This is a genomic window from Streptomyces sp. NPDC056883, assembly GCF_042788835.1.
Lineage (GTDB): Bacteria > Actinomycetota > Actinomycetes > Streptomycetales > Streptomycetaceae > Streptomyces > Streptomyces stoeckheimensis.
On the sequence record NZ_JBHUBS010000006.1, the window covers coordinates 1 to 43,811 of the forward strand.

The 43,811-nt window shown below is 73.0% G+C and carries 39 protein-coding genes and 1 pseudogene; 21 read left to right on the top strand and 19 right to left on the bottom strand.

Annotated features, from left to right (window positions below; genetic code table 11):
* Nucleotides 1-121: 121 nt before the first annotated feature.
* The 3 genes from ACFRU2_RS16895 to ACFRU2_RS16905 form a co-directional block, all read right to left on the bottom strand.
* Nucleotides 122-1,561, bottom strand: coding sequence for an aldehyde dehydrogenase family protein (locus ACFRU2_RS16895; RefSeq protein WP_382972593.1), 1,440 nt, complete (start codon nucleotides 1,559-1,561; stop codon nucleotides 122-124).
* Between the two features lie 164 nt (nucleotides 1,562-1,725).
* Complete coding sequence (locus ACFRU2_RS16900; protein ID WP_382972595.1) at nucleotides 1,726-2,925, bottom strand: thiolase family protein; 1,200 nt, start codon at nucleotides 2,923-2,925, stop codon at nucleotides 1,726-1,728.
* A gap of 216 nt (nucleotides 2,926-3,141) precedes the next feature.
* On the bottom strand, nucleotides 3,142-4,179 hold the full coding sequence (locus ACFRU2_RS16905; RefSeq protein WP_382972597.1) for a LacI family DNA-binding transcriptional regulator: 1,038 nt from the start codon (nucleotides 4,177-4,179) through the stop codon (nucleotides 3,142-3,144).
* 278 nt (nucleotides 4,180-4,457) lie between these two features.
* Here ACFRU2_RS16905 and ACFRU2_RS16910 point away from each other — a divergent pair, with 278 nt between their 5' ends.
* From ACFRU2_RS16910 to ACFRU2_RS16925, 4 genes are all read left to right on the top strand, one after another.
* A complete protein-coding gene (locus tag ACFRU2_RS16910) occupies nucleotides 4,458-5,702 on the top strand; it encodes an MFS transporter (RefSeq protein ID WP_382972598.1) in 1,245 nt (414 codons plus the stop codon).
* Between the two features lie 53 nt (nucleotides 5,703-5,755).
* On the top strand, nucleotides 5,756-6,451 hold the full coding sequence (locus tag ACFRU2_RS16915) for an alpha/beta fold hydrolase (protein ID WP_382972599.1): 696 nt from the start codon (nucleotides 5,756-5,758) through the stop codon (nucleotides 6,449-6,451).
* A gap of 187 nt (nucleotides 6,452-6,638) precedes the next feature.
* Nucleotides 6,639-7,142, top strand: a complete 504-nt coding sequence (locus ACFRU2_RS16920) for a hypothetical protein (RefSeq protein ID WP_382972601.1) — start codon at nucleotides 6,639-6,641, stop codon at nucleotides 7,140-7,142.
* Nucleotides 7,143-7,259: 117 nt separating this feature from the next.
* Nucleotides 7,260-7,721 carry a type II toxin-antitoxin system PemK/MazF family toxin gene (locus ACFRU2_RS16925; RefSeq protein WP_382972603.1) on the top strand — a complete coding sequence of 154 codons (462 nt, stop codon included), beginning with the start codon at nucleotides 7,260-7,262 and terminating at the stop codon, nucleotides 7,719-7,721.
* 24 nt (nucleotides 7,722-7,745) lie between these two features.
* Here the strand turns inward: ACFRU2_RS16925 and ACFRU2_RS16930 are convergent, their stop codons facing one another.
* Nucleotides 7,746-9,683, bottom strand: a complete 1,938-nt coding sequence (locus ACFRU2_RS16930; protein WP_382972604.1) for a hypothetical protein — start codon at nucleotides 9,681-9,683, stop codon at nucleotides 7,746-7,748.
* Nucleotides 9,684-9,867: 184 nt separating this feature from the next.
* Between ACFRU2_RS16930 and ACFRU2_RS16935 the strand changes: the two genes are divergently transcribed.
* From ACFRU2_RS16935 to ACFRU2_RS16945, 3 genes are all read left to right on the top strand, one after another.
* Nucleotides 9,868-10,620, top strand: a complete 753-nt coding sequence (locus tag ACFRU2_RS16935) for a ricin-type beta-trefoil lectin domain protein (protein WP_382972606.1) — start codon at nucleotides 9,868-9,870, stop codon at nucleotides 10,618-10,620.
* Nucleotides 10,621-10,713: 93 nt separating this feature from the next.
* Nucleotides 10,714-11,586 carry a class I SAM-dependent methyltransferase gene (locus ACFRU2_RS16940; protein WP_382972608.1) on the top strand — a complete coding sequence of 291 codons (873 nt, stop codon included), beginning with the start codon at nucleotides 10,714-10,716 and terminating at the stop codon, nucleotides 11,584-11,586.
* 76 nt (nucleotides 11,587-11,662) lie between these two features.
* The gene (locus tag ACFRU2_RS16945; RefSeq protein ID WP_382972610.1) at nucleotides 11,663-12,490 is read left to right on the top strand and encodes a dienelactone hydrolase family protein; all 828 of its coding nucleotides are present in this window, start codon (nucleotides 11,663-11,665) and stop codon (nucleotides 12,488-12,490) included.
* Here the strand turns inward: ACFRU2_RS16945 and ACFRU2_RS16950 are convergent.
* Complete coding sequence (locus tag ACFRU2_RS16950) at nucleotides 12,487-13,350, bottom strand: TIGR02452 family protein (RefSeq protein WP_382972612.1); 864 nt, start codon at nucleotides 13,348-13,350, stop codon at nucleotides 12,487-12,489. The genes ACFRU2_RS16945 and ACFRU2_RS16950 overlap by 4 nt on opposite strands.
* Before the next feature lie 72 nt (nucleotides 13,351-13,422).
* On the opposite strand from ACFRU2_RS16950, the gene egtA reads away from it, so the two are divergent.
* Genes egtA through egtD form a run of 4 tightly spaced genes read left to right on the top strand, consistent with a single transcriptional unit; the run spans nucleotide 13,423 to nucleotide 18,051 of the window.
* Complete coding sequence (gene egtA / locus ACFRU2_RS16955; RefSeq protein ID WP_382972614.1) at nucleotides 13,423-14,820, top strand: ergothioneine biosynthesis glutamate--cysteine ligase EgtA; 1,398 nt, start codon at nucleotides 13,423-13,425, stop codon at nucleotides 14,818-14,820.
* Nucleotides 14,817-16,151 carry an ergothioneine biosynthesis protein EgtB gene (gene egtB / locus ACFRU2_RS16960; RefSeq protein WP_382972616.1) on the top strand — a complete coding sequence of 445 codons (1,335 nt, stop codon included), beginning with the start codon at nucleotides 14,817-14,819 and terminating at the stop codon, nucleotides 16,149-16,151. Before egtA ends, egtB begins: the two co-directional genes overlap by 4 nt.
* On the top strand, nucleotides 16,151-17,002 hold the full coding sequence (gene egtC, locus ACFRU2_RS16965) for an ergothioneine biosynthesis protein EgtC (protein ID WP_382972618.1): 852 nt from the start codon (nucleotides 16,151-16,153) through the stop codon (nucleotides 17,000-17,002). The genes egtB and egtC overlap by 1 nt, the downstream gene beginning before the upstream one ends.
* A complete protein-coding gene (egtD, locus tag ACFRU2_RS16970; protein WP_382972620.1) occupies nucleotides 16,999-18,051 on the top strand; it encodes an L-histidine N(alpha)-methyltransferase in 1,053 nt (350 codons plus the stop codon). The genes egtC and egtD overlap by 4 nt, the downstream gene beginning before the upstream one ends.
* Nucleotides 18,052-18,287: 236 nt before the next feature.
* Here the strand turns inward: egtD and ACFRU2_RS16975 are convergent.
* The 3 genes and pseudogenes from ACFRU2_RS16975 to ACFRU2_RS16985 form a co-directional block, all read right to left on the bottom strand.
* Nucleotides 18,288-18,818: pseudogene (locus ACFRU2_RS16975) on the bottom strand (lysophospholipid acyltransferase family protein); the annotation flags it as partial.
* Nucleotides 18,815-19,630 (bottom strand): GNAT family N-acetyltransferase, encoded by an 816-nt coding sequence (locus ACFRU2_RS16980; RefSeq protein WP_382972622.1) that lies wholly within the window; start codon nucleotides 19,628-19,630, stop codon nucleotides 18,815-18,817. The pseudogene ACFRU2_RS16975 and the gene ACFRU2_RS16980, both read right to left, overlap by 4 nt.
* Before the next feature lie 173 nt (nucleotides 19,631-19,803).
* Nucleotides 19,804-21,063 carry an extracellular solute-binding protein gene (locus ACFRU2_RS16985; RefSeq protein WP_382972624.1) on the bottom strand — a complete coding sequence of 420 codons (1,260 nt, stop codon included), beginning with the start codon at nucleotides 21,061-21,063 and terminating at the stop codon, nucleotides 19,804-19,806.
* 166 nt (nucleotides 21,064-21,229) lie between these two features.
* Here ACFRU2_RS16985 and ACFRU2_RS16990 point away from each other — a divergent pair, with 166 nt between their 5' ends.
* Entirely contained in the window at nucleotides 21,230-21,445 is a 216-nt protein-coding gene (locus tag ACFRU2_RS16990; RefSeq protein ID WP_382972625.1) for a dodecin, read from the top strand.
* Between the two features lie 169 nt (nucleotides 21,446-21,614).
* On the opposite strand, the gene ACFRU2_RS16995 is transcribed toward ACFRU2_RS16990, so the two are convergent.
* Nucleotides 21,615-22,109, bottom strand: a complete 495-nt coding sequence (locus ACFRU2_RS16995; RefSeq protein WP_274550646.1) for a hypothetical protein — start codon at nucleotides 22,107-22,109, stop codon at nucleotides 21,615-21,617.
* Between the two features lie 150 nt (nucleotides 22,110-22,259).
* Between ACFRU2_RS16995 and ACFRU2_RS17000 the strand changes: the two genes are divergently transcribed.
* From ACFRU2_RS17000 to ACFRU2_RS17010, 3 genes are all read left to right on the top strand, one after another.
* Nucleotides 22,260-23,747, top strand: a complete 1,488-nt coding sequence (locus tag ACFRU2_RS17000) for a hypothetical protein (protein ID WP_382972627.1) — start codon at nucleotides 22,260-22,262, stop codon at nucleotides 23,745-23,747.
* A gap of 66 nt (nucleotides 23,748-23,813) precedes the next feature.
* Nucleotides 23,814-24,884 (top strand): LLM class flavin-dependent oxidoreductase, encoded by a 1,071-nt coding sequence (locus ACFRU2_RS17005; protein ID WP_382972629.1) that lies wholly within the window; start codon nucleotides 23,814-23,816, stop codon nucleotides 24,882-24,884.
* Nucleotides 24,885-24,894: 10 nt separating this feature from the next.
* Nucleotides 24,895-27,294, top strand: coding sequence for an ABC transporter (locus ACFRU2_RS17010; protein ID WP_382972631.1), 2,400 nt, complete (start codon nucleotides 24,895-24,897; stop codon nucleotides 27,292-27,294).
* A 50-nt stretch (nucleotides 27,295-27,344) separates the two neighbouring features.
* On the opposite strand, the gene ACFRU2_RS17015 is transcribed toward ACFRU2_RS17010, so the two are convergent.
* The 6 genes from ACFRU2_RS17015 to ACFRU2_RS17040 form a co-directional block, all read right to left on the bottom strand.
* Nucleotides 27,345-27,716 (bottom strand): cupin domain-containing protein, encoded by a 372-nt coding sequence (locus ACFRU2_RS17015; protein ID WP_382972633.1) that lies wholly within the window; start codon nucleotides 27,714-27,716, stop codon nucleotides 27,345-27,347.
* A gap of 181 nt (nucleotides 27,717-27,897) precedes the next feature.
* Nucleotides 27,898-28,554 (bottom strand): hypothetical protein, encoded by a 657-nt coding sequence (locus ACFRU2_RS17020; protein ID WP_382972634.1) that lies wholly within the window; start codon nucleotides 28,552-28,554, stop codon nucleotides 27,898-27,900.
* Between the two features lie 36 nt (nucleotides 28,555-28,590).
* Nucleotides 28,591-30,471, bottom strand: a complete 1,881-nt coding sequence (locus ACFRU2_RS17025) for a stealth family protein (protein ID WP_382972636.1) — start codon at nucleotides 30,469-30,471, stop codon at nucleotides 28,591-28,593.
* 142 nt (nucleotides 30,472-30,613) lie between these two features.
* Complete coding sequence (locus ACFRU2_RS17030) at nucleotides 30,614-31,360, bottom strand: succinate dehydrogenase/fumarate reductase iron-sulfur subunit (RefSeq protein ID WP_254380746.1); 747 nt, start codon at nucleotides 31,358-31,360, stop codon at nucleotides 30,614-30,616.
* The gene (locus ACFRU2_RS17035) at nucleotides 31,357-33,309 is read right to left on the bottom strand and encodes a fumarate reductase/succinate dehydrogenase flavoprotein subunit (protein ID WP_382972638.1); all 1,953 of its coding nucleotides are present in this window, start codon (nucleotides 33,307-33,309) and stop codon (nucleotides 31,357-31,359) included. The genes ACFRU2_RS17030 and ACFRU2_RS17035 overlap by 4 nt, the downstream gene beginning before the upstream one ends.
* A 1-nt stretch (nucleotide 33,310) precedes the next feature.
* Complete coding sequence (locus ACFRU2_RS17040) at nucleotides 33,311-34,015, bottom strand: succinate dehydrogenase cytochrome b subunit (protein WP_382972640.1); 705 nt, start codon at nucleotides 34,013-34,015, stop codon at nucleotides 33,311-33,313.
* A gap of 95 nt (nucleotides 34,016-34,110) precedes the next feature.
* Here ACFRU2_RS17040 and ACFRU2_RS17045 point away from each other — a divergent pair, with 95 nt between their 5' ends.
* Both ACFRU2_RS17045 and ACFRU2_RS17050 read left to right on the top strand, forming a co-directional pair.
* Nucleotides 34,111-34,989, top strand: a complete 879-nt coding sequence (locus tag ACFRU2_RS17045) for a LysR family transcriptional regulator (RefSeq protein ID WP_274550637.1) — start codon at nucleotides 34,111-34,113, stop codon at nucleotides 34,987-34,989.
* An 87-nt stretch (nucleotides 34,990-35,076) separates the two neighbouring features.
* Nucleotides 35,077-35,712, top strand: coding sequence for a VOC family protein (locus ACFRU2_RS17050; RefSeq protein ID WP_382972642.1), 636 nt, complete (start codon nucleotides 35,077-35,079; stop codon nucleotides 35,710-35,712).
* A gap of 17 nt (nucleotides 35,713-35,729) precedes the next feature.
* On the opposite strand, the gene ACFRU2_RS17055 is transcribed toward ACFRU2_RS17050, so the two are convergent.
* On the bottom strand, nucleotides 35,730-35,963 hold the full coding sequence (locus tag ACFRU2_RS17055) for a hypothetical protein (protein WP_382972644.1): 234 nt from the start codon (nucleotides 35,961-35,963) through the stop codon (nucleotides 35,730-35,732).
* Between the two features lie 25 nt (nucleotides 35,964-35,988).
* Entirely contained in the window at nucleotides 35,989-36,633 is a 645-nt protein-coding gene (locus ACFRU2_RS17060; RefSeq protein ID WP_382972645.1) for a TetR/AcrR family transcriptional regulator, read from the bottom strand.
* Nucleotides 36,634-36,738: 105 nt separating this feature from the next.
* Between ACFRU2_RS17060 and ACFRU2_RS17065 the strand changes: the two genes are divergently transcribed.
* A complete protein-coding gene (locus tag ACFRU2_RS17065; protein WP_382972646.1) occupies nucleotides 36,739-37,860 on the top strand; it encodes an FAD-dependent monooxygenase in 1,122 nt (373 codons plus the stop codon).
* A gap of 22 nt (nucleotides 37,861-37,882) precedes the next feature.
* Here the strand turns inward: ACFRU2_RS17065 and ACFRU2_RS17070 are convergent, their stop codons facing one another.
* Together ACFRU2_RS17070 and ACFRU2_RS17075 are read right to left on the bottom strand one after the other, a co-directional pair.
* Nucleotides 37,883-40,063 (bottom strand): putative bifunctional diguanylate cyclase/phosphodiesterase, encoded by a 2,181-nt coding sequence (locus ACFRU2_RS17070; RefSeq protein WP_382972648.1) that lies wholly within the window; start codon nucleotides 40,061-40,063, stop codon nucleotides 37,883-37,885.
* Nucleotides 40,060-40,890, bottom strand: coding sequence for an SAM-dependent methyltransferase (locus ACFRU2_RS17075; protein ID WP_382972650.1), 831 nt, complete (start codon nucleotides 40,888-40,890; stop codon nucleotides 40,060-40,062). The genes ACFRU2_RS17070 and ACFRU2_RS17075 overlap by 4 nt, the downstream gene beginning before the upstream one ends.
* A gap of 916 nt (nucleotides 40,891-41,806) precedes the next feature.
* Between ACFRU2_RS17075 and ACFRU2_RS17080 the strand changes: the two genes are divergently transcribed.
* From ACFRU2_RS17080 to ACFRU2_RS17090, 3 genes are all read left to right on the top strand, one after another.
* Nucleotides 41,807-41,971, top strand: coding sequence for a hypothetical protein (locus ACFRU2_RS17080; RefSeq protein ID WP_382972652.1), 165 nt, complete (start codon nucleotides 41,807-41,809; stop codon nucleotides 41,969-41,971).
* A 39-nt stretch (nucleotides 41,972-42,010) separates the two neighbouring features.
* Nucleotides 42,011-42,781, top strand: coding sequence for a hypothetical protein (locus ACFRU2_RS17085; protein WP_382972653.1), 771 nt, complete (start codon nucleotides 42,011-42,013; stop codon nucleotides 42,779-42,781).
* A 231-nt stretch (nucleotides 42,782-43,012) separates the two neighbouring features.
* Nucleotides 43,013-43,633 (top strand): hypothetical protein, encoded by a 621-nt coding sequence (locus ACFRU2_RS17090; protein ID WP_382972655.1) that lies wholly within the window; start codon nucleotides 43,013-43,015, stop codon nucleotides 43,631-43,633.
* Nucleotides 43,634-43,811 lie beyond the last annotated feature (178 nt).

The following is a 43,811-nucleotide window of genomic DNA, read 5'->3' on the forward strand; positions in this document are numbered from 1 at the left end:
ATCTCCTCCCCCCCTCCCTCCCTCCCCCCCCTCCTTTCCTGCCCCCCTTTTTGTCCCCCCACACCCCGACGGGTTTGCGCCCCTCCCCCCCCCGGGCCCGGCAAGATCCGAAAGAGACGGCCTAGAAGGGATGTCCGCCCGGGGTGGCCCGGAGCGTGGTCCAGCGGAGCTCGGTGAAGGCGTCGAGGTTCGCCTCGCCGCCGAAGCGGGCGCCGGTGCCGGACGCGCCGACACCACCGAAGGGGGCCACCGCCTCGTCGTTCACCGTCTGGTCGTTGACGTGCGCGATCCCGACCGGGATCCGCCCCGCCAGGTCCAGCCCGCGCGCCGCGTCGCCGGTGACGATCCCGAGGGAGAGCCCGTAGGGGCCGGCGGAGGCCAGCTCCACGGCCTCGTCCTCCGTCGCGAAGGACCGTACGGGCGCCACCGGACCGAAGACCTCCTCCGCGTAGGCGGGGCTGTCGTCGCCGGCGCCCGCCAGCACCGTCGGCCGGTAGAAGAGGTCCTGGTGGGAGCCGCCCGCGACGAGTTTGGCGCCCTGCGCGGTGCTGGCTTCCACCAGGCCGTGGACCCGCTCGAGTTGGGACCGGTCGATGAGCGGCCCCAGGTGCACCCGCTCGCGGTACGGGTCCCCGACCGCGAGCGCCTCCGCCCGCGCGGCGAGCCGCTCCACGTACTCGTCGTAGAGCGAGGCGTGCACGAGGTGCCGGCCTGCCGTCATGCAGATCTGGCCTTGATGGAAGAACGAGCCCCAGGAGGCCTGCGCGACGGCCGCCGCCACATCGGCGTCACGGAGCACGACGAGGGCCGAGTTGCCGCCCAACTCCAGGTGGGCGCGCTTGAGGTGACGGCCCGCCAGTTCGCCGACGGCCCGGCCGCTCGCAGTGGATCCGGTGAACGACACGACCCTGACCAGCGGATCGGCGACCACCGCCGCGCCCGTCTGCGCACCGCCGGGCAGGACGTGCAGCAGTCCGCCGGGCAGGCCGGCCGCCGCGAAGACGGCGGCGAGTGCGAGCCCGCCGCTGACGGCGGTCCGGCGGTCCGGCTTGAGGAGCACCGCGTTGCCGAGGGCGAGCGCGGGCGCGACCGAGCGGATCGAGAGGATCAGCGGCGCGTTGAAGGGCGCCACCACCCCCACCACGCCGACGGGTTCGCGGCGGGTGAAGGACAGCCGCGGCGCCTCGCTCGGCAGCACCTGACCGGACGGACGCGAGGCGAGGGCCGCGGCCTCGTAGCATTCCTGCGCGGCGACGTGCAGCTCGAAGTCGGCCTTGCCGGGGATGGATCCGGACTCCCGGACCAGCCAGTCCCGCAGTTCGTCGGCGTGGGCGGTGAACAGGTCCCCGGCCCGGCGCAGCACGGCCGCCCGCTCCAGGTGGGTGGCCCGCGCCCAGTCCCGCTGGGCCGCGTGGGCCCGTACGGCGACCTCCGCCACATCGGCCGGGGCGGCCAGGTCGATGGTCGCGAGGGTCTGGCCGGTGGCGGGTTCGAGGACCGGGGCGGTACCTCCGGTGAGGGTGGGTCCGTCCTGCCAGAGCGTCGGATCGAGGAGCGGCATGGCGCGAGGCCTCCGGATGCGGTGTGCGTGGCGGGGGGGGCGGCAGCACGCGCCATCGTGCCACCCCACCGCACCGGAGGCATCAATTCTCTTTACTTACCGATCAGTTGCCACCCGACTATGTCCGGAAACGATCGCCACCCCGGAGCCGGGTCAGCGCCGGGTCAGCGCTCCAGAACGAGGGCGATCCCCTGCCCCACACCGATGCAGAGGGCCGCGATCCCGGTACCGGATCCGGCCGCCGCGAGCTGGTGCGCCACCGAACCGGCCAGCCGCGCGCCCGAGGCGCCGAGCGGGTGCCCGATCGCGATGGCCCCGCCGCGCGGGTTGACCACGGCCGGATCCAGCTCGGGCCAGGAAGCCAGGCATCCCAACGCCTGCGCCGCGAAAGCCTCGTTGAGTTCGAAGGAGGCGAGATCGGCGAAACCGCGGCCCGCCTTGGCGAGCGCACGCTCGACGGCGTCCACCGGCCCCAGCCCGAAGAGCTGGGGCTCGATCCCGGTGACGGCCGACGCGCTGATCCGGGCCAACGGCTCCCGCCCGGTGGCGGCGAGGCCCTCCTCGTCCGTCAACAGCAGTGCGGCGGCCCCGTCGTTGAGCGGCGAGGCGTTGCCCGCCGTGACCGTGCCGGTGCCGTCCGTCCGGAAGGCGGGCTTCAGACGGGCGAGCGCCTCCGGGCCGGAACCCTCGCGGATGCACTCGTCGCGCAACAGGTCCACACCCGCGTACGGGACCACCTCGGCGTCGTACTGCCCTGCGGCCCAGGCGGCGGCCGCCTTGCGGTGGCTCTCCAGCGCGAAGGCGTCCTGCGCCTCGCGGGTGATGCCGTGCTTGTCGGCCACGAGCTCGGCGCCCTCGCCGAGGGAACCTGTCCACTCCGCGGGCATCCGCGGGTTGGTCATCCGCCAGCCGAGCGTGGTGGACCACATCTGCTGGTGCCCGGCCGGGAAGGCGCGCTCCGGCTTCTGCACCACCCAGGGGGCCCGGCTCATCGACTCGACGCCCCCGGCGATGGCGACGGAGGCATCGCCGAGCGCGATGGCGCGGGCCGCCTGGACGACGGCTTCGAGCCCGGAGCCGCAGAGGCGGTTGACGGTGACCCCGGGCACGGTCACGGGGAGCCCGGCGAGCAGCACCGCCATGCGGGCCACGTCCCGGTTGTCCTCGCCCGCGCCGTTGGCGTCCCCGAAGACGACGTCGTCGATGCGGGCCGGGTCCAGTGCGGGCGTACGGTCCACGAGCGCGCGCACCACGTGGGCGGCCAGGTCGTCGGGGCGGACCCCGGCGAGGGCGCCGCCGAACTTCCCGATCGGCGTGCGGACGGCGTCGACGACATAGACGTCGCGGACGGTACGGATGCTCATGGAGTCCCTCCGGAGCGAACGGGAGGCGGCGCGGCACACCGACACCGCTGTCCGGCCCGGCGCACGCTCCGCCCGCGCCCGGGTGGGGCGCGCCCGAAGTCTCCGTCGCCCCGACCCCCCTGTCAACGCCCCCCGGCTCCCCACGGGGCCCCGACCTGCGCGCGGACCCCGCGCCTCAGGCGCCGGCAGGGCCGAAGGCGCCGCGGAGCCACCGGCTCACGTCGAGTCCCGCGGCACCGCCACCGCAGCCATCAGATCATGCCTGCGCACCGCCGCCGCGGGCTCCCGTACCGCCTCGTCCACCAGCGCGGCCAACCGCTCGCCCGTCGGCATCTCGATCTGCACCGTGCTGAGCCTCGGCCGCAGCAACCGCCCGATCAGCAGATCGTCCGCGCCCATGACGGCCACGTCCTCCGGCACCCGCAGGCCCACGTCCTGGAAGGCCCGCATCAGCAGCATCGCGTACTCGTCGTTGTACGCGAACGCCGCGTCCAGCCCCAGCGATCCCCACCGCTGCGCCAGCTCCGCCGCCGACTCCTCCGAGTAGGCCATCCGCAGGGCCACGATCTCCGCCCCCGGCACGGACCGCGCACCCTCCAGGCGGGGCGTGGAGAAGAGTCCCAGCCCCTCCTCCTCGGGAACCACCACGCCGATCCGCCGCCGGCCCCGCTCCACCAGGTGCTCGGCCGCCCGGGCGCCGACCTCCGCCTGGTCCATGAGCAGCGCGTGGGCCCCGGGAACGGCGTGCGGCCCCATCGTCAGCACCGCGCGCGCCCCGGCCCGCTTGAGCGTGGCCACGTCGTGCGCGGACAGGGTGATCTCCCCGAGGGAGAGCACCGCGACCGGACGCAGTTCGGCCCAGGCCCGCGCGGCCTCGTCACCGGTGAGGCCGAGGCTGCCGTACTGGACCACCGTGTAGTCCAGGCCGCGCAGCGCCCACTGCAACTCGTTGAGGAAGGTGCTGTACAGCGGGCCGATCGGCACGTGCGAGGTGGGCAGCAGCACGATGCGCGTGTGGCCGGCGCGCAGGCTGCGGGCGGCCGCGTGGGGGACGTAGCCGAGCTCCTCGGCGGCCTCGCGCACCTTGCGGCGGGTCGGCTCGCTGATGCGTACGGCCTCCGCGTTGTTCAGGACGTACGAGACCGTCGCGCGCGACACTCCGGCGAGACGGGCGACGTCCGCGCTGGTCGGGACGGGCGCCGGCGACGGGGACGGCGGCGTGGGGGGCTTCGGCGGTTTCGATGACTGAGACATTGCCGTGGCATCTTTCCAGACCGTTTGTGCCCAGGGGCTAGCGGATGGCCGGAAACCAATGCTACACAGTGGTTACACGATTCACTGACACGTGTAACCACGACGTCACCCCAGCTTCACCAAGGGTGTCTCCACACGTGCCCGTGCCGTGTCCAGTCGTGCCGCCGCCCTGCCGTGTTCCGTCGCACCCCCGCCGTCGCGACAGGGCGGCGCGCACCCCTCCCCACACCCCTCAGCGCACCCCTCCCGCCCCTTCCCAAACTGCCCAGGAGGGCACCGTGGCCCTTTCCTCCCCCGGCACCGGCACCGCCGCCGCCACCACCGAGGCCCCCGCCGACCGGCGCGGCCTGCTCCCCTTGCTGCTCGTCGGCAACGGCGCCATGTACGCCCTCTACATCGGCGTCGCCGGCGTACTCCTCGCCCTCCAGGTCGAAGACATCGACGCCGCGAACAAGGTCGCCAACTTCGGCCTGATCGCAGGGGTCTCCGCGATCTTCGCGACGGTCTTCAACCCGGTCGCGGGCGCCCTGTCCGACCGCAGCGGACGGCGCAACCCCTGGATCCTGGGCGGTGGACTCGCCGCGATACCGGCGATGTTCCTGCTCGGCGCCGCGGACACGATCCTCCTCATCACCATCGCGTGGTGCCTCGGCCAGGCCGTGATGAACATCTACCAGGCCGCCATCACCTCCGTGGTCCCCGACCGCGTGCCCATGAGCGCCCGCGGCAAGGCCTCCGCCGCCGTCGGCCTCGGCCTGCCGCTCGGCTCGACCGTCGGCGCCCTGATCGGCGCGGCCTTCTCGGACGACTACCGCACCGGATACCTGGTCTTCGGCGCGATCGTCGCCGGCGCCGCCGTCCTCTTCACCACCTGTACCCGCGAGGAACGGCGCCCTGCCAAGCCCTCCATGCCGGTCAAGGCCCAGCTCGCGGCCTTCGCGAGCGCCCTCAAGGACCACGACTTCCGCTGGGCGTTCATCGGCCGGGCCCTGCTGGTCCTCGGCTACTTCGCGGTGAGCGGCTACCAGCTCTACATCCTCCAGGACCACACCGTGCTGCCCGCCGGCATGAAGCCGGAGGCAGCGGTGGCCGTCCTCCTGCCCCTGACGAGCGTGGCGATGGTCGTCTCCACCGTCCTGGGCGGATGGCTCTCGGACAAGTACGACCGCCGCAAGCTCTTCGTCGGCGCCTCCGCCCTGCTGTCCGCCGTCGCGCTGGTGATCCCGGCCCTGTCGACCAGCTGGACGGCCATGCTGGCCTTCGCCGTGATCAACGGCCTCGCGTTCGGCTGCTACATGGCCGTGGACACCGCGCTGGTGACGATGGTGCTCCCCAAGGCCGAGGACGCCGCCCGCGACATGGGCGTACTCAACATCGCCAACGCCGGCCCGCAGATCATCGCCCCCTTCATCGCCTCGGTGATCGTGTCCGTGAGCGGCGGCTACACGGCCCTGTTCATCGCGGCCGCCGCCCTGGCAGTGGCCGGCGCCCTGGCCGTCAAGCCGATCCGCAGCGTCCGCTGACCCCAACGACGCCCCACCCGCACCCCTCATCCCTCCCCCTGAAAGGCACCACCGTGCAGCTCCACACCCACACCTGGGGCGAAGGCGACCGCATCGCCCTCCTGATCCACGGGATCATGGCCGACCACCGGACCTGGCGCCGGGTCGGCCCCGCCCTCGCCGAGCGCGGCTACCGCGCCATCGCCGTGGACCTGCGCGGCCACGGCGCCAGCGGCCGGGGCGAGTACAGCCTGGAGGCCTTCGCCGACGACGTGGTCGAAACCCTCCCGGCCGGCGCCGAGCTCGCCATCGGCCACTCCCTGGGCGGCCTGACCCTCACGAAGGCCGTCACCCGACTCAAGCCGCAGCGCGCGGTGTTCTCCGACCCCGCCTGGCACCTGGCGGAGCTCGGCGAAGGTTTCGGCCCCGAGATGTTCGCCCAGTTCAAGTCGGCGCCCAAGGAACAGATCCAGGCCATGAACCCGCGCTGGGAGGAGGCCGACGTGGACATCGAACTGGCCACCCTGGCCGCCTGGGACGAGGCGACCGCCCTGAGCCTGGCCCCGCTGACGGGTACGGACCTCCTGCCGGCCGCACCGGTGGTCCCGTCCCTCGTACAACTGGCGGACCCGAGCTTCCTGATCTCACCGGAGCGCGCGACGCTCCTCAAGGAACGCGGCTTCGAGGTCCGCTCGGTCACCGGCGCCGGCCACACCATCCACCGCGACGACTTCGACGGCTTCATGGCATCGCTGGAGGGCTGGATCTGAACGCACTCCCCCTCGGCTACGTCGACCGGTCGTACAATCCTCGCCCTGGAGGCATCCCGTTCTTCAGCTGGAAGAAGGACAACGGTGTGTACGACCACGCGGCAGTCGTGACCGGCCCCCACCCGATCGTCGAGGTCGGCGCGCTTCGGCCGACGTCTCGATGAGGCCGGCACCGGCCTTGCGGGCCGTGGCGTCCTCCGTGATGGCCTTCGGCCTGCTGACCGCCTGCTCCTCGGCCTACGATGCCGAAGACGTGGCGTACTCCGGTGACTACGGGAGCCACCCGCCGCTGGCCGTGGTCGGATACCCGTCCACGGGATCCTTGGGCATCACCCAGCAGGTGGTGTGGCGCATCGCCGACGGCAAGGTGGGCGAGCTGGCGTCGCTGGCCGACAAGGAGGGCAAGGGCGTCCCCGAGAAGACCGCCGAGAACTGGATCGCGGCGTTCGGCAAGGGGGCCCGGGGCAAGGTGACCGCGGAGTTCTACGACGAGGGCTCGCTCCGGCAGGAGGTCGTGCTCTATCTGCACGAGACCGGGCAGATCAAGCAGATCCAGGTCCGGGCCACCAGTGTGGACGGCAAGGACGTCTGGCGCGTGACCATGGACGAGCCTTCCCCCGAGGAGGCCGCCGTCGTGCACCCATGGGTGCCGAAGGAGCCCGGCGAACTCGGTTCGAAGACCGTACGGTGAGCCGATCCGGACGCGTCCTGCCAAGGGGCGTCGCCTGCGCGGGAAACCGCGTGGGCGGCGCCCCTTCGCGGCATGGTCCGCGCCCACACCGTCACCTGGCCCAGTAATCTCCCCTAAATGACGGCACTTTCACACCACAGCAACGGCCACGTAGAGCAGCCCGGACGCGACGGGGTCACCGCGACCGCCGAGGCCGATCCGCATGCCATCGGGCCGGTGCAGACCTCGTACGCCCCCGATCGCGACGGGGATCCCGATCCCGGCGAGATCGTGTGGACCTGGGTTCCGTACGAGGAGAACGACGGGCGCGGCAAGGACCGGCCGGTCCTGGTCGTGGCCCGGGAAGAGGGCGGCACGCTCCTGGCCGTGCAGTTGTCCAGCAAGCGGCACGACCACGACCGGGAGTGGGTCCCCATCGGGACCGGACCGTGGGACAGCGCGGGACGGGAGTCCTGGGTGGACGTGGACCGGGTGCTGCGCGTGCACGAGGACGGCATGCGGCGGGAGGCGTGCGCGCTGGACCTGGGCCGGTTCCGGCTCGTCGTGGACCGACTCCGCGAACGGTACGGCTGGCGCTAAGCGGCCGGGGCCGGGGCCCACCCTCTACAACACCCCCGGCAGTCGTTCCGCCAGCAGGGCCAGCCCCCTCCTCAGGCGGCGGAAATACGTGGCGCGGCTGACGTGCACCTCTCGGGCGGCCTGGTGGTGGGTACGGGGCCGGCCGCTCAGGTAGTAGGCGCGCAGGATGGCCCCCGCCTCGGCGTCGGCGGGGGCGTCGGCCAGCGCCAGTTCCAGCACGGCGTTGTCCAGCCAGTCGCGCAGGGCCTGCGCAGTGCCCAGGCCCGGGCGGGCCACCAGCGGGCTGCGGGCCAGGGCGCGCGGGTCGCGGATCCGAGCCAGCGCCCAGGCGACGGCGCCGGGGGCGTCCGGAACGCCTGGTGAATCCGGCGTACCCGGCGCATCCCCTCCCACCCGCCCCGCAGGCCCCCCGCCGGGGCCGAGGGTCCGCATCCAGGCGGGGAGCCCGGCGGGGTCGAAGTCGTGGCTGTAGACCTCGGGCCGGCGCCCGCAGCGGTACACGTCGTCGCGGATGCCGCCGTGCGGGCGGAAGCTCAGCGCGCGCAGCAGCGTCTGGTAGTCGGGGCTGGCCGTGGACACCACCAGGTGCCCGGCGAGCACCGCCTGGCCCAGGATGTCCCGCAGGATCTGCGCGTGGGCGACCGGGTCCGCCGCGTACGCGGCTCCGAGGAACAGCCCGCCGGAGTGGTCGCCGGCGCCGTCCAGGAGGCCGGTGGCGTGCTGCTGGAGGAGGGGCTCGATGCCGGCCTGCGTGCCCTGCGCGACGGGCAGCAGCGCGGCCAGTCCCACGGGCCGCCCGTCCCGGTCGCGGGCCAGCCGGAAGGCCGCGGGGCCGGCCGCGTCCAGCCACCGGCCGGTGATCCGCTCGCAGCGCCGTACGTCGAACCCCCCGCGCACCGCCCACCCGCGCATCAGCCGGCCGATGTCCTCGGTCTCCCCGGCGCGGGCGGGCCCGATCGCGGCGGGCCCGATCGCGGCGGATTCCTCGGCGGGCGGGAACAGCGAGCCGCGCAGGGTCGGGTCGCCGGACAGGAACAGGCCCTGTTCCACCAGCCGGGCCCGCTCCTGCGGGTCGCGGCGTTCGGTCAGCAGGGCCCGCCGGTAGTCGGCGGCGCGGGCGCGGAGCCCTTCGTGGTGCTGCGGGCGCCGCCACTGGTAGGCGAGTTCGAAGAGGGTGCGGAAGGGCTCGCGGACCGCCAGCCCGAGCCGCTCCCTGCGGACGAGGCTCAGCCCGGCCAGCGCCGAGAACAGGTCCGGGCCGCCGCTCAGCAGCCGCTCGTCCCCGGCCCGTACGGTCGCCAGCAGCCGCAGCGCGTGCCGTCGGCGCCCGCTCCCGGAGGCGGCCGCCGGGCGTTCGCGGTCGAGCCGGAGCAGCACCTCCTCGGTCATGGCGTCGGCGACGGCCCCGGGGGCGTCGGCCGGGGTGCCCGCGAGGAGCGTCCGGGCGGCCAGCTGGGCGAGCAGCGGGTTCCCGCCGGCCAGCCGGACCGCCAGGGCTACCGCCTCGGGGTCCTCGACGCCGCTCGCACGGACCTGGGTCTCGACGGCCGCCGCCCGTGCGGGGCCGAGGGTCAGCGCGGTCAGGGGCCGGTCCGCCCAGCCGGCGACGGCCCGCAGGGGGAGCCGGCCGACCAGCAGCACCGGCCTGCGGCTGCGGGGACCTCCGCCCGTCCCGGTCCGGGGGTCTTCGAGGGCGGCGGCGACGGCTTCGGCCTGCCCGGGATCGTCCACGCTGTCGACGAGCAGCAGTCCCCCGCCGGACCCACCTGACCCGGCCGCCAGCGCGGCGCGGACCCGGGAGCCCGCCTCCCCGGCCCGTAGCCCGGCCAGGTCGACGGCGTCCGCAACGGGCAGCCGCCGGGCCAGCCGCGACTTGCCGCTGCCGAGCACCCCGCCGAGATGGACGGGCGGTCCCGCTTCCAGGGCGGCCCGCAGCGCCGCGAGCTCCTCGGTTCTCTCCACGCTCCCGGGACGATACCGATCCGGCGTCCTGCCTGGTCAGCAGGCAATCGGCCGTTCTCTGGCCGGAGTTGACACCACGGTGAGACTGTCCGGCCGCGCCGCGCGGCTACTGTCGAGCCGACCGCGGGCCCGGCGGCACCTTCCTTCTCGTTCCTCTCTTCCGATCTTCCGAAAGGAGCCACGCGTGAAGCTGGCTCGATGCCTGTCGGCCGCTGCCGCCGCTCTGTTCACCGTCACGGCGCTGTTCGCCTCCCCGGCGGGCGCCACCCCTGCTGCCACCCCGGCCGCGGCCGTCGCCCCCGCTACGGCCTCGGCGGCCCTGGCCCCGACCGCCCCGAAGTACTTCACCGGCATCGGCTACGGCCCGTACAACATCGCCGTCGACGGCGCCTGGAGCAGCGCCTACGGCCAGGCCGTGGGCGAGGGCTACGAGACGTTCCGCTGTTCCAAGAGCAACGGTCCGCGGGCGATGCCGATCGGCGGCGACGGGTACTACCAGGTCCTCGTGGAGATCTACTGCAACCCGGCACCGCCCGCCGGATCCGGCCAGATCGTCGGCGTGCACTCCGGCAAGTGCCTGGACGTCAAGGCCGCGGGCACCAAGGACGGCACGCCGATCCAGATCTACCAGTGCAACGGCACGGACGCGCAGGCCTGGAAGCTGGAGAGCGACGGCACGGTCCGCGCGCTCGGCCGGTGCATGGACGTCCAGTTCGCCAAGACCGAGAACGGCTCGCTGATCGGGCTCAACTCCTGCCACCAGGGCCTGAACCAGAAGTGGGAGGCGATCCCCGGCGGTCTGCTGCGCAGCGTCCACTCGGGCAAGTGCCTCGACGCGCTGGGCTGGGCCACCGCCAACGGCGCCCGGGTCGGGCTGTGGGACTGCATGCCCACGGCCACCAACCAGCAGTGGCGGGGCAGCGCGCTCGGCACCTGATCCGGCCGGCAGCGGGGGCTGGGGGCAGGGGTTCCCGGCCCCCAGCCCCCGCTTCGACAGGTGGCCTCCCCGCCCCCTTGCGACAATGGGTCCATGACCGGCACGGGGCCCCAGGGCCCGGGGCGCTACGGCGAGCGGGTCTTCCGCCCCGAGGCCGGCGGCGAGGGGGACCGGATCGACCTCGGCTCCCTCACCTACGACGCGACGACCATGTCCCGGCTGCGCCGGCTGGGCGTGGGCCCGGGCTGGACCTGCCTGGACCTCGGAGCGGGCACCGGGACGGTGGCGCGCCGGCTGCTGGAGGAGGCGGGGGTCGCGGAGGTCGTCGCGGTGGACCGGGACGTACGTTTCCTCGCCGCGCACCCCGTGCCGGGGCTGACCCCCCTGCAGGCGGACATCACCGCGGACGGATTCTCCCCCGGGCTCTTCCCGGACCTCGCCCCGGGCCGCTTCCGCCTGGTCCACGCCCGCTTCCTCCTCATGCACCTGCCGGACCGGCCGCGGCTGATCTCCCGGTTCGTCGACCTGCTCGCCCCCGGCGGGGTCCTGGTGATCAGCGACGCCGTGGACCTGACGACGGAGTCCGCGCCCCTCACCCCGTACACCGCCGCGATGCGGGCCATGTGGCGCGGGCTGCGCGACGGCATCGGGACGGACGTGTCGCAGGTGGTCCACCACCCCGAGCTGCTGGAAGCGGCGGGGCTGGAATCGGTGGCGGCCGAGATCCACGTACCGCCGCTGCTGCCGGGCAGCGCGATCAGCCGGTTCTGGGCGGACACCTGGGACCGGGCCCGGGCGGACATGCTGGCGACGGGGCTTCTCGACGAGGACCGCCTCGACGAGGCCCTGCGGCTGCTGGATTCCCCCGGGTACGCCGGCCTGTCGCCCGGCATGCTCACGGCCTGGGGCTGGAAACCCGGAGGAGCCGGAGCACCCGAAGTACCCGGAGTACCCGGAGCCTCGTAGGCGTCCGTCGCACCCCGTGCTGTACGGTCCCTCCCGTCACGGTCAATGAGCGAGTCGATGAGCGAGGCGGTCGTCCATGGCGGACCACGACCTGTCGGGTTTCGAGCGCGAGGCGTTCACCCACGGGGGCAGCACGCGTCCCGTCCTGCGCCGCGGCAGCGGGCCCGCGGTGATCGTGATCGCGGAGATTCCCGGGATCACCCCGAAGGTGCTGGAGTTCGCCGAGCGGGTGGCCGCACTGGGCTGCACCGCGGTGCTCCCGGTGCTGTTCGGCACGCCCGGCCACGACCCCCACCCCAAGGCCCACGGCCTGCTGCGGGGCGCGCTGTACACCGCGTCCAGCCTGTGGAACGTGTGCGTGAGCCGGGAGTTCACCGTCCTGGCCACCGGCCGGAGCTCGCCCGTCGTGGACTGGCTGCGCGCGCTGTCCGCGGACGAGCACAAGCGCTGCGGCGGCCCGGGCGTGGGCGCCGTCGGCATGTGCCTGACCGGCGGCTTCGCCCTGGCCATGGCCGTCGACGAGCACCTCCTCGTGCCCGTCCTGTCGCAGCCGTCCCTCCCCCTGGGCATCACCGCCCGCCGACGGGACGGCATCGACATCTCCCCCGAGGACCTCGCCGCCGTCCGGGGACGCTGCGAGCGCGAGGGCCTGCAGGTGCTGGGGCTGCGCTTCAGGAGCGACCGGCTCACGCCCGGCGCCCGCTTCGCCTTCCTGCGCCGCGAGCTCGGTGACGCCTTCGTCGCCGTCGAGCTGGAGGACGAGGACGCCAACCCCGACGCCGTGATGCCGCCGCACTCCGTCCTCACCGAGCACCTCGTCGACCAGCCCGGACAGCCCACCCGCGCGGCGCTGGACCAGGTGCTCGACCTCTTGCGGACCCGCCTGCTCCCGGACGCGACCTAGGCCTCCCCCGCCCCCTGCCCTGCCACCGCCTCCGCCAGCACCCGCTCGAACGTTTCCCGCCTCTCCGGCTTCCGGTCGAGCACGCCGAACACCACCCGTTCGAACACACCGGCGAACCGTCCCGCCAGCAGCCCGCGGAAGGCCTCCGCCACCTGGGCCGGGTCGTTCTGGAAGACCCCGCACCCCCAGGCCCCCAGCACCAGCCCCCGGTACCCGTGCAGCGCCGCCACCTCCAGGACCAGCTCCGCGCGGCGTGCGAGGGCGGCGGGGATCTCCGGCACGCGGTCCGGCTCCTGGCGGCGGATGGTGCCCGCGTTCGGGGCCGGCGAGGTGAGGAATCCGGCCCGGAAGGGGGTGTCCAGCAGGTCGCCCCGGTCGTCGCGGAAGACGGGCACCCCGGGCGAGTGAATCACCCGGTCGGTGTAGAAGGTGCTGACCTCGGCACGGTGGATCTCGTAGTACTCCGGGGCCTCGAGGAGGGTCTCGTACAACGCCGAGGCGCGGCAGAGGGCCTCCTCCTGAGCCTTGGCGCCGCGGACGTAGCCGCCCCCGGGATTCCGGGCCGAAGCGAAGTTCAGGACGGCCACGGAACCGGTCCCGGGGCGTTCCCCGAGTTCACCGGCGAGCCTGCGGGCGGCGACCGTGCTGCTCTCGCCGGTGACCTCGACGGCGGTCCGATGGGCGTCCCTCCCGTCCGGCTCGCCTGGAATGACCCGGTTTGGGCCATATATTCTGGTTCCTGCCTTGGCGTCCGCCACGGCGGCGGCAAGAGAGACCTGCCGTCCCGACCGCGACCGGTACCCGCCGGACGCCACGATCTCCGCATTTTCCCGCGCGATCTCGCGCAACCTGCCGCTCATGCAGTGATCTTCGGCACTCCGGCAGGGTTCCCGCAATGGATTTGTGCCCCAGAGGACGGGTAGGCACGGGTGATGTCACAGCCGACGACAGGAGACGAGGGCCCCGTCATGCCCCAGGACTCACTCACCCGACTGACCGAAGCCACCGCCGAGGAGGTGATCCACGGCATCTGTTTCAAGACCGGCCCGCCCCGCCTGCTGGGCGCGGAGCTCGAATGGCTGGTGTTCGACCTCGAACAGCCCGGCCTGCCCGTATCCCACGACCGCCTGGCCGCCGCGCACGCCGCGGCCCGCGCCCTCCCCCTCGGTTCCGGCGTCACCGTCGAGCCCGGCGGCCAGCTGGAGCTCAGCTCGGCCCCCGCCACCTCCCTGACCGGCTGTATCGACGGCCTCCAAGCCGATCTGGCCGCCGTCCGGAGCACCCTGCTCGCCCAGGGGCTGGCGCTGCGCGGATTCGGCCAGGACCCCCGACGGCCGCTGCGGCGGATGCTGACCAGCCCGCGGTACGACGCCATGGAGACCTACTTCGACCGCACCGGGCCGGCCGGGCGCGCCATGATGCGCGCCTCGGCCTCCGTGCAGGTCTGCGTGGACGCCGGTCACGAGGAGCCCGGCCCGCTGGGCCACGGCAGGCGCTGGCGCCTCGCCCACCTCCTCGGTGCGGTGCTGGTCGCCGCCTTCGCCAACTCCCCCGCGCACGAAGGCCCGTACGCCGGCTGGCGATGTGCGCGCCAGGGCGTCTGGAGCGACATCGACACCCGGCGCTCCCTCGCCCCGCCGCTGGAGGCGGAGCCGCGCAGTGCGTGGACCCGGCAGGCGCTGGACACCGAGGTGATGTGCGTACGGACGGACGAGGGGGGTGCGCCCTGGGAGGTACCGCGCGGGCTGACCTTCCGCGACTGGCTGCGTTCCGACGATGGCCACGGTGGCCGTGATGCCCACGCCGGTCACGGCGGTCACCGGCCGCCGACCGCCGCCGATCTGGACTACCACCTGACCACCCTCTTCCCGCCGGTACGGCCCCGGGGCCATCTGGAGCTGCGGATGATCGACGCCCAGCCCGGCGAGGACGGCTGGCTGGTCCCGGTGGCCGTCGTGCACGCGCTGTTCGACGACCCGGAGGCCGCGGAGACCGCGTACCGGGTGGCGAAGGGGCTGGCCGACTCCTACGGCGCCCAGCCCGCGCCGCGCAATCCGCTGTGGCGGTCCGCCGCCCGCGACGCACTGTCCGATCCGGAGCTGCGGTCCGCGGCCCGCGCCTGCTTCCGGGCCGCGGTCTCGGCGCTGCCCCGGCTGGGAGCCGGCGGCCACGTCATCGACACGGTCGGCGAGTTCACCGAGCGCTACGTGTCCCGCGGCCGATGTCCGGCCGACGACCGGACCGAACCGCAGCAGCCGCACGCGCAGGCCCCGGCCCGCCCGCACCCGCGACCCCGACCGCAGCCGGCCGGCGAGGAGGCACGCTCATGACCACCGAACCGGAGCTCCTGCGCGAGCGGGCCGCCGCCGCCCTGACCGCGGCGCGCGTCCGCACGGCCGGACTCACCGATGCCGTCAGCGAGGCGGAACTGACCGCCCAGCACTCCCCCTTGATGTCCCCACTGGTCTGGGACCTCGCGCACATTGGGAACATGGAGGAGCTCTGGCTGCTGCGCAACGTGGCGGGCCGCGAGTCCATGCACCCCGAGATAGACCCGCTCTACGACGCGTTCGAGCATCCCCGTGCGGAGCGCCCGAAGTTGCCGCTGCTGAGCCCGGACGAGGCCCGCCGGTACGCCGCCGAGGTGCGCGGCCGGGTCTTCGACCTGCTCGAACGCACCCCCCTGGAGGGCACGGCCCTGCTGGACGGCGGCTACGTCTTCGGGATGATCGCCCAGCACGAACAGCAGCACGACGAGACGATGCTGATCACCCATCAGCTGAGACGGGGCGCGCCGGTGCTGACGGCGCCCGACCCGGATCCTCCGCAGGGACCGCCGCCGACGGCGACCGAAGTGCTCATACCCGCCGGCCCGTTCACGATGGGCACCTCCGCGGAGCCCTGGTCGCTGGACAACGAGCGGCCCGCGCACCGGCGCGAGGTCGAGGCGTTCTGGATCGACACCGTTCCGGTGACCAATGCCGCCTACCAGGAGTTCATGGCGGACGGCGGGTACCACGAGGAGCGGTGGTGGGAGGCGCCCGGCTGGTCGGAGATCCGCCGGCACGGGATCGAGGCGCCGCTGTTCTGGCACCGCGAGGGCGACACCTGGCTGCGCCGCCGCTTCGGGGTCACCGAACCGGTGCCCGGGGACGAGCCGGTGCTGCACGTGAGCTGGTACGAGGCCGACGCGTACGCCCGCTGGGCGGGGCGGCGGCTGCCCACCGAGGCGGAGTGGGAGAAGGCCGCCCGCCACGATCCGGCGGCCGGGCGCTCCACCCGCTACCCGTGGGGCGACGCGGACCCCACGCCTGCCCACGCCAATCTCGGCCAGCGCCACCTGCGCCCGGCCCGGGCGGGCGCCTATCCGGCCGGGGCCTCCCCGCTCGGGGTGCGCCAGCTCATCGGCGACGTGTGGGAGTGGACGGCTTCGGACTTCCTGCCCTACCCCGGCTTCCGGGCGTTCCCCTACCGCGAGTACTCGGAGGTGTTCTTCGGCCCCGAGCACAAGGTGCTGCGCGGCGGTTCCTTCGCCGTGGACGCCGTGGCCTGCCGGGGAACCTTCCGCAACTGGGACCTGCCGGTGCGCCGGCAGATCTTCTCGGGGTTCCGGACCGCTCGCAGCGCCGTGCCCGCGAGCTCCACCGCCGGGCAGGCCTGATGTGCCGTCACCTCGCCTACCTCGGGGCGCCCGTGAGTCTCGGCCGAGTGCTGAGCGAGCCCGAGCACTCCCTGGTCCGCCAGTCGTGGGAGCCGCGCCGCCAGCGTTCCGGCTCGGTCAACGCCGACGGCTTCGGCGTCGGCTGGTACGCGGAGGGGGACCCGGTGCCCGCCCGCTACCGCCGGGCCGGGCCGATCTGGGGCGACCTGACCTTCAGCGACCTCACCCGGGTGGTCCGCAGCGGGGCCGTACTGGCCGCCGTACGGGACGCCACGCGTCCGGGTGCGGACGGGGAGGCGGCGGCCGCGCCGTTCGCGGAGGGGCACTGGCTGTTCAGCCACAACGGCTCGCTGCGGGACTGGCCGGACGCCGCGGCCCCCGTCGCGGCGTGCCTGCCGCCCCAGGAGCTGCTGTCGCTGGCCGCCCGGACGGATTCGGCGCTGATCTGGGCGCTGGTCCTGCACCGGCTGCGGGCGGACCCGGACCTCGGTGCGGCGTTGGCCGGCACGGTACGGGAGCTGGCCGAGGCCGCGCCCGGATCCCGGCTGAACCTGCTGCTGACCGACGGCCGGGCCATCGCGGCGACGGCCTGGGGGGATTCCCTGTGGTACCTGGCCGACACGGCGGCGCAGCGCACGGTGGTGGCCTCGGAGCCCTACGACGACGATGCGCGCTGGTGCGAGGTCCCCGACGGGACCCTGCTGACCGCCACCCGCAGCCGGATCGACCTCGTCTCCCTGAAGGAGCCCCCCACCGTCCCCTCCCACGCACGGCAAGCACGGCACGCGCACCACTCACTTCACGCACCGCACGCACAGCACGCACCGCAGCAAGGAGACGAAGGCAAGTGAACGACTTCCAGCTGACCCGCACCCTCGACGAGCACGCCGCCGAGACGGCACTGCGTACGGATGTCCTCGACGGGCTGACCCGGTCCCCCAAGTCCCTGCCGCCCAAGTGGTTCTACGATGCCCGGGGCAGTGAACTCTTCGAGGAGATCACCCGGTTGCCCGAGTACTACCCGACGCGCGCCGAGCGGGAGATCCTGCTCGAACGGGCCCGGGAGATCGCCTCGGTGAGCGGAGCCCGCACCTTGGTGGAGCTCGGTTCCGGCTCCTCGGAGAAGACCCGACACCTGATCGAGGCGCTCCCCGCGCTGGACACGTACATACCGGTGGACGTGAGCGAGAGCGCACTGACGGGGGCGGCGAAGGTCCTGCTGGACGAGCATCCGGGGCTGCGCGTCCACGCGTTGCTGGCCGACTTCACGCGCGCGCTGCGCTTGCCGGACTCCCCCGGACCCCGGCTGGTGGTGTTCCTGGGCGGCACGATCGGGAACCTGCTGCCGGCGGAGCGGGCGGTGTTCCTGGCGGACGTACGGGCGATGCTGTCGCCCGGGGACGCGCTGCTGATGGGGACGGACCTGGTGAAGGACCCGGCCGTCCTGGTGTCGGCGTACGACGATGTGCAGGGGGTGACGGCCGAGTTCAACGGGAACGTGCTGTCCGTGGTGAACCGGGAGTTGGGCGCGGATTTCCACACCGCCGACTTCGCGCACGTGGCGGTGTGGAACCGGGAGCACGAGTGGATCGAGATGCGGCTGCGGGCCCGCAGGCAGGTGGTGGTGAAGGTCAGGGCGCTGGATCTGGAGGTGCCCTTCGAGGCGGGTGAGGAGATCCTGACGGAGATCTCGGCGAAGTTCCGTCAGGACGGCGTCCGTAGGGAACTCGCCTCTGCCGGACTTGAGTTGACCCATTGGTGGACGGACGCCGCGGGTCGCTTCGCCCTGTCGCTGTCGGTGGCGGACGGCATCGGCACCGACGCCTGGGAGGGTACTGCGGGCAGCAGCGGCGCCGCCGGCCGCGACACGGGTACCGGTTCGGCGAGCACGGCGGCCTGAGCCGCGGCCGCGAGGTCCCGCCGGTGCGCGTACCGGCCCGGCGGGATCCGCGGCAGCAGCCGGACCTCGGCGTGCACCCCGCGCGCCCGCGCGATCCGCCACAGCGAGGCGGTCAGCGGATCGTCCCCGACGAAAGCGGGCGCCCCGGCCGGCCCGCCGCCATCGAGCAGGTAGGTGATCCGTACGGGCTGTACGGGCACCCGCGCGTCCAGCGCGGCCTGGAACGCGGCCCGGCGAAAGGGGCCTTGGGCCCGCCCGCACCAGGTGGAGCCCTCGGGGTAGACGGTCACGCGGTCACCGTCGAGCAGGGCCCGGGTGAGGAGGCCGACGGTGGTGGGCAGGGTGCGGAGCCGGTCGCGTTCGATGTAGAGGGTGCCGGCCTGCCGGGAGAGCGGTCCGAGGACCGGCCAGCTGCGGATGTCGCTCTTGGCCAGCATCCGGGAGGGCATGACGGCGGCGACGAGCGGGATGTCCAGCCAGGAGATGTGGTTGGCGACGATCAGCCGGCCACGGCCGGGGCCGGGTGTCCCGTGCACGGTGATCCGCAGGCCGAAGGCGCCCAGCAGGGCGGTCGCCCAGGCCCGTACCAGCACGTGCCGGGCCCGCTCCGGCAGCAGCCGCAGCGGCGGGGCTCCCAGGATCCCGAGCAGGACCAGGGCGATGGCGGCGGCGAGCCGCAGGACCGCGCGCGGCACGCTCGCGGTGCGTCCCTCGTGGCCGGCGCAGTCCTCGGGGGTGCAGGGCGAGGTCGGGAGCCAGGCGCTCATGCGGACGGGGCGAGCGACAGGAAGTGCTTGAGGTAGCGGGGGTTGGTGCGCCGCAGGGAGAGCAGGACGTACAGGTCGGCGCAGCCGAACTCGGCGTCCAGGGCGGGCTCGCCGCAGACCCAGGCGCCCAGGCGCAGGTAGCCGCGCAGCAGCGGCGGCAGTTCCATCCGGCCGGGGACGTCGATGCCTTCGGGGCTCCAGGGGAGGTGCGGGGTGACCCGGTACTCGACGGGTGCGAGGCTGCGGGCGAGGACGTTCTCCCGGGTGGCGGCGGCCAGCACCCCGCCGTCGGAGAGCGGTATGGAGCAGCAGCCGGCGAGCCAGTTGTGCCCGGAGCCGTCCATGTAGCGGGCGAGGCCGGCCCAGATGAGGGCGATGACGGCGCCGTTGCGGTGGTCGGGGTGGACGCAGGAGCGGCCCACCTCCACCAGGTCGGGGCGGATGGGGGCGAGGGCGGAGAGGTCGAACTCGCCCTCGGAGTAGAGGCGTCCGGCCACGGCGGCGCGTTCGGGGGGCAGCAGCCGGTAGGTGCCGACGACCTGCTCGGCCTCCTCGTCCACGACGAGGAGGTGGTCGCAGTAGGCGTCGAAGGGGTCGGAGTCCAGGCCCGGCTCCGGGCCGTCGAGACGGGCGCCGAGCTCGCCGGCGAAGACCTGGTGGCGCAGCCGCTGTGCGGCGCGCACCTCGTCCTCGTTGCGGGCGAGGCGGACGGCGTAGTGGGGTGCGGGGGCGTCCGCCGCGCGCCGGGCGGGCGCCGGGGCGGGGAGGAGGGCGGGGGACACGGCGGACGGGGACAGGGGGGCGATGGTCATGACGGCTCCTGGTCCGGCACGGGAAGCCAGGCCGGCAGGTGTGTGGCCTGGCTTCTTTACTTCTTCCGTGACCGGCTGGATTCGACATGGCCGCTTCGCGGCCCTTGGATGTGCGGACGCTGAACTTGGCGGGCGGACCCCTCCGCGCCCTCCCCCGCTCTCCGCCCCCGGGGTCAGCGGTCGGAGCTGAGGACCTTGCTGATGGTGTCGGAGGCCGCCTTCGCCGCCGTCTCGGGGTCCTGGCCGGTGAGCACGGCCGTCATGAAGGGCTTGATCGGGTTCTTGGCCTCCACCTCGGCCCAGCGGGGGGACTGGGGGGTGGCGCGGCCCTGGGCTGCGCCGGGGGCCATCGCGGTGGCGCCGTCGTTGCCCTCGACCACGTGCGCGAGGGTGGTCTTGTTGGGCACGTAGCTCATCGTGCGGGCGAGCTCGGTCTGCCACTTCTCGCTGACCAGGGCCGTGATCACGTCGACCGCCTGCTTACGCTGCTTCGTCTTCTCGGGGATGATCAGGTCCGAGCCGCCCGTGAAGACCGAACCCACCTTGTCGGCGGTCTTGCCGGGGATCGGGAAGAAGCCGAGCTTGCCCTTGAGCTCCGGGTTCGCGGCCTCGATGGCGGCGGCCTGGCCGGGCGGGGCGATGATCTGGGCGATCCCGCCGCGGGCGAAGACGTCGGACTGCGGGGGCGTCTCCTCGTCGGCGTCCTTGGGGCCGTCACCGAGGGCCTGGAGCTGCTTGTAGAACTCCATACCCGCCATGGCCTTCGGCTCGTCGAGGGTGCCGAGCCACTGGCCGCTGCTCTCGACGGCGAGGTCGCCGCCCTCGTCCCAGACGAACCCGGCGAGGACGTACCAGTTCTGCCCGGCGAGGTAGATGCCCTGCTGGGGGCCCTTGTCGAGCTTCTGCGTGGCCTGGATCCATTCCTGGCGGGTCTTGATCGGCGCTTTGACCCCGGCGTTCGCGAAGAGGTCCTTGTTGTAGATCACCACGCGGTTGGCGGCGTACCACGGGACGCCGAACTGGGCTCCGCGGACCTTGCCCGGTTCGGAGAGGCCCTTCAGCCAGTCCTTGCCGTCCCACTCGCGCAGGGCTTCCAGGGTGAGCTCGGAGACGCCGCCGCCCTCGACGTACTGGGCGACCTGGGTGTTGCCGACCTCGATGACGTCGGCGCTCTCCGTGCTCTGGCCGGACAGCACGGCGTTGACCTTGTCGCCGATGCCCTTCCACTCCTGGATCTTCACTTCGAGGTCCACGCCCGGGTGTTCCTTCTCGAAGCTGCTGGTGAACCGGCCTATGAACTCCTCGGAGGCGCTGCCCTTCATCAGCCACAGCGTCACCTTCTGCGTACCTCCGCCCGACCCGGCGAGGCTGCAGCCGGTGAGAGCGGTCGCGGCCGCGAGAGCGGTGGACACGGCAAGGAAGCGCATCTTCACGAAGGTCACCTTCTGGGGGATGGATCGCAGATGGCTTGAAATTGGCATAGACCAATGGGTGGGTCAAGGGGGTATCGCTATGGATTGTTCACGCAAAGTTCGCGGACCCGGACTTACTGGGGCACCGTAGAACAAGGCAACAGCCACCCAGTGTCGGGAGACCCCCATGTCCAATCACACGTACCGGGTGACCGAGATCGTGGGCACGTCCCACGAGGGCATCGACCAGGCCATCCGCAACGGCGTCGCGCGCGCGGGCGAAACGCTCCACAACCTTGATTGGCTCGAGGTCGTTCAGATCAGAGGACACATCGAGAACGGCGAGATCGCGCACTACCAGGTGGGGATCAAGGTCGGATTCCGTCTCGACGGCGAGGCCTGAGGCCCGGCACGCTCGGGGCTCCTGGGGCTCCTGGGGCTCGCGGAGGCGCCCGGGGCACGTGTTCCCCGGGCGCGCGGCCTCCCTGGGCCCTCCGGGCCCCTCCGGCCCGCCCGAAGGGCCCAGGGGCGCGGGGCGCGGGGCCCGGAGGCGCGGGGTGCGAAAGCCCCCCTCAGGTGCGCCCCTCGCCCTCCTGCGCGTCCTTGAGCTCCGGCGCGTCCGCCGCCCAGTCCGCCAGGACCACGCGGAAGCCCTCCGCGCGCGCCGCCCCGCACACCAGCTCGTCGTCGTCCACCAGCATCCGCACCTCGCGGCCCCGCGAGATCCGCCGCAGCACTTCGAGCTTGGTCGTCCGGGCGGGCCGCCGGTCCTGGTTCCCGCGCATCCACAGCCGCCCCTCGGGCAGCCCGTTCCGCGCGAGCCAGTCCTCCGTGTCCGCACGGCACCGCTCCGGGCGGCCGGTGAGGTACGTGACCTCGCAGTCGGCCGCGCTCTCCACCGCGAGCGCGATCCCGCGGGCGAGGGGCGGATCGGCCGGGGCCGCGCCGAAGAACCCGCTCCAGTCGCGCGGCCGGCGCTCCAGGAAGTGCTGGCGATGGGCGGTGTCGGCCAGGGTGTTGTCGATGTCGAAGACGGCCAGGGGCCTGCGATTCTGAGTCTCGGTCACCCCGCCAGCCTAAGCAGCGACCACTTCCGGTTCGGGCCCGAACGCCGACGCGGAGCCGGCGATCGGGCTCGGTCCGTAGTCGGGCAGGCCGGTAAGCTCGCGGCCCGGAGGTCCCGGGGGGGGCCGGCTGACACACGGGGGTTACGAGACATGCCTACGCCTGAGGACATCTGGGAGGCCGCCGACCTGCCCGCGCGTCGGCTCGCCGGGGTGGCCCTCAATCCGTCCTCGCCGGAGGATGTCCTGCTGCGGCTGCTCGCCGACGGTCCGCCGGCCGTACGGATGGTGCTCTGCCGGGACCGGATCCTGCCCGACGCCGTTGTCGATGCCGTGCTCAAGCACCCCGACACTTATACCCGCAGCTTCTTCGCCCGCAACCCCCACGTCGACCCGGCCCAACGGGCCCGACTGGTCGACGACCCGGAGTGGTTCGTCCGCGCCCACCTCGCCGATGCGCCCAGACTGCCCGTCGGTGGTGTGTACAGGCCACTGCCCGACGAGACCATCGTCCACATGATCAGCACGTACGAGAACGACTTCCTGCCCGACTACCGGCAGATCTCCATGGAGCTCCAGCGGTCCATGCCCACCCATCCGGTCGCGAAGGTCCGCAGCTGGGGGGTCGGCGGGTGGGGTGGGCTGCCCGCCGAGATCCGGGCCGCGCTGCTGGCGGATCCGGACGAGGACGTCCGGGAGGGGGCGCAGCGGCGCGCGCGGAGCGAGGATCCGGCGTGGGTGGAGCGCGAACTGCCCGACCGCACCTGCCACGGACGCTGGGACATCCTGCTGCACCGGCCCCTCAGCAGGACCGTCGTGGACGGCGTCCTGACCGCTCCGGTGGCCGAGGGCGAACGGGCGGCCATCGCCCGCAACCCCAGCCTGCCCGCCGACGTGGTGGTCCTCCTGGCCGGCGATCCGGACCCGGAGGTGCGCGAGGAGATCGCGTGCCGCACGGACCTCGGACCCGCCGAGCGCCGCGCGCTCGCCGTGGACCCCGACCCGAAGGTGCGGCTCGCCCTGTCCGTGCACCCCGCGCTGAGCGAGGAGGAACGGGCCGGGATCGACTACGAGGTCCCCGCGGACGACCGTTTCCATCCGTGGCCCGGGCCCCGCGCGCCCCGGGACCCCCGGCAGGTCCGCCGGGACGCGACCTCGGGCCACCCGCTGCTCCGCCGGAGGGCGGCCGAGGTCCCCACGCTGCCGCCCGATCTCGTGGAACGCCTGGTGGCCGACGAGGATCTCGGCGTACGCGTACTGCTGGCCCAGAACCATCCGGACGCTCCGGCCGCACTCCTGCTGCGCAGCTTCCTCGAGTACACCGGCCCTGGGCGCGCGCACCTCACCACCCGGCCGAACTTTCCCACGACCGGCCTGGCCGCCTTCGCCGACCACGAGGACCCCGAGGTACGGGCCTTGGCCGCCCTCGACCCACAGACGGCGCCGGCCACTGCCGAGCGCCTCACCCGGGACCCGGACCCGGCCGTGCGCGCGGCGATGGCACGCCACCCGAACCTTCCGCCGTCCCGGCTGGCGGAACTCCTCGACGACGAGGAACTGGCCCACACGGCCGCGTCGAACCCCGCACTGGATTCCGAGGTGATCCACCGGCTGGTGGCGATGCGAGGACGACTGGCGTGACGGCCGGTGTAACGGCGCCGGGACGCCGCCCGGGAATCCTGACGCCCTCCACGCGTTGACCCCAGTGTGATCCGCACACTCTCGATACTCGACCGGTCCCGCACCCGCGAGGGCCACCCCGCCGCCCAGGCCCTGCGCGACACCGTGGAGCTCGCGCGCACCGCCGAGCGGCTCGGGTACCACCGGTTCCTGGTCTCCGAGCACCACAGCGTGCCCGGGGTCGCCGGATCCGCGCCCACGGTGCTGGCCGCCGCCGTGGCCGGGGCGACCTCCCGGATCCGCGTCGGCACCGGCGGCGTGATGCTGCCCAACCACCAGCCCCTGGTGGTCGCCGAGCAGTTCGGGGTCCTGGAGTCGCTGTTCCCCGGCCGGATCGACATGGGCCTCGGCCGCTCGGTCGGCTTCACCGGCGGGATCCGCCGCGCGCTGGGGCGGGACACCGCCGACGCCGACCGGTTCGAGGAGCAGCTCGCGGAGCTGCTGGGCTGGCTCGACGGCTCCCAGCGGGCCCACCCCGACGTGCACGCCCGCCCGGCGGAGGGGATGCGGATCCCGGCGTACGTACTGGCCACCGGCGAGGGGGCGGGCATCGCGGCCCGCGCCGGGCTGCCCCTGGTCGTGGGTGACCTGCGGACCCGGGCCCGGGTCGCGGAGATCATCACGGCGTACCGCGAGGAGTTCCGCCCCTCCCCCTGGGGCGCACGGCCGTACGTCGTGGCCTCGGGGACGGTCGCGGTGGCCGCCACCGCCGAGGCCGCCCGGCGGATCCTGGTGCCCGAGGCCTGGGCCGTCGCGTACTCGCGGACCCGCGGCAGCTTCCCGCCGCTGCGGCCGGCCGAGGAGATCGAGGCCCTCCCCATGAGCCCCAAGGAGCGGGAGCTGTACGAGGGCGCCCTCGCCGGACACATCCACGGCACGGAGGAGCAGGTCGCGGCGGAGCTGTCCGCGGTCGCGGAGCTGACCGGGGCGGACGAGCTGCTGGTCACCACGTCCACGTACGACCGGACGGCCCTGGTGGACTCCTTCGAGCGGCTCGCCCGCCTCACCGGCCTCACGGAGACCGTGGACGGGCACACGGACGGACATACGGACGGGCCCGCGGACCCCGTCGGGCAGTCCGCCGACCCCGGACACTAAACTAGGACGAATGCACCAGCCCGCCACCCCGCACGCCCACGATCCCTACGTCCGCGTCCGCGGCGCCCGGGAGCACAATCTGCGCGGGGTCGACGTGGACATTCCGCGTGACGCACTGACCGTGTTCACCGGGGTCTCCGGCTCCGGGAAGAGCTCGCTGGCCTTCGGCACGCTCTTCGCCGAGGCCCAGCGCCGGTACTTCGAGTCCGTGGCCCCGTACGCCCGCCGGCTGATCCACCAGATCGGCGCGCCGAAGGTCGACTCCGTCACCGGGCTCCCGCCGGCCGTCTCGCTGGAGCAGCGGCGCTCCTCCCCCGGGTCCCGGTCCTCGGTCGGGACAGTGACCACGCTGTCCAATTCGCTGCGGATGCTGTACTCGCGGGCGGGCTCCTACCCGCCCGGCGCCGAGCGCCTGGATTCCGACTCCTTCTCCCCCAACACCGCGGCCGGGGCCTGCCCTTCCTGTCACGGACTCGGCCGCGTGCACCGCACCAACGAGGAACTGCTGGTGCCCGACGCCGGACTGTCGATCCGTCAGGGTGCCATCGCCGCCTGGCCCGGCGCCTGGCAGGGCAAGAACCTGCGCGACATCCTGGAGGCCCTCGGCCACGACGTGGACGCGCCCTGGCGGGAGCTTGCGGCGGCGGACCGCGAGTGGATCCTGTTCACCGAGGAGCAGCCGGTGGTGACGGTGCATCCGGTGCGGGAGGCCGACCGGATCCAACGCCCGTACCAGGGCACGTACATGAGCGCCCACCGGTACGTGATGAAGACCTTCTCCGACAGCAAGAGCCTCACCCTGCGGGCCCGGGCCGAGAAGTTCCTGACCGATGCGCCGTGTCCGGTGTGCGAGGGCAGGCGGCTGCGCCCGGAGGCCCTGGCCGTGACCTTCGCCGGCCGCACCATCGCGGAGACGTCGGCGCTGGCGCTGACGGAGCTGGACGGGGTACTGGCCACCGCGCGCGGCGGCGGCGAAGCGTCCCGGGTGCTCACCGAGGACCTGCGCTCCCGGATCGGCCCGGTCACCGAGCTGGGTCTGGGCTACCTGAGCCTGGACCGCGCCGCGCCGACCCTGTCGGCGGGAGAGCTGCAACGGCTGCGGCTGGCTACGCAGTTGCGTTCGGGTCTCTTCGGGGTGGTGTACGTACTGGACGAGCCGTCGGCGGGGCTGCACCCGGCCGACACGGAGGCGCTGCTCGGCGTCCTGGACCGGCTCAAGGAGGCCGGGAACACGGTGTTCGTGGTGGAGCACGACCTGGCCGTGGTGCGGCACGCGGACTGGCTGGTGGACGTCGGCCCGCTCGCCGGGGAGCACGGCGGAAGGGTGCTGCACAGCGGTCCCCCGGAGGCCCTGGCGGCGGTGGCGGACTCGGCGACGGCCCCGTACCTGTTCGGGGTCCGGCGGCCGGACGAGTGGCGCTCGGGGGCCGAGCGGAAGCCGACCGGGTCCGTCCGGCTCAGCGGTGTCGACCGGCACAACTTGCGTGACGTGGCGGCGGAGTTCCCGCTCGGGGTGTTCACGGCGGTGACCGGGGTGTCCGGGTCGGGGAAGTCCACGCTGGTGGGCCAGGTCCTCGCGCGGGAGGTCCACGAGCGGCTGGCGGAGCCGCAGTTCCCGGTACGGCGGCTGGTGGAGGTGGACCAGAAGCCGATCGGCCGGACCCCGCGCTCCAACCTGGCCACGTACACGGGACTCTTCGACGTGGTGCGCCGGCTCTTCACGGCGGCGCCGGAATCGAAGGCGCGGGGGTGGAAGGCGGGCCGCTTCTCCTTCAACGTGCCGGGCGGGCGGTGCGAGTCCTGCCAGGGCGAGGGCTTCGTCTCGGTGGAGCTGCTGTTCCTGCCCAGCACCTACGCCCCGTGCCCGGAGTGCGCGGGAGCCCGGTACAACTCCGAGACGCTGGAGGTCCGTTACTCGGGGTTGAACATCGCGGAGGTGCTCGCCCTGACCGTGGAGTCGGCGGCCTCCTTCTTCGCCGGGGTCCCTGCGGCGGCCCGCACCCTCGGCGCGCTGTCGGACATCGGCCTGGGGTACCTGCGGCTCGGCCAGCCCGCCACGGAGCTGTCGGGCGGCGAGGCACAGCGCATCAAACTGGCGAGTGAGCTCCAGCGCGTGCGCCGCGACCACACCCTGTACCTGCTGGACGAGCCGACGACGGGGCTCCATCCGGCCGATGTCACGGTGCTGCTGCGGCAGTTGCACGGCCTGGTCGACGCCGGGCATTCGGTGGTGGTCGTGGAGCACGACATGGCGGTGGTGGCGGGCGCCGACTGGGTCATCGATCTGGGGCCGGGCGGCGGCGCGGACGGCGGCCGGGTGGTGGCCGCGGGCACCCCTGCCGAAGTGGCCCGCGCCACGGGCAGCCGTACGGCGGCCTATCTGGCGCGGGCCCTCGCTGCGGGCCGGTAGCCGGGCAGGCGGTCACGAGTGGGGCAGGCGGTCACGAGTGGGGCAGGCGGTCACGCGTCCTGGGGCTTGGCGAAGTCCCCGTAGCCCTGCCAGTCGATGACCACGCACTGCTCGTCGCCGAGCACCCAGGCGTCGTGGCCGGGGTCGATCTGGATGAAGTCTCCGGGCTGCGCCTCGACGCTGTCGCCACCGTCCATGACGATCTTCATCCGGCCGCTGATGATGTAGGCCACATGGGCGGCTTCACAACTGTCGGTCCCCGCAATGGGCTTGATGTGCTGCGACCACTGCCATCCGGGCTCGAACACGGCCCGGCCGATCGGCCCGTGGTCGGTGTTGAGCAGGTCGAGCCTGCCCTTGCCGTCCTCGAACCGACGGGTCTCGTCTGCGGAATCGAAGCCCCTTCGCACGATTCCAGTCATGATCGTCGACCTCCCGGCGCGCCACTGGCCCCGAGTCCACTTCTCAGCGTACGCCCGTACCGCGCGGTCCTCGCGGTGTCCCGGCGCGGCCGTCCGCCGCCTAGGCCGTCTCTTTCGGACCTTGCCGGGCCCGCGGCGTCTGGCACCGCGGGCTCGACCGACAAGGTCCGAAAGAGACGGCCTACGCGTCGCCCTGGAGCAGGTGCTGTGGAAGCTCGCGGAAGGTCCAGACGCCCTGTCTGCGGGTGAAGGTCCACACCAGGTCGTAGCGGTCGGGCCAGGCGGCCGGCAGCCCCAGCACGTCCTGCGCTCCGAGGCCCCGGATCAGGCGGGGCATCCCCTGGTGCTCCCAGCAGACCAGGACGGGCGTCCGCGCCGCCAGCACCGCCCTGGCCAGGGCGGGCTCGGCTCCGACGGCGAACTCCGCGCGGACGGGCGTACCCAGTGCGGTGGCGAGCGTCTCGACGGTCTGGCGGCACCGCGCGGGCGCCCCCTCCTTGCCGCCGGCCGCGAAGACGGCCCCCGGCCGGGGCAGGCGGGCGCCCCGGGTCGGCGGGAAGAGCGCGGGCAGCTCCTGCGCGCGGCGCCGACCCCGGACGGCGAGGAAGCCGGGGTTTTCGTTGCCCTCGTCGTCCTCGCCGGTGTCCCCGGCGTACGGCTTCTCGGCGTGCCGGATGACCATGACCAGCGCGTCCTTGACGGCCTCGGGGCCGGGGCCCGGCGTCGGAGCCCGTTCCTCCCCGGCACATCCGGCCACCGCCAGCGGGGCGAGGGCGGCGGCCAGCACGCTACGGCGGCGCGGGCCGGATCCGGCGGGGGTGGGACGGCCTGGAGACATGCGCCCACTGTCACCCACGCCCGGGAGGGCGGCCGGTCACGGCGCGACGGGAGCCGCTCCGATCATCCGATCGGCGGACCCGTCGTGGCCGTGCGCGGACGGGCCGTGGCCGGGCCCGGCGGTACGGCCCTTCGCGGCGGCCCGGCCCGGAGCCTCGTACGGCGAGGCGACGGGGAAGTAGGCCTCCAGGAAGGCCTTGAGCTCGCGGTGCTGCACGTCGGGGGACACCTCGGTGCCCGAGTCGTCCGCGAGGCAGAAGGCGTCGGTGCCCCGATCGCGCAGGAGGCCGCCCAGCCGCTGGAGCTCCTTGGTCCCGGCGGTGGACACGTACGCGGTGGCCAGGTCGCCTTCGACCGCGCGCCCCTGGGCGAGTGCCAGGTGCAGGGCGAGGGTGACGGGGGCGAGGTCCGTGGCACTGCGGAAGACGGACCGGCTGGTCGCGTCGAGCCCGCCGGGCAGTGCCTCTTCCAGCCGGGCGTAGAGGGAGCGGCTCTGCGCGTACGGGGCGTGCGCGAGGATGCGCGGGTACGTGCGGCCGGCGAGCGCTTCCACCGTGCGGCGGGTCGCCCGCTGCGAGGTGGTGTAGACGTCGTCGTGGCTGTCCGGCGAGCTGGGCGGGACGGCCCGGGTGTCGTGGAAGACCTTCGGCAGACCGGACGGCAGGAAGTAGTTCTGCGGGCGCTGGGGGCGGCCGAGGAAGATGTCGTCGTTGAAGTAGAGGTAGTGCTCGGCGAGGCCCGGGATGCGGTGCAGCTGGGTCTCGATGGCGTGCGAGTTGAAGACGGGCAGGGCGCCGGGGTCGGCGAACAGCTCCCGGTGGTGGACCACGGTGAGCCCGGGGTGCTCCAGGGGCAGCCAGTCGGGGACCTGGTCGTCGGTGACGAGGAAGACCCGGCGGATCCAGGGCGCGTAGGCCGCGATGGAGCGCAGACAGGAGCGCAGCTCGCCGCGGTCCCGGAAGCGGTGGTCGCCGCTGTCGGCGGCGTCGGCCTCGACCTCGGCGGCATCCGCACCGGCAGCGGTGTCGGCGGGGCTGTGGGCCTCGCCCGCCTCGCCGTTCGCGACGCCCTCGCCGTTCGCGATGCCTGCGGCGGCCGCCTCGGCCCGGTCCCGGCGGCGGCGCCACTGGGGGTCCGAGCCGTCCACCCAGGTGATCACGGCGTCGATGGGGAAGTCGATGTCCTCGGGGAAGCGGCGGTCGAGGGCCGTCACCACCGGGTAGTCGCGGTCGCCGATGCGCCGGTGGGCCGTGGCCTCCATGGAGGGAACCCACCAGCCGAAGGGGGTCTCCCGGAGCGAGGCGACCCCGCCGGGGCCGTTGGCCGGCTTCCAGAACTCCAGGTCACAGCCCTGATCGGCAGCCATGTGGAGGGTGTATCCCGAGGTGACCACGGGGATGTAGAGCCGGATCCCCGCGACGACGGCGCCGGGCGTCTCGGCCTCCGCCGCGGCGACCGCCTCGGGCAGCTCCTCGGCGAGGACGGTGCCGAGCGCGGTGCGGTGGCCGAGGAGGTCGGCGTAGACGGGCCGGCCGGCGAAGCCCTTCGCGCAGGCGGCGAGTACGTCGGCACGGGTGCCGGGGGCGAGCGCCACCCGGTGGACCAGTTCCCCGTCGGGGACCAGGCCGTAGGGCATCGAGGCCGCTTCCAGCACCTCGGCGACCTCCCGGAGGTTCATCTCGGCGAGTTCGGCGGGGAGCAGGTCGTCGCGTACGACGGCCAGCCGGCCCCCGTGTTCGACGATGCTCCCGGATTCGGCCGCCTGCGCCAGGATCTCCCGTTCGCGGACGGCCCGCCGGACCTCCCGCGCCTGCGCCGGGGTCCGGGACCGGCCGCGCTGCGACCCTCTCGGCTGCGACGGCAAGGCGGTCCGGGGCTGGAACGGCATCCAGCTCAAATGCCGACGGATGCCGCTCATGATCACCTCAGGGCTCGTGGACGCAGAAATCGGCCCCACCGTGCCCGGCGGCCCCCGGTGGCCGAAACTCACCTTACGGGTCGGTGTCCGAAAGATGAACAGGATCTTTCCCCCGAGACCTCATTCTTATGAAATCCACAGGTCAGCGGGGGCCTCGGCGCACCGCCCTCAGCCACTCCTTGTTCATGGCGGCGATCGACGGAAGCGGGATCCCCTTGGGGCAGGCGGTGGCGCACTCGCCGGTCAGGGTGCACCCTCCGAAGCCCTCGGCGTCCATCGTGGCGACCATGTCCAGGACCCGGGTCTCGCGCTCCGGCGAACCCTGCGGGAGCACGTTCAGGTGGTTGACCTTGGCCGAGGTGAAGAGCATCGCGGAGCCGTTGGGGCAGGCCGCCACGCACGCCCCGCAGCCGATGCACTCGGCGTGCTCGAAGGCGTAGTCGGCGTCGGGCTTGGGAACGGCCGTGGCGTGCGCCTCGGGGGCGGAGCCGGTCGGGGCGGTGATGTAGCCGCCGGCCTGGATGACCCGGTCGAGGGCCCCGCGGTCGACGACGAGGTCCTTCACGACGGGGAAGGCCGAGGCGCGCCAGGGTTCGACGTCGATGGTGTCGCCGTCGTCGAAGGAGCGCATGTGGAGCTGGCAGGTCGTGGTGCGCTCCGGCCCGTGGGCATCGCCGTTGATGACGAGGCTGCACGCGCCGCAGATGCCCTCGCGGCAGTCGTGGTCGAAGGCGACCGGGTCCTCTCCGCTCAGGATGAGGTCCTCGTTGAGGGTGTCGAGCATTTCGAGGAAGGACATGCCCTCCGAGATGCCGTCGACCTCGTACGAGGCCATCGCGCCGGGGGCGTCGGCGTTCTTCTGGCGCCAGACGCGCAGGGTGAGCTTCATGCGTAGCTCCGCTGGGTGGGGTGGACGTACTCGAAGACGAGGTCTTCCTTGTGCAGGACGGGCGCGGCGCCGGTCCCGGTGTACTGCCAGGCGGCCGCGTACCCGAACTCCTCGTCGCGGCGGGCGGCTTCGCCGTCCGGGGTCTGGGACTCCTCGCGGAAGTGGCCGCCGCAGGATTCGGCGCGGTGGAGGGCGTCGAGGCACATCAGCTCGGCGAGCTCCAGGTAGTCGACGATGCGGTTGGCCTTCTCCAGCGACTGGTTGAACTCCTCGCCGCTGCCCGGCACCTTGATCCGCCTCCAGAACTCCTCGCGGATCTCGGGGATCCGGGCGAGGGCCTTGCGCAGGCCCTCCTCGGTCCGGGCCATCCCGCAGTACTCCCACATCAGTTCGCCGATCTCCCGGTGGAAGGAGTCGGGCGTGCGGTCCCCGTCGACGGCGAGCAGCTTGGCGAGGCAGTCGCGGGTCTCGCGGACGGCGGCCGCGGCCTCGGGGTGGGTGTCGTCGACCGTGTCCCGGTGCGGATGGCGGGCCAGGTAGTCGTTGATGGTGGAGGGCAGCACGAAGTAGCCGTCGCCGAGGCCCTGCATGAGGGCGGAGGCGCCGAGGCGGTTGGCGCCGTGGTCGGAGAAGTTGGCCTCGCCGATCGCGAACAGGCCGGGGACGGTGGTCTGGAGGTCGTAGTCGACCCACAGTCCGCCCATCGTGTAGTGCACGGCGGGATAGATCCGCATGGGGACCTCGTACGGGTTCTCCGCGGTGATCCGCTCGTACATGTCGAAGAGGTTGCCGTACTTCTCGGCGACCTTCTCCTTGCCCATGCGGCGGATGGCGTCGGCGAAGTCGAGGTAGACGCCCTGGCCGCCGGGGCCGACGCCGCGGCCCTCGTCGCAGACGTTCTTGGCGGCGCGGGAGGCGATGTCGCGGGGCACGAGGTTGCCGAAGGAGGGGTAGATCCGCTCCAGGTAGTAGTCGCGCTCGGCTTCCGGGATGTCGGCGGCGGGGCGGGTGTCGCCCTTGGCCTTGGGGACCCAGATGCGGCCGTCGTTGCGCAGGGACTCGCTCATCAGGGTGAGCTTGGACTGGTGGTCGCCGGTGCGCGGGATGCAGGTGGGGTGGATCTGGGTGAAGCAGGGGTTCGCGAAGTACGCGCCGCGCCGGTGGGCCCGCCAGACGGCCGTCGCGTTGGAGTTCATGGCGTTGGTGGAGAGGTAGAAGACGTTGCCGTAGCCGCCGCTCGCGAGGACGACGGCGTCCGCGTAGTGGGTGTCGATCTTGCCGGTGACCAGGTCCCGGGCGACGATGCCGCGGGCCACGCCGTCGACGGTGATCAGGTCGAGCATCTCGGTGCGGGCGTGCATCTCGACGTTGCCGGCGGCGATCTGCCGCGAGAGCGCCTGGTAGGCGCCGAGCAGGAGCTGCTGGCCGGTCTGGCCGCGGGCGTAGAAGGTGCGGGAGACCTGGACGCCGCCGAAGGAGCGGGTGTCGAGGAGGCCGCCGTACTCGCGGGCGAAGGGGACGCCCTGGGCCACGCACTGGTCGATGATCTCGACGGAGATCTGGGCGAGGCGGTGGACGTTGGACTCGCGGGCGCGGAAGTCGCCGCCCTTGACGGTGTCGTAGAACAGCCGGTGGACGGAGTCTCCGTCGTTCCGGTAGTTCTTGGCCGCGTTGATGCCGCCCTGGGCGGCGATCGAATGGGCGCGGCGCGGGGAGTCGGAGAAGCAGAACTGGACGACGTGGTAGCCCTGTTCGGCGAGGGTGGCGCCGGCGGCGCCGCCGGCCAGGCCGGTGCCGACGACGATGACGGTGTGCCCGCGCCGGTTGGCCGGGTTGACCAGCTTGGCCTCGAAGCGGCGGCGGTCCCAGCGCTCGGCGATGGGGCCTTCGGGGGCCTTGGCGTCGGCGATCGGGTCACCGGTGGTGTACTGCGCGTATTCGTTGCTCATGTCAGCTCACCACTCCGGTCATGACGGCGACGGGCACGGACACGAAGCCCGCGAAGAGGACGAGGGCGAGGGCGTTGGCGAGGAACTTCAGCGTCCTGTCCCGCCGGGCGTTGCCCGCGCCCAGGGTCTGGGCGGCGCTCCAGAAGCCGTGCCGGACGTGCAGCCCCAGGGCGGCCATCGCCACGAGGTAGACGGTGTTGCCGTACCAGGTGGAGAAGGTGGCGAGGACGTTCTCGTACGGATGCCCGGCCCAGGCCCGCTCGTTCACGGTGAGCGTGGTGAGGTCGAGCAGGTGCCAGACGATGAAGAGGGCGAGGATGATGCCGCCCCAGCGCATGGTGCGGGTGGCGTAGCTCGCGCGGCGGCGCTTGTGGGCGTACTTCACCGGGCGCGCCTTGATGTCGCGGCGGCTGAGCTGGTACGCGCAGACTCCGTGCGCGACGACGGACGCGAGCAGGGCCACGCGGACGATCCACAGGGCCCACTCGTGGTGCAGGAAGGGCGAGCCGAGGGTGCGGAGCCAGTGGGCGTAGCCGTTGAACTCCTCCGCCCCGAAGAAGATCTTGAGGTTGCCGAGCATGTGCACGACGAGGTAGCCGAGCATGATCAAGCCGGAGACGGCCATCACGGACTTCTTGCCGACGGTGGAGTCCCAGAGCGTGCGCGTGGTGGACGGCCGTCGATCCGTCCGTGTTGCCAGAGCCATGACATTGACCGTAAGGACGAAGGTCCCGAAAGGTCCAAGACATGAAAGAGCTCAAGTCAATAGGATCAACCTATGCAGGGCCCTAGTCTGGGGTCATGCAGTTCCAGCAGCTGGTCTACTTCGTCGCCGTCGCCGAGACCCGGCACTTCACGCGCGCGGCCGAGCGCGAACACGTGGCCCAGCCCTCCCTGTCGCAGCAGATCAAGGCGCTCGAACGGGAGCTGGGCGCCGAGCTCTTCAGCCGGGCCCGCGGGAACATCACGCTCACCGACGCCGGCGAGACCCTGCTGCCACTGGCCCGGCGGATCCTCGCGGACGCGGACACGGCGCGGCTGGAGGTGCAGGAGCTGGCGCAGCTGCGGCGCGGCCGGATCCGGCTGGGGGCCACCCCGAGCGTGTGCACGGGACTCCTCCCCGGCGTGCTCCGCGCCTTCCACACCGCCCATCCGGGGATCGAGCTGCTGATCGAGGAGAGCGGTTCGCTGGACCTCGTACGGGAGCTCGCGCGCGGCTCCCTGGACCTCGCGCTGATCGCCCTGCCACTGCCCCCCTCGGCGCCGGCGCTGACCACGGTGGAGCTGCTGACGGAGGACCTGGTGGTGGTCTCCTCCGCGGCCCTGCCGCCTCCGGCGGGCGGCGGTTCGCTCACGGTGTCCGCGCTGCGCGACGAGCCGATGGTCATGTTCCGGCACGGCTACGACCTGCGGGACCTGACGGTGGCGGCCTGCCGGGCGGAGGGCTTCGAGCCGGTGTTCACGGTGGAGGGCGGGGAGATGGACGCCGTACTGGGCTTCGTCCGCGCGGGGCTCGGCATCGCGGTGGTCCCGGCGATGGTCGTCGACCACGCGGGCTCCGGCCTGCGCGCCACCCCCCTGGCGGGCTCCCCCCTGCGCCGCACGATCGCCCTGGCCCACCGCACGGACGTGGCACCCCCGCGCGCGGCCCGGGAACTGAAGCGGATCCTGCTGGGCTGAAGCCCCTCGGGGACGCCGCCGGGGCTGCGGGCTTGGCCTCGGGCGTGGCGTCGGGATTTGTACGGGATGTCGGGCCATGATGACGCCGTGCGACTTGATCACGTTTCCTATGCGGTGGCCCGCGACAGCTTCGTCTCGACCGTCCAGTGGATCGGATCGGCTCTGGGCGCCGGGTTCGTCGACGGTGGCGTGCACCCGCGATTCGGCACCCGCAATTTCATCCTCCCGCTGAGCGGCGGCACCTACGTCGAGGTCGTCACCACGCTCGACCACCCCGCCGCCGACCGCGCACCCTTCGGCCAGGCGGTCGCGCGCCGCGCCGCCGAGGGCGGCGGCTGGCTCGGTTGGGTGGTCTCCGTCGACGACATCTCCCCGGTCGAGGCCCGCCTCGGTCGCACCTCGGACGAGGGCCACCGTGTGCGCCCCGACGGGTTCGACCTGAGGTGGAAGCAGATCGGCGTGCGGGAACTGATGGAGGACCCGCAGCTGCCCTACTTCCTCCAGTGGCTGAGCCCCGTCGAGGAGCGCCCCAGCGCCGGCCCGCGCACCTCCTCCACCATCCACGGGGTCTCCATCGCCGGCGACGCCGCCTCCATCGCCGAATTCCTCGGCGAACCGGCCGACCACCCCCTCGACCAGATCGACGTCACCTGGGTCGAGGACGAGGAACCTGGGCTGGTCACGGTCGAGTTCGCCACCGCCAAGGGCCTCGTCACGATCTGACCGGGTTCAGGTTCGGGCTAGGGACCGGGTGCGGGTTCGGATTCGGGTTCGGGTTCGGGTTCGGCCGCTGCGGGCACGACCGTGGCCGTCCACGAACCCGGCTCCGACGGTGGGTCCCAGACCACCACGACCTCGCGCCCGTGGAAGTCCCGGGCGAGCCCCTGCACCATCTCGGCGGCAGCCCGCTGCGCCTCCTCCGGAGCCACGTCGGACGGGAGGTCGCCAAGCCCGCCGCACGAGGTCCCGTTCACCTTCCGGTTCGTTCGGGCCATGGCGTCAGGACCGGCGGGCGGGCAGTGCCCGGTCGAGGCCGCCGGACAGGAGGGCGAAGGCGCGCTCCGCGTCGGCCACGGCCGCGGGATGGGCCTCGGCGGCGCTCTGGCCGGCGTCGATGCGGCGCCAGTTCTCCCGGCCGAGTTCCTGCCTGGCCGCCACCAGGTATCCGGCCGCCAGACGGGCCGTGAGCGGGTCGACCGCTTCGGCTTCGAGTACGGCGGCGAGCAACTCCACCTCGCGGGCGGTGTAGTGGGCCAGCCGCGACTCCAGGCTGGCCGTGCTGTAGAGCAGCCCCTCGAAGGCGAGCACGTTCGGGTGGTCGCAGAGCCCGGTGATCGGGTCGCGCTCGGCGAGCGCCGCCAGGAAGTGCGCGCGCACGGCCGCCACCGGGGTCTGCCCCGCGGCCCGGTCGCGCACGATGCGCGCAGCCTCGTCCTGATGGTCGGCGAAGCGGTCGAGGACCAGGTCCTCCTTGCTCGGGAAGTAGCGGAACAGCGTGGGTTTGGAGACCTCGGCGGCGGCTGCGACATCGGCCACCGAGACGGCGTCGAAGCCCCGTTCCAGGAAGAGTTCCAGCGCCGTGGCCGCCAGCTGTTGGCGGGTACGGAGCTTCTTGTTCTCGCGCAGACCCTTCGAGTTCTCCATGCGTCCAGCCTAACACGAATGAGTGACCCAGTTAGTTTTGTGACCGGGTTGCATTTTCTCGCGAGAGCCGCTTTCCTTGAAACACCGACGACGAGGGGACGTCTCATGACCGACGCAATGGACCTGAGGGATGCAGTGGGCGCAGCAGATGGTGTGGATCGAGCCGACGTGCTGATCGTGGGCTCCGGCCCGACCGGCCTCACGCTCGCCTGCGACCTGGCCCGCCGCGGCATCGCGGTGCGGGTCATCGAAGGCCGCCCGGCGCCGCACCGCGAGTCCCGGGGCAAGGGCCTCCAGCCGGACAGCCTCGCGTTCTTCGAGGAGCTCGGCGTAGCCGACTCCGTAAGGGGCAAGGGGCGCGAGGGCGTGGTGCTGCGCAAGTACTTCGACGGGGAGCCCGTCAAGGACACCTCCGTGGAGGGAGGCCTGCTCATCGGGCAGTGGCAGGTGGAGGAGAGCCTGCGCGACCGGCTGGGCGAGCTGGGCGTGCGCGTCGCGTACGGGTCCCGGCTCGCCGGAATCACCCAGGACGCGGACGGCGTCCGCGCGCTGCTGGAGGACGGCACCGTGATCCGGGCCGGCTATCTGGCGGGGTGCGACGGCGGGCACAGCACCACCCGCGGACTCCTGGGCATCCCCTTCGAGGGAAGCGGGGAGAAGGAGCCGGCGATGGTGCTCGGGGACGTCCGGGCGCCGGGGCTCAGCCGCGCGTTCTGGCACCAGTGGTTCACGTCGGACGGGGGCGGGATCCTGCTCTGCCCGATGCCGGGGACGGACACCTTCCAACTGCAGGCCGCTCCGGAGACGGACGAGCGGGGCGAGGCGTTGCCGCCTTCGCTGGAGAGCTTCCAGCGGCTCTTCGACCGGCACGCCCGGATGCCGGGGATACGGCTCGCGGAGCCCACCTGGCTCTCCTCCTGGCGGGTCAACGTCCGCATGGCCACCCGGATACGCGAGGGCCGGACCTTCCTCGCCGGGGACGCCGCGCACGTCCACCCCATAGCCGGCGGGCTGGGCATGAACACCGGCATCCAGGATGCCGCCGCCCTCGGCCGGACGCTGGCCTCCGTCCTCTCCGGGGCGGCCGGGGAGGAAGCGCTCGACGGGTACCAGGCGGAGCGGCTGCCGGTGGCCGCCCAGGTGCTGGCCGACACGGCCCGGCGCTACGAGCGGGTGGTGGCGGCCGTCCGCGAGCCGGGCCGGGGCACGGAAGCGGGCCTGGAGTGAGCCGGGGCGGTCCGGGCGGCGCTCAGAGGGTGGGCACCGCGTCCGACAGGGACAGGGTGTGGATGCGGTCGGCGGCACCCGGGCGGGCGTAGTACCAGCCCTGGGCCGTGTCGCAGCCGAGGGCTCGGAGCTGGGCGGCCTGTGCGCCGGTCTCCACGCCCTCGACGGTGACGGCGAGTTCGAGACTGTGGGCCAGGGCGACTATGCCCTCCACGATCTTGACGTCGACCGGGTTGGCCGGGTGCTGCTGCATGCCCTTGGTGAAGGAGCGGTCCAGCTTCAGGACGCTGACGGGCAGGCGGCGCAAGTTGGCCAGGTTCGAGTAGCCGGTGCCGAAGTCGTCGAGGGCGATGTCCACGCCCAGGGCGGCGAGCCGGCGCAGTGGCTCGAGGAGTTCGTCGTCGGCGCCGATCAGGGCCGACTCGGTGACCTCCAGGCACAACGTGCCCGGAGTCAGGCCCGAGGACTCCAGGACGCGGATCGTGTCGGCGACCAGGCCGGGATGGTGCAACTGGGTCGGCGACAGGTTGACGTTGATCCGCAGGGTGGCGCCGCCCTTCTGGTGCTGCCAGGCACGGGCCTGGCGGACGGACTCCTCCAGGACCCAGCGGCCGAGCGGCACGATCAGCCCGGTGCGTTCGGCGAGCGGAATGAACCGGTCCGGCCCGAGCACCCCGTGCTGCGGGTGCGACCAGCGCACGAGCGCCTCGGCGCCGTGCACGCTGCCGTCGTGCATGTGGACCAGCGGCTGGTACTCGATGAAGAACTCGCCGCGTTCCAGCGCCGCCGGGAGGGCGTTGGTCAGTCCGTGCCGGGTGATGGCCCGTGCGTCGGCAGCGGCGTCGGCGAACTCGAACCGGTTGCCGCCCGCCGCCTTGGCCCGGTACATCGTGATGTCGGCGCTGCGCAGCACCTCCGCGGGGGTGCGCTCGCGGGCCGGGCCCTCGACGATGCCGATGCTGCCCCGGACCGTCAGCTCGCGGCCCTCCAGCCGGATGGGGACGGAGAGGGCGGAGAGGATCCGGACGGCGAGTTCGGTGGCCTTCTCCTCGGTGTCGGGCCCGGTGGTCAGCGCCACGAACTCGTCACCGCCGAGCCGCGCGACGACCTCGCCCGGGCCCGTGGCGCAGCTCTGCAGGCGGTCGGCGACCTCCACCAGCAGCCGGTCGCCGGCGGAGTGGCCGAGGCTGTCGTTGACCGCCTTGAAGCCGTCGAGATCGAGGTAGCACAGGCCGAAGCGCGAACCGCCGGAGCCGCTCAGGGCCTTCTCCAGACGCTCGAAGAAGAGCGTCCGGTTGGGCAGGCCGGTGAGGGCGTCGTGGGTGGCCTCGTAGCGCAGGCGCAGGTTCAGCAGCCGGCGCTCGGTGGTGTCCTCCATCAGGGCCAGCTGGTACTGCGGCACGCCCTCGGCGTCGCGCAGCAGCGAGACCGTCAGGTTGGTCCACAGCACGGTGCCGTCGTGCCGGTAGTAGGGCTTCTCGACGCGGTAGCTCTCGCGTTCGCCGCGTACGAGCTCCCCGTACATCCGCCAGACGTGCGGGGTGTCGTCGGGGTGGCTCCATTCGCTGACGTTGCGGCCGCGGACGTGCCCGTCCATGCCTCCGAACATCTGGAGCAGCGCGTCGTTGATCTCCAGGACGTTGCCCTCCAGATCGGCGATGCCGATCCCGACGGCCGCGCCCTCGAAGACCGCCCGGAAGCGCTCCTCGCTGGCGTGCAGTGCCTGCTGGGCGTCGGTGCGGGCGGTCAGCGCGGAACGCGCGATGGCCTCCTGCTCCTTGAGCGTGCGCTCGCGCAGTGCACGGGCGAATCCGGCCGCGATGCCGTGCTGGAGCCGGGCGCAGCGGGACCGGTACTGCTCGGTCCCCTCGACGCTCTCGGCGTCGGGGCCGCAGTACAGGACCAGGTAGGACTCGACGACGCCGAGCGTGCCGGCCAGGGCCTCCGGGTCCGTGCAGTGGACCGCGACGAGCTCCTCGCCGACCCGCTGGCCGACGGAGGAGTCGAAGGGGCGGGCGCGCAGGGCCTCGACGAGGGTGCGGGTGAGGGGTACGAGGTGGCGTTCGAACTCGCCGCGGGTGAGCGAGGTCGCGGTGACCGGGAAGATCGCCCGTCCCCAGATGGTCGCGAACCGCCCGATCCGGTCCTCCAGACCACCCTGCGGCGCGGCCGGGTCGTCCGCCGTCTGCGTCGGCAGTCTCACGCCTTGCGTCCCACTCCTGCGAAGCCCGAGAAGGCATAGGGGTCTTCGTCCACGGCACCGCCCTCCGGCCCGCCGCTCGTGTCGGGCCGCCAGTCGGGCATGGAGACCAGTCCGGGCTCGATCAGGCCGAAGCCGTCGAAGAAGCGCCCGATCTGCTCCGCGTCCCGCATGACGAGCGGGTTGCGGATCTCGCGGTAGACGCCGACGGTTCCGCTCGCGACCTCCTCCGAGAGCGGGATCCCCTCGTACGAGGCGTGCGTGAGGATCAGCAGGCTGCCGGGGGCCAGGGCGTCGCACAGCTGGGCGACGGCGTCGTAGGGCTCGTCCGCGTCCTCCAGGAAGTGCAGGACGGCGACCAGCATCAGGGCGACCGGGCGGCTCAGGTCGAGCCCCTGCGCGACCTCGGGGGCGGTCAGGATGTCCTGGGGCTTGCGCAGGTCGGCGGCGACGACCCCGGTCCGCTCGGTGCCGGCCAGGACGGCCTGGCTGTGGGCGACGGCCACCGGGTCGTGGTCGACGTAGACCACGCGCGCCTCGGGGCTTGCGGCCTGGGCGATCTCGTGGACATTGCCGAAGGTGGGGATGCCGGAGCCGATGTCGAGGAACTGCGTCACGCCCTCGGCGACCGCGTACCGGACGGCGCGGCGCATGAATGCCCGGTTCGCCTGCATGATCTTGGGCAGGCCCGGCATGAATTCCATGGCCCGACGGGCCGCCTGCCTGTCGACCTCGAAATTGTGGGAGCCGCCCAGGTAGTAATCGTAGATGCGGGACACGCTCGGCACCGATATGTCGATGCCTGGCGGGGCCCAGGCGGGGCGCTCCATCGGGGTCTCCAAGCCTTGGTCCTGCAGTGGTCCGGACGGATCGGACTCCTGTCCGAGCCGAATGTACTGATCATTGCCCAACGGAGCGAGCGAAAGCGGAAATTGGCGATCCGTTCTTCGTCACACGTCAAAGGCCGAACGGCCGAGACCCGGAGAATGATCGAAACCGACAAATACCTTTTGGGAAAAGGTCGGTGAGCGGTCGGTCACCACGCGAATCTGGCTCAAACCTCCATAGCCAAAGCCTCACCCGTTCAGGCGAACCAAGGTCAACCTCCCCGCGCGCGAGCGCGCGCGACCCCATGATCCCCGGGTGAAAAGAGCCTCTTCCAGGCGCCTGCTGGCAGTCCCGGTCCTCCTGTGGGCGGCCCTGTCCGCGACACCGGCCATGGCCGATAGCAGCGCATACGCGACGATCGACGCCGGCGACGGGGCGAGCGCCGTCAGGCCGGCCGTGTCCGCCCTGCGCGGCGCGACCGGGGGCACCCGAGGTGGCGGACGTCACGGCGACCAGGGCCGCCAAGGCGACCACGGCAACCGGGGCGGACGGGGTGAGCGCGGGAACCAAGGCGGCCCGGGCAACCACGGCGGCCCCGGTCAAGGCCACGGCCACGGCGGGCACGGCCACGGTCACGGACCCGGCGGCCACCACGGCCACCCGCCCTGCCCCCCGCCGCCTCCCCCGCCGTGCCCGCCCAAGCCCACCCCGAAGCCCCCGCCCCCGCCACCGCCCCCACCGAAGCCCACGCCCACCCCGACGCCTCCCCCGCCCCCGCCTCCGCCCGCTCCGAAGCCGGTACCGAAACCCCCCGCGCCGGCCCCGCCCCCCGCGCGCCCGGCCCCCGCTCCCCCGGCGCCCAAGCCGGCCCCGAAGCCGGTCCCGAAACCCGCCGCCGAGCCCCCCGCACCCCCGGCGGTGCCCCGGGCGATCCCGGCGGCCGCGCCCAAGAAGCCGGTCGCGCGCCCCGCTTACCACGCTGCGGCACGCAAGCCGGTGGAGCGCCACATCTCGCCGGTGACCTTCACCTTGATGACCGCGGCCCCCGCGGTGCTCGCGATCGTCGCGCTGCGCCCGCGCTAGAGCCGCCGCATTCCACCCCGTAATCGATTGGGAGTCATCTTGTCGGAATGGCTCGTCCTGTCCCTCGCGATGGCCGCGGCGTGTGCCGTGGTGCTGTCCATCGCCTTCTTCAATCAGCGCCGGATCGGTGAGGACGACGATCCCAGCGAGACCCCGGACGTCATCGAGTACATGACGATGATGATCGGCGTGATCTACGCGATCGTGCTGGGCCTGGCGATCGCCGGCGTCTGGGAGGGCCGCGGGGCCGCCCAGGAATACGTGCGCCAGGAATCGCAGGCCCTGCACGAGATCAGCGTCCGCTCCGAGGTCTACCCGGCGGACGTGCGCAAGAAGATCAGGTCCGACGTCGACGCCTACGTGACCTACGTCGTCGACACCGAATGGAAGGAGATGGCCGAGAACGGCGAGCTGTCGGACCGCAGCGGGGAGCTGCTGGAACGCATCCGCCGCGACGTGACGGACTACGAACCGCAGACCGACCACGAGGGCCAGGCCTACCAGCCGCTCGTGGACCAGGTCGCCGTGGTCGACGACGCGCGCAACGCGCGCGGCCAGAGCGCCGGGGCCACCATGCCCGGGGTGGTCTGGTTCGGCCTGATCGCCGGAGCCCTGGTGACGGTGGGGCTGATCTTCACCCTGCAGATCAGGCGCTCGTTCCGGGAACTGCTGCTGGCCGGACTGTTCAGTGCGCTGATCGCGTTCCTGCTGTTCCTCATCTGGGACTTCGACGCCCCCTTCGGCCGGGGCATCGCCGCCACCGCCGAGCCGTTCCTCTCCCAGTTCCCGCATCTGGGCCTGGGCGGCTGACACCGCGTCGCCCCTGCCGGGCCCGGCAGGCCAGCAACCCGGCAACCCATCGACCCACCAAACCGGGGGCGGGCCTCCCGTCCCCGGTTCGGCCTAGCGCCATGCCCCATTCGCCCGTTCCTGATCGCGGGTCACCGCGCCCGGACCTAGCGTGGCGGACATCGAGGCGCACGACCCCCCACGTGCGGAAACCGTTCCGCGGCTGCTCCTCGGGGATCCGGAGAATCAACCATGGGCGCGATACCCACCTCCCCCACAGCCCTGTTGGGCGCCGCCGCGGCGGGCGCCCTCCTGATAGTCGGCGCGGCGGCCGCTCCCGCCGCGCGCGCGGCCGAGGCCGCGCCCATCACCTCCTTCGGTTTCGCCATCACCCCCTCGACGGTCGCCCCCGGCGGTCAGGTGGTGCTGTCCGTCACCGGCTGCAACGCCGCCTTCGCCACCGTCTCCTCCGGCGTCTTCGACACCGTGAGCATCGACCGGGGCAAGACCGCACGGGTCACCGTGGACCGGGACGCGCGGCGCGGAGCCCAGTACTCCGTCTCCTTCACCTGCGCCGGCGAGACCGGCTCGGCCGACCTGACGATCGCCGGCGGCACCGGCAAGCCCACGACCAGCTCCACCGTCGGGGCCCGCAGGAGCGCGAGCGCGGTCGCCGGTACGAGTACGGGTACCAGCGCCGGCACCGGTACGGGCGCTTCGCGCCGCGCCACCCTCGGCGTCCGAGGAGGCCTCGGCGGCAGTGTGGCCCGGCTCGATCCCCTGGAACTCGGCGCCGGCGCCGGGCTCGTCCTCGGCGGGCTGGTCGGTCTCGGCTACGCCCTGCGCCGCCGGGACATCCGCCGCATCCACTGACCGCACCCCACCACCGGTGCACCCCGTACCCGTACCCGTACCCACACCCGCTCGATCCCTCCGGAAACGCCGGTCGCCCCGTGTCCTGGCCAGGACACGGGGAGAACCGGGGTTGTTCCGGGCTAACGTGGAGGGCTGGCAGGTCGGGACGGTCAGCTGTGTGGGGGAGGAGGGGTAC

What these genes read in the sequence shown, in the direction of transcription:
- ACFRU2_RS16895 (WP_382972593.1), bottom strand. Translation starts at nt 1,561, where the DNA reads ATGCCGCTCCTCGATCCGACGCTCTGGCAGGACGGACCCACCCTCACC.
- ACFRU2_RS16900 (WP_382972595.1), bottom strand. Translation starts at nt 2,925, where the DNA reads ATGAGCATCCGTACCGTCCGCGACGTCTATGTCGTCGACGCCGTCCGC.
- ACFRU2_RS16905 (WP_382972597.1), bottom strand. Translation starts at nt 4,179, where the DNA reads ATGTCTCAGTCATCGAAACCGCCGAAGCCCCCCACGCCGCCGTCCCCG.
- ACFRU2_RS16925 (WP_382972603.1), top strand. Translation starts at nt 7,260, where the DNA reads ATGACGGCACTTTCACACCACAGCAACGGCCACGTAGAGCAGCCCGGA.
- ACFRU2_RS16940 (WP_382972608.1), top strand. Translation starts at nt 10,714, where the DNA reads ATGACCGGCACGGGGCCCCAGGGCCCGGGGCGCTACGGCGAGCGGGTC.
- ACFRU2_RS16945 (WP_382972610.1), top strand. Translation starts at nt 11,663, where the DNA reads ATGGCGGACCACGACCTGTCGGGTTTCGAGCGCGAGGCGTTCACCCAC.
- ACFRU2_RS16950 (WP_382972612.1), bottom strand. Translation starts at nt 13,350, where the DNA reads ATGAGCGGCAGGTTGCGCGAGATCGCGCGGGAAAATGCGGAGATCGTG.
- egtA (WP_382972614.1), top strand. Translation starts at nt 13,423, where the DNA reads ATGTCACAGCCGACGACAGGAGACGAGGGCCCCGTCATGCCCCAGGAC.
- egtB (WP_382972616.1), top strand. Translation starts at nt 14,817, where the DNA reads ATGACCACCGAACCGGAGCTCCTGCGCGAGCGGGCCGCCGCCGCCCTG.
- egtC (WP_382972618.1), top strand. Translation starts at nt 16,151, where the DNA reads ATGTGCCGTCACCTCGCCTACCTCGGGGCGCCCGTGAGTCTCGGCCGA.
- ACFRU2_RS16980 (WP_382972622.1), bottom strand. Translation starts at nt 19,630, where the DNA reads ATGACCATCGCCCCCCTGTCCCCGTCCGCCGTGTCCCCCGCCCTCCTC.
- ACFRU2_RS16990 (WP_382972625.1), top strand. Translation starts at nt 21,230, where the DNA reads ATGTCCAATCACACGTACCGGGTGACCGAGATCGTGGGCACGTCCCAC.
- ACFRU2_RS17000 (WP_382972627.1), top strand. Translation starts at nt 22,260, where the DNA reads ATGCCTACGCCTGAGGACATCTGGGAGGCCGCCGACCTGCCCGCGCGT.
- ACFRU2_RS17010 (WP_382972631.1), top strand. Translation starts at nt 24,895, where the DNA reads ATGCACCAGCCCGCCACCCCGCACGCCCACGATCCCTACGTCCGCGTC.
- ACFRU2_RS17015 (WP_382972633.1), bottom strand. Translation starts at nt 27,716, where the DNA reads ATGACTGGAATCGTGCGAAGGGGCTTCGATTCCGCAGACGAGACCCGT.
- ACFRU2_RS17020 (WP_382972634.1), bottom strand. Translation starts at nt 28,554, where the DNA reads ATGTCTCCAGGCCGTCCCACCCCCGCCGGATCCGGCCCGCGCCGCCGT.
- ACFRU2_RS17025 (WP_382972636.1), bottom strand. Translation starts at nt 30,471, where the DNA reads ATGAGCGGCATCCGTCGGCATTTGAGCTGGATGCCGTTCCAGCCCCGG.
- ACFRU2_RS17030 (WP_254380746.1), bottom strand. Translation starts at nt 31,360, where the DNA reads ATGAAGCTCACCCTGCGCGTCTGGCGCCAGAAGAACGCCGACGCCCCC.
- ACFRU2_RS17035 (WP_382972638.1), bottom strand. Translation starts at nt 33,309, where the DNA reads ATGAGCAACGAATACGCGCAGTACACCACCGGTGACCCGATCGCCGAC.
- ACFRU2_RS17040 (WP_382972640.1), bottom strand. Translation starts at nt 34,015, where the DNA reads ATGGCTCTGGCAACACGGACGGATCGACGGCCGTCCACCACGCGCACG.
- ACFRU2_RS17045 (WP_274550637.1), top strand. Translation starts at nt 34,111, where the DNA reads ATGCAGTTCCAGCAGCTGGTCTACTTCGTCGCCGTCGCCGAGACCCGG.
- ACFRU2_RS17060 (WP_382972645.1), bottom strand. Translation starts at nt 36,633, where the DNA reads ATGGAGAACTCGAAGGGTCTGCGCGAGAACAAGAAGCTCCGTACCCGC.
- ACFRU2_RS17065 (WP_382972646.1), top strand. Translation starts at nt 36,739, where the DNA reads ATGACCGACGCAATGGACCTGAGGGATGCAGTGGGCGCAGCAGATGGT.
- ACFRU2_RS17075 (WP_382972650.1), bottom strand. Translation starts at nt 40,890, where the DNA reads ATGGAGCGCCCCGCCTGGGCCCCGCCAGGCATCGACATATCGGTGCCG.
- ACFRU2_RS17090 (WP_382972655.1), top strand. Translation starts at nt 43,013, where the DNA reads ATGGGCGCGATACCCACCTCCCCCACAGCCCTGTTGGGCGCCGCCGCG.